57 protein-coding genes, 1 tRNA gene and 9 pseudogenes (1 of these 67 only partly in view) are annotated in these 56,874 nt (G+C 45.3%); 55 read left to right on the forward strand and 12 right to left on the reverse strand.

Annotated features, from left to right (window positions below; translation table 11 throughout):
* Window positions 1-168 precede the first annotated feature (168 nt).
* The 4 genes and pseudogenes from JCM15907_RS05320 to JCM15907_RS05340 form a co-directional block, all read right to left on the reverse strand.
* The gene (locus tag JCM15907_RS05320; RefSeq protein WP_025843007.1) at window positions 169-372 is read right to left on the reverse strand and encodes a hypothetical protein; all 204 of its coding nucleotides are present in this window, start codon (window positions 370-372) and stop codon (window positions 169-171) included.
* Between the two features lie 625 nt (window positions 373-997).
* Window positions 998-2,041 (reverse strand): annotated as a pseudogene (locus tag JCM15907_RS10935) (site-specific integrase); the annotation flags it as partial.
* 370 nt (window positions 2,042-2,411) lie between these two features.
* Window positions 2,412-2,496 (reverse strand) — tRNA-Ser (locus JCM15907_RS05335).
* 823 nt (window positions 2,497-3,319) lie between these two features.
* Window positions 3,320-3,799 carry a Dps family protein gene (locus JCM15907_RS05340; protein ID WP_025843008.1) on the reverse strand — a complete coding sequence of 160 codons (480 nt, stop codon included), beginning with the start codon at window positions 3,797-3,799 and terminating at the stop codon, window positions 3,320-3,322.
* Between the two features lie 237 nt (window positions 3,800-4,036).
* On the opposite strand from JCM15907_RS05340, the gene JCM15907_RS05345 reads away from it, so the two are divergent.
* The 12 genes and pseudogenes from JCM15907_RS05345 to JCM15907_RS10965 all read left to right on the forward strand — a co-directional run bounded on the left by JCM15907_RS05345 (window position 4,037) and on the right by JCM15907_RS10965 (window position 18,191).
* A complete protein-coding gene (locus JCM15907_RS05345; RefSeq protein ID WP_025843009.1) occupies window positions 4,037-4,636 on the forward strand; it encodes an epoxyqueuosine reductase QueH in 600 nt (199 codons plus the stop codon).
* A gap of 497 nt (window positions 4,637-5,133) precedes the next feature.
* A pseudogene (gene gyrB / locus JCM15907_RS10940) lies at window positions 5,134-7,088 on the forward strand (DNA topoisomerase (ATP-hydrolyzing) subunit B).
* A pseudogene (locus JCM15907_RS13375) lies at window positions 7,081-7,841 on the forward strand (gamma-glutamyl-gamma-aminobutyrate hydrolase family protein); the annotation flags it as partial. The pseudogenes gyrB and JCM15907_RS13375, both read left to right, overlap by 8 nt.
* A gap of 33 nt (window positions 7,842-7,874) precedes the next feature.
* Window positions 7,875-8,900, forward strand: a complete 1,026-nt coding sequence (locus tag JCM15907_RS13380) for a dipeptidase (protein WP_370664412.1) — start codon at window positions 7,875-7,877, stop codon at window positions 8,898-8,900.
* Between the two features lie 81 nt (window positions 8,901-8,981).
* Window positions 8,982-11,029: pseudogene (gene ftsH, locus JCM15907_RS10950) on the forward strand (ATP-dependent zinc metalloprotease FtsH).
* A 43-nt stretch (window positions 11,030-11,072) separates the two neighbouring features.
* Window positions 11,073-11,639 (forward strand): phosphatidate cytidylyltransferase, encoded by a 567-nt coding sequence (locus JCM15907_RS12280; protein WP_025843010.1) that lies wholly within the window; start codon window positions 11,073-11,075, stop codon window positions 11,637-11,639.
* Window positions 11,640-11,748: 109 nt separating this feature from the next.
* Window positions 11,749-11,910: a phosphatidate cytidylyltransferase gene (locus JCM15907_RS13985; protein WP_081773811.1), complete on the forward strand. Its 162-nt coding sequence runs from the start codon at window positions 11,749-11,751 to the stop codon at window positions 11,908-11,910.
* 157 nt (window positions 11,911-12,067) lie between these two features.
* Complete coding sequence (locus tag JCM15907_RS05375; protein ID WP_025843012.1) at window positions 12,068-12,820, forward strand: polyprenol monophosphomannose synthase; 753 nt, start codon at window positions 12,068-12,070, stop codon at window positions 12,818-12,820.
* Window positions 12,817-14,172, forward strand: coding sequence for a dihydroorotase (locus JCM15907_RS05380; RefSeq protein ID WP_025843013.1), 1,356 nt, complete (start codon window positions 12,817-12,819; stop codon window positions 14,170-14,172). The genes JCM15907_RS05375 and JCM15907_RS05380 overlap by 4 nt, the downstream gene beginning before the upstream one ends.
* A 45-nt stretch (window positions 14,173-14,217) precedes the next feature.
* Window positions 14,218-15,237, forward strand: a complete 1,020-nt coding sequence (locus JCM15907_RS05385) for a branched-chain amino acid aminotransferase (RefSeq protein ID WP_025843014.1) — start codon at window positions 14,218-14,220, stop codon at window positions 15,235-15,237.
* A 186-nt stretch (window positions 15,238-15,423) separates the two neighbouring features.
* Window positions 15,424-16,847: pseudogene (gene mnmE / locus JCM15907_RS10960) on the forward strand (tRNA uridine-5-carboxymethylaminomethyl(34) synthesis GTPase MnmE).
* 182 nt (window positions 16,848-17,029) lie between these two features.
* A pseudogene (locus JCM15907_RS10965) lies at window positions 17,030-18,191 on the forward strand (phage integrase SAM-like domain-containing protein).
* Window positions 18,192-18,243: 52 nt separating this feature from the next.
* On the opposite strand, the gene JCM15907_RS05400 reads toward JCM15907_RS10965, so the two are convergent.
* From JCM15907_RS05400 to JCM15907_RS05420, 5 genes are all read right to left on the reverse strand, one after another.
* On the reverse strand, window positions 18,244-18,843 hold the full coding sequence (locus JCM15907_RS05400) for a hypothetical protein (RefSeq protein WP_025843015.1): 600 nt from the start codon (window positions 18,841-18,843) through the stop codon (window positions 18,244-18,246).
* Between the two features lie 50 nt (window positions 18,844-18,893).
* The gene (locus JCM15907_RS05405; protein ID WP_025843016.1) at window positions 18,894-19,769 is read right to left on the reverse strand and encodes an LAPAL motif-containing putative phage structural protein; all 876 of its coding nucleotides are present in this window, start codon (window positions 19,767-19,769) and stop codon (window positions 18,894-18,896) included.
* A gap of 85 nt (window positions 19,770-19,854) precedes the next feature.
* On the reverse strand, window positions 19,855-20,238 hold the full coding sequence (locus tag JCM15907_RS05410; protein ID WP_036883082.1) for a hypothetical protein: 384 nt from the start codon (window positions 20,236-20,238) through the stop codon (window positions 19,855-19,857).
* Window positions 20,239-20,305: 67 nt separating this feature from the next.
* Window positions 20,306-20,644 carry a hypothetical protein gene (locus JCM15907_RS05415; RefSeq protein WP_025843018.1) on the reverse strand — a complete coding sequence of 113 codons (339 nt, stop codon included), beginning with the start codon at window positions 20,642-20,644 and terminating at the stop codon, window positions 20,306-20,308.
* A 149-nt stretch (window positions 20,645-20,793) separates the two neighbouring features.
* The gene (locus JCM15907_RS05420) at window positions 20,794-21,342 is read right to left on the reverse strand and encodes a S24 family peptidase (RefSeq protein WP_025843019.1); all 549 of its coding nucleotides are present in this window, start codon (window positions 21,340-21,342) and stop codon (window positions 20,794-20,796) included.
* A gap of 117 nt (window positions 21,343-21,459) precedes the next feature.
* Here JCM15907_RS05420 and JCM15907_RS05425 point away from each other — a divergent pair, with 117 nt between their 5' ends.
* The 3 genes from JCM15907_RS05425 to JCM15907_RS05435 are packed head-to-tail and all read left to right on the forward strand — an operon-like array spanning window position 21,460 to window position 22,300.
* Window positions 21,460-21,657, forward strand: coding sequence for a hypothetical protein (locus tag JCM15907_RS05425; protein ID WP_081773806.1), 198 nt, complete (start codon window positions 21,460-21,462; stop codon window positions 21,655-21,657).
* A complete protein-coding gene (locus JCM15907_RS05430; protein WP_051522406.1) occupies window positions 21,654-21,965 on the forward strand; it encodes a DUF3846 domain-containing protein in 312 nt (103 codons plus the stop codon). The genes JCM15907_RS05425 and JCM15907_RS05430 overlap by 4 nt, the downstream gene beginning before the upstream one ends.
* A gap of 2 nt (window positions 21,966-21,967) precedes the next feature.
* A complete protein-coding gene (locus JCM15907_RS05435) occupies window positions 21,968-22,300 on the forward strand; it encodes a hypothetical protein (protein ID WP_148297470.1) in 333 nt (110 codons plus the stop codon).
* On the opposite strand, the gene JCM15907_RS05440 is transcribed toward JCM15907_RS05435, so the two are convergent.
* A complete protein-coding gene (locus JCM15907_RS05440; RefSeq protein WP_025843023.1) occupies window positions 22,287-22,619 on the reverse strand; it encodes a hypothetical protein in 333 nt (110 codons plus the stop codon). The two genes, JCM15907_RS05435 and JCM15907_RS05440, sit on opposite strands and share 14 nt — an antisense overlap.
* 73 nt (window positions 22,620-22,692) lie before the next feature.
* Between JCM15907_RS05440 and JCM15907_RS12835 the strand changes: the two genes are divergently transcribed.
* The 34 genes and pseudogenes from JCM15907_RS12835 (at window position 22,693) to JCM15907_RS05600 (ending at window position 50,180) form a co-directional block, all read left to right on the forward strand.
* Window positions 22,693-22,920 carry a hypothetical protein gene (locus JCM15907_RS12835; protein WP_148297471.1) on the forward strand — a complete coding sequence of 76 codons (228 nt, stop codon included), beginning with the start codon at window positions 22,693-22,695 and terminating at the stop codon, window positions 22,918-22,920.
* Between the two features lie 5 nt (window positions 22,921-22,925).
* Window positions 22,926-23,225 (forward strand): helix-turn-helix domain-containing protein, encoded by a 300-nt coding sequence (locus tag JCM15907_RS10970; RefSeq protein ID WP_036885572.1) that lies wholly within the window; start codon window positions 22,926-22,928, stop codon window positions 23,223-23,225.
* 21 nt (window positions 23,226-23,246) lie between these two features.
* On the forward strand, window positions 23,247-23,657 hold the full coding sequence (locus tag JCM15907_RS05450) for a hypothetical protein (protein WP_025843025.1): 411 nt from the start codon (window positions 23,247-23,249) through the stop codon (window positions 23,655-23,657).
* Window positions 23,654-24,841: a DUF2800 domain-containing protein gene (locus JCM15907_RS05455; RefSeq protein WP_025843026.1), complete on the forward strand. Its 1,188-nt coding sequence runs from the start codon at window positions 23,654-23,656 to the stop codon at window positions 24,839-24,841. The genes JCM15907_RS05450 and JCM15907_RS05455 overlap by 4 nt, the downstream gene beginning before the upstream one ends.
* The gene (locus tag JCM15907_RS05460) at window positions 24,838-25,026 is read left to right on the forward strand and encodes a hypothetical protein (RefSeq protein WP_025843027.1); all 189 of its coding nucleotides are present in this window, start codon (window positions 24,838-24,840) and stop codon (window positions 25,024-25,026) included. Before JCM15907_RS05455 ends, JCM15907_RS05460 begins: the two co-directional genes overlap by 4 nt.
* A gap of 201 nt (window positions 25,027-25,227) precedes the next feature.
* A pseudogene (locus tag JCM15907_RS10975) lies at window positions 25,228-25,757 on the forward strand (DUF2815 family protein).
* Window positions 25,758-25,824: 67 nt separating this feature from the next.
* Entirely contained in the window at window positions 25,825-27,774 is a 1,950-nt protein-coding gene (locus JCM15907_RS05470) for a DNA polymerase (RefSeq protein WP_025843028.1), read from the forward strand.
* Window position 27,775: 1 nt separating this feature from the next.
* On the forward strand, window positions 27,776-28,780 hold the full coding sequence (locus JCM15907_RS12285; protein ID WP_051522407.1) for a hypothetical protein: 1,005 nt from the start codon (window positions 27,776-27,778) through the stop codon (window positions 28,778-28,780).
* Window positions 28,761-29,174, forward strand: coding sequence for a hypothetical protein (locus tag JCM15907_RS12290; RefSeq protein ID WP_051522408.1), 414 nt, complete (start codon window positions 28,761-28,763; stop codon window positions 29,172-29,174). The genes JCM15907_RS12285 and JCM15907_RS12290 overlap by 20 nt, the downstream gene beginning before the upstream one ends.
* Window positions 29,171-30,217, forward strand: coding sequence for a virulence-associated E family protein (locus JCM15907_RS12295; RefSeq protein ID WP_159099917.1), 1,047 nt, complete (start codon window positions 29,171-29,173; stop codon window positions 30,215-30,217). Before JCM15907_RS12290 ends, JCM15907_RS12295 begins: the two co-directional genes overlap by 4 nt.
* 297 nt (window positions 30,218-30,514) lie before the next feature.
* On the forward strand, window positions 30,515-30,802 hold the full coding sequence (locus JCM15907_RS05480; RefSeq protein ID WP_025843029.1) for a VRR-NUC domain-containing protein: 288 nt from the start codon (window positions 30,515-30,517) through the stop codon (window positions 30,800-30,802).
* Window positions 30,799-32,169 (forward strand): SNF2-related protein, encoded by a 1,371-nt coding sequence (locus tag JCM15907_RS05485; protein WP_025843030.1) that lies wholly within the window; start codon window positions 30,799-30,801, stop codon window positions 32,167-32,169. The genes JCM15907_RS05480 and JCM15907_RS05485 overlap by 4 nt, the downstream gene beginning before the upstream one ends.
* Window positions 32,170-32,171: 2 nt before the next feature.
* Entirely contained in the window at window positions 32,172-32,720 is a 549-nt protein-coding gene (locus tag JCM15907_RS05490; protein ID WP_025843031.1) for a hypothetical protein, read from the forward strand.
* A gap of 3 nt (window positions 32,721-32,723) precedes the next feature.
* On the forward strand, window positions 32,724-33,062 hold the full coding sequence (locus tag JCM15907_RS05495; RefSeq protein ID WP_025843032.1) for an HNH endonuclease: 339 nt from the start codon (window positions 32,724-32,726) through the stop codon (window positions 33,060-33,062).
* Window positions 33,063-33,480: 418 nt separating this feature from the next.
* Entirely contained in the window at window positions 33,481-33,849 is a 369-nt protein-coding gene (locus tag JCM15907_RS05505) for a hypothetical protein (RefSeq protein WP_025843033.1), read from the forward strand.
* The gene (locus JCM15907_RS05510; RefSeq protein WP_025843034.1) at window positions 33,836-35,572 is read left to right on the forward strand and encodes a terminase TerL endonuclease subunit; all 1,737 of its coding nucleotides are present in this window, start codon (window positions 33,836-33,838) and stop codon (window positions 35,570-35,572) included. The genes JCM15907_RS05505 and JCM15907_RS05510 overlap by 14 nt, the downstream gene beginning before the upstream one ends.
* Window positions 35,572-36,795 (forward strand): phage portal protein, encoded by a 1,224-nt coding sequence (locus JCM15907_RS05515; RefSeq protein WP_025843035.1) that lies wholly within the window; start codon window positions 35,572-35,574, stop codon window positions 36,793-36,795. Before JCM15907_RS05510 ends, JCM15907_RS05515 begins: the two co-directional genes overlap by 1 nt.
* Window positions 36,796-36,843: 48 nt before the next feature.
* The gene (locus JCM15907_RS05520) at window positions 36,844-37,464 is read left to right on the forward strand and encodes an HK97 family phage prohead protease (RefSeq protein ID WP_036885564.1); all 621 of its coding nucleotides are present in this window, start codon (window positions 36,844-36,846) and stop codon (window positions 37,462-37,464) included.
* A 13-nt stretch (window positions 37,465-37,477) separates the two neighbouring features.
* Window positions 37,478-38,617, forward strand: a complete 1,140-nt coding sequence (locus JCM15907_RS05525) for a phage major capsid protein (protein WP_025843037.1) — start codon at window positions 37,478-37,480, stop codon at window positions 38,615-38,617.
* Window positions 38,618-38,677: 60 nt separating this feature from the next.
* The gene (locus JCM15907_RS05530) at window positions 38,678-38,971 is read left to right on the forward strand and encodes a head-tail connector protein (RefSeq protein WP_025843038.1); all 294 of its coding nucleotides are present in this window, start codon (window positions 38,678-38,680) and stop codon (window positions 38,969-38,971) included.
* Window positions 38,968-39,291 (forward strand): phage head closure protein, encoded by a 324-nt coding sequence (locus JCM15907_RS05535; RefSeq protein ID WP_025843039.1) that lies wholly within the window; start codon window positions 38,968-38,970, stop codon window positions 39,289-39,291. The genes JCM15907_RS05530 and JCM15907_RS05535 overlap by 4 nt, the downstream gene beginning before the upstream one ends.
* A complete protein-coding gene (locus JCM15907_RS10985; RefSeq protein WP_025843040.1) occupies window positions 39,284-39,745 on the forward strand; it encodes a hypothetical protein in 462 nt (153 codons plus the stop codon). The genes JCM15907_RS05535 and JCM15907_RS10985 overlap by 8 nt, the downstream gene beginning before the upstream one ends.
* Window positions 39,732-39,983, forward strand: coding sequence for a hypothetical protein (locus JCM15907_RS05545; RefSeq protein ID WP_025843041.1), 252 nt, complete (start codon window positions 39,732-39,734; stop codon window positions 39,981-39,983). Before JCM15907_RS10985 ends, JCM15907_RS05545 begins: the two co-directional genes overlap by 14 nt.
* 151 nt (window positions 39,984-40,134) lie before the next feature.
* Window positions 40,135-40,647 (forward strand): phage tail tube protein, encoded by a 513-nt coding sequence (locus JCM15907_RS12300; RefSeq protein WP_025843042.1) that lies wholly within the window; start codon window positions 40,135-40,137, stop codon window positions 40,645-40,647.
* Window positions 40,648-40,743: 96 nt separating this feature from the next.
* On the forward strand, window positions 40,744-41,220 hold the full coding sequence (locus JCM15907_RS10995) for an HU family DNA-binding protein (protein WP_025843043.1): 477 nt from the start codon (window positions 40,744-40,746) through the stop codon (window positions 41,218-41,220).
* Between the two features lie 13 nt (window positions 41,221-41,233).
* Window positions 41,234-41,818: a hypothetical protein gene (locus tag JCM15907_RS05565; protein WP_025843044.1), complete on the forward strand. Its 585-nt coding sequence runs from the start codon at window positions 41,234-41,236 to the stop codon at window positions 41,816-41,818.
* A 3-nt stretch (window positions 41,819-41,821) separates the two neighbouring features.
* Window positions 41,822-42,073 (forward strand): hypothetical protein, encoded by a 252-nt coding sequence (locus tag JCM15907_RS05570; protein ID WP_025843045.1) that lies wholly within the window; start codon window positions 41,822-41,824, stop codon window positions 42,071-42,073.
* A gap of 5 nt (window positions 42,074-42,078) precedes the next feature.
* Entirely contained in the window at window positions 42,079-44,862 is a 2,784-nt protein-coding gene (locus tag JCM15907_RS05575) for a tape measure protein (protein ID WP_025843046.1), read from the forward strand.
* Window positions 44,856-45,131 carry a hypothetical protein gene (locus JCM15907_RS05580; RefSeq protein ID WP_025843047.1) on the forward strand — a complete coding sequence of 92 codons (276 nt, stop codon included), beginning with the start codon at window positions 44,856-44,858 and terminating at the stop codon, window positions 45,129-45,131. The genes JCM15907_RS05575 and JCM15907_RS05580 overlap by 7 nt, the downstream gene beginning before the upstream one ends.
* A 1-nt stretch (window position 45,132) precedes the next feature.
* Window positions 45,133-47,922, forward strand: coding sequence for a hypothetical protein (locus JCM15907_RS05585; RefSeq protein ID WP_025843048.1), 2,790 nt, complete (start codon window positions 45,133-45,135; stop codon window positions 47,920-47,922).
* Between the two features lie 77 nt (window positions 47,923-47,999).
* A complete protein-coding gene (locus JCM15907_RS12840) occupies window positions 48,000-48,641 on the forward strand; it encodes a hypothetical protein (protein WP_036885566.1) in 642 nt (213 codons plus the stop codon).
* A gap of 176 nt (window positions 48,642-48,817) precedes the next feature.
* A complete protein-coding gene (locus JCM15907_RS05590) occupies window positions 48,818-49,132 on the forward strand; it encodes a hypothetical protein (protein WP_242396813.1) in 315 nt (104 codons plus the stop codon).
* Window positions 49,119-49,638, forward strand: a pseudogene (locus JCM15907_RS11005) (glycoside hydrolase family 108 protein). The gene JCM15907_RS05590 and the pseudogene JCM15907_RS11005 overlap by 14 nt, the downstream one beginning before the upstream one ends.
* Window positions 49,639-49,640: 2 nt before the next feature.
* A complete protein-coding gene (locus tag JCM15907_RS05600) occupies window positions 49,641-50,180 on the forward strand; it encodes a hypothetical protein (protein WP_025843050.1) in 540 nt (179 codons plus the stop codon).
* 104 nt (window positions 50,181-50,284) lie between these two features.
* Here JCM15907_RS05600 and JCM15907_RS05605 read toward each other — a convergent pair whose 3' ends face one another.
* Together JCM15907_RS05605 and JCM15907_RS13675 are read right to left on the reverse strand one after the other, a co-directional pair.
* Entirely contained in the window at window positions 50,285-50,536 is a 252-nt protein-coding gene (locus JCM15907_RS05605) for a DUF5053 domain-containing protein (protein ID WP_025843051.1), read from the reverse strand.
* A gap of 46 nt (window positions 50,537-50,582) precedes the next feature.
* Window positions 50,583-50,711: a hypothetical protein gene (locus JCM15907_RS13675; RefSeq protein WP_277906994.1), complete on the reverse strand. Its 129-nt coding sequence runs from the start codon at window positions 50,709-50,711 to the stop codon at window positions 50,583-50,585.
* Window positions 50,712-51,187: 476 nt separating this feature from the next.
* On the opposite strand from JCM15907_RS13675, the gene JCM15907_RS05615 reads away from it, so the two are divergent.
* The 6 genes and pseudogenes from JCM15907_RS05615 to JCM15907_RS11010 all read left to right on the forward strand — a co-directional run.
* On the forward strand, window positions 51,188-52,090 hold the full coding sequence (locus JCM15907_RS05615) for a helix-turn-helix domain-containing protein (RefSeq protein ID WP_025843052.1): 903 nt from the start codon (window positions 51,188-51,190) through the stop codon (window positions 52,088-52,090).
* Window positions 52,091-52,178: 88 nt separating this feature from the next.
* Window positions 52,179-53,282: a site-specific integrase gene (locus JCM15907_RS05620; protein WP_025843053.1), complete on the forward strand. Its 1,104-nt coding sequence runs from the start codon at window positions 52,179-52,181 to the stop codon at window positions 53,280-53,282.
* Between the two features lie 99 nt (window positions 53,283-53,381).
* Window positions 53,382-54,104 (forward strand): mobilization protein, encoded by a 723-nt coding sequence (locus JCM15907_RS05625; protein ID WP_025843054.1) that lies wholly within the window; start codon window positions 53,382-53,384, stop codon window positions 54,102-54,104.
* A gap of 92 nt (window positions 54,105-54,196) precedes the next feature.
* Complete coding sequence (locus JCM15907_RS05630) at window positions 54,197-54,559, forward strand: helix-turn-helix domain-containing protein (RefSeq protein WP_025843055.1); 363 nt, start codon at window positions 54,197-54,199, stop codon at window positions 54,557-54,559.
* A gap of 6 nt (window positions 54,560-54,565) precedes the next feature.
* On the forward strand, window positions 54,566-55,942 hold the full coding sequence (locus JCM15907_RS05635; RefSeq protein WP_025843056.1) for a DUF3987 domain-containing protein: 1,377 nt from the start codon (window positions 54,566-54,568) through the stop codon (window positions 55,940-55,942).
* A 98-nt stretch (window positions 55,943-56,040) separates the two neighbouring features.
* A pseudogene (locus JCM15907_RS11010) lies at window positions 56,041-56,874 on the forward strand (DUF6371 domain-containing protein); it runs 226 nt beyond the window's last position.

Raw genomic sequence — 56,874 nt, forward strand, 5'->3', positions numbered from 1 at the left:
TCCTTTCATTCTTTCGCCCGAAGCCCATGAAAGAAAGGAGTGGGCAGCAAGTCTGCTGACCTTTTTTACTCTGTCTGTTCTTCTAGAGCAGTTATCCACCCCGTCTTAACTTCAGGTTGAGTGAGAAAATCCTAATTTACGTTCCAATTGGGTTTATTCTTTATACACTTAATAGGGGGCATAAAGTGCAACCATAACGAGAGCATAAGTCAGAATGTACACTGCTATTGCCAAAACGATGGTAAGGAGTAATCGAATGAGGAATTTTCCTGCACATATCCCTGCCAGCCAAAGCCAGACGCTTCCGCCCCAAAGGAGAGAGCCTGCGAGTGCAAGAGCCACCCAAATTGATATTCTGTATCTCAGTTTCATCTTGTCTGATTTTTTGATTTTATGCGGATTTCAGAGGTGAGGGAGTTTGAGTTTCAACTTTTCTTTTTCCCTGCTTCTCGCATATCCAACATTTTTTTTGCGTCTTTCCGTCGGGTCGGTCGTTTTCGTTTCAGTGGCGTAAAAAGGTCGGGCTTAGGACAAACAAGGTTTTACGGCGAGAATACTACCTGCAATGAAATGGAAGTGTGGAGATTGTCTTCTAAACGGCTTGCCGCCCCGACCTTTTTTGTCCGTAAAAGCCCGGAACTACCTTTGCCGCTGACAACAAACAACCGATCCCGACATGATATATGGGCATAAGTGGAGGATGTGCAGACAGAGAAACTAGGCGAAAACAGAAAACGCAGTCTCCGGAGACTGCATTTTATCATAAGAATAGAATACCCGAAAAACAAAAAGCAGCCCCAATGGACAGCTTTACGAAAATAACTTAGAGAAAATTCTTTTTTCTCACGACATACTCTTATCTTAGTAACTGACAAAGTGGTTCTTTGAAATGGCAAAATAAGGTAGCTTGTAGAAGCTCACTGGTTTCCTTATCGTTACCATCCCTTATAGATAATCAAACTAATCTACTGGTTATTTGATATTTACGAATTTCTCTATGCTTTGCCATGTGGAAGGTCAGATTCTTCTTGATTCCACAGATGTCGGCAATCTCTTTGAGGTAGGCATTGGTCTTCTGGTTAGAGAGCATCGGGAAGAGTTTCCCCTCTCGATAAGTTTGGTCGCCATATTTGGCGATGATACTTTTAGGTATGTCCAGGAGGAGAACATTGGTCGAAACACTAGTCTTCTGATGCTGCGTCATAATCCACCGCTTGTCGCCTATAGTGACGATGTGGTCGGGTGTGAGGTTGGCCACATCAATATAAGCCAGCCCTGTGAAGCAGGAGAAGATAAAAATATCCCGAACGAGTTCGAGACGTTGTAGTCCGAGTTGCTTGTTCGCTATTTTGAGAATCTCCTCATCGGTCAAGAAACCTCGATTGACAGGTTCCAAGTGGAAGCGATGATTGAGGAAGGGATCATGATGAATAACCCCCATCTTACCCCCAAGGATAACAATCGTCTTGAATGTTTTCATAGTCTTTGTCGCCGTGTTGGGATTTTGCCCAACAATGGTACGCAGATAGATGTCAAACTCACGAATGACCGTAAAGGTCAATTCTGATAGTTTGAGGTCGGAGCGTTTGTAGTTCTGCTGTAAGAACTCAGCAAAGCGACGCTTACATACATTATACTTCTGGAGTGTGGCAGGAGCGATAGATAGTCCGACTTGCTGTGCGATGTCTGCGTTGTGCTTATCGAAAAGTTGCATTATCGTGTCAATGTCAACTTTCTTCCCTAAGAATTCGGTTTTGATACGCTCCAAGCATAAGTCGTCGCTATCCTCCAGTTTGCGATAAATGTTTTGCAAGCCATTGCGGATATTGTCCAGCTCCAAGTTAATACTGAGGGCTTCGGTAGTACGTCCCTTTATTTTCTCGTTTACACAGTCCCACTGTGTTTACACGACAGCGATGCCCGTAGATCCAAGGGATAGACGCTCGTTGTTGAGGTAAATTCTCAACATCACAGGAGTCTTGCCATCCTTGTTGACATAGTTGCTTCTAAGATAGAAGGCTGTTCTAAAAATAGACTTCATACACATCTGTTTTTAAGAGTTGTAGCCAAGGCGAGAAGAATTGTAGCCACGGTGACTATAAATTGTAGCCAAAACGTGAAAACTAAACCTCTGTAACCATGCTACAAAGTTCCACATAATACTTTGAATAACAGCAATGTATGCGCACTCTAAACGAACTCTCTACATACTCTTGGCTACAATTTTCAATCGGCTCGAAAAAGTGTAGCCAGATTGTAGCCATTTGAGAGTATTTTGGGAGTATTTGCGACCTCTGTACGTACTCTGAGAAGATGTGTAGGTATAAAAGAAAAGTATCGTAACTCGTTGAAATTATGATACTTACTGAATTTGTTGGTATTTTCTGAACTCTTGTTCAGATTACCTCAAGCGGAGAGAGAGGGATTCGAACCCCCGGAACCTCTCAGTTCAACGGTTTTCAAGACCGCCGCAATCGACCACTCTGCCATCTCTCCTTGGAAACGAACTCTTCCTCATGTAAAAGTCATGAAGAGGCTTCCGAATTCGACTGCAAAGGTATATCTATTTTTTGAACTACACAATACCGAATGCATCTGTTTGTGAAAAAAATCTTTGATGTCCGAATATTCTCTTGATTGATTACTGGAACTAAGAAAGATGGTTTGTTTTGTATTTTATTATCTCTTGAAATAGCTTGTGAGCTTGAAACAACTTAAGAGGTAAATGAATATTTGACAGAAGAGAATTTATCGCTGACTGATAGAACTCCCCTATGAAATAGCTTGTGAGCTTGAAACGACTTAAGAGGTAAATGAATATTTGATAAAAGAGAATTTATCGTTGACCGATAGAACTCCCTTATGAGCTAAGATAGAGTTTTATGTTTCTTTGTTATAAGTACGCTTCAAGTATTGAATAGGCTATTTTGCTCTTTGTTTTAGTTTTGTTGAGCTTCACTAAGTTGAGCTTCACTAAAAAGAATTTGAATCAAATCCCTAAGGATTGCGAAGAGCATTCTATTGATAGAGTATTACAAAAGAGAAACAGAACTAAGATTGTCTTAATCCGCCATAAGGCTAAGTTGCATCTCGTGTAAGAAAAGTCTGTAAGTGTAATATGCGCAAGCAGTATTATCCTGTTAATATGTAATAATAGAAGCGAGTCTCTATGCAAAAGAAAAGAGCCCGGTGGAATGCCGAACTCTTTCTGTCATTAAGTAATGTTTAATTCCATCTGACTTTTGGAGGTGTTTGAAATCCTTAAGTCTATGGACTTTTTTGTTTGTGCAATTACTCTTGAGAAAGGGGGGAGTGATGCTTAATTCAAGTAAGCCGTAAGCATCCAAATTTCTTTCTCCTGCTCTGCCAAGAAATCTCCCATTAGAGCCACCGTTACTTCGTCGCCAGCCTCAGAAGCAGCACTCAAAGTTTCTCTTTCGAGAGTCATAAGTACTTTGTAGTTTTCCAATATTTCGGATAGAATCGAATCCGAATCGGTCATTTTCGTGGTTTCTTTAATCTTGCTTTGACCTATGAGGACACTCATTCTATTTTCGGGAACAACTTCCAATTGTAGAAGACGTTCGGCGATTTCGTCAATTTTTTCCGCTGTAGCATCATACCACTTTTCAAACTGTGCATGTAGCTGATAGAAGAGAGGACCACGTATGTGCCAGTGGTAGCCACGGAGGTTGTTGTAATAAACTTGATAAGAGGCGAGGAGGGTCTCTAATCTACTAACTACACCTTTCAAATCGTTTGAATTCAAACCTGTGATAGAAAAAATCTTGTTGTTCATAATCTTTCTTTTGTTTAATTGTTTATGGTCGCAAAGGTAGAATAAAAGAATATGGATGAAAACTATATTTTAGAATAGTAGTATAGATAAAAGCTATAAGGAGGCGAGTTGTTCTTTTTGGGTGCCAAAGAGGACTATACTGCTTGGTATCTTTGGTAGTTTTAGCTATTATTTTTGATGTCTCAAAGCTCTTAACTGCCGAGGGGGATATATCTTTGTCTTCATAAATAATTTCTTATGGTTTACGATTTTAGTAAAATAGAAATCCCCAAAGAGGCTGATAAGGTGGTGCTTCATACCTGTTGTGCTCCCTGTTCTTCTGCTATTATCAAGGCTTTGCAGAGCCGAGGGGTAGAGGTGATTGTCTTCTTTTATAATCCCAATATACATCCATTAGAAGAGTATGAACGTCGCAAGGGAGAAATAGTTCGTTATGCTAAAAGTAATGGAATCCCTTTTTTTGATGGTGATTATGATACGGATCAGTGGTTTAACTATGTAAAAGGTTATGAGGATGCCCCTGAGCGAGGAGAGCGGTGTGTGCGATGCTTTGAACTTCGATTGATGAGAACCGCAGATTTTGCCCATTCGCTGGGTGTACGCTACTTTGCCACAACTTTAGCTTCTTCTCGTTGGAAATCTCTTGTGCAGATAGAAGCTGCAGGTCGTAAAGCAGAGGCGATTTATCCCGACATATGCTTTTGGCATCGTAATTGGCGTAAGGATGGTTTGCAGGAACTGCGTCAGCAGATTATCGCAGAAGAGGGGTTTTATAATCAAACCTACTGCGGATGCCTTTTCAGTCGGCAGGGCAGGGAGTCAATTGTTACAGAGTAGTCGAAGCAATATTGAATAAGTTTGGAGACAGTGGATGCATCTGGCGTTTTTAATATCATGCTACTTTGTGGAGGCAAGGGTTAATCCTTTGTCTCAAAACCACTGACCCTTTTGAGCCTAACCATTAACCCTTTTGAAGGTTATCATTATACCCTCAAATTCGATAATAGGTTGTGAGGCGCAAATTATGGTATTGCTTGACTACATTAACGTTGATATTTTACCTTATTGACCTTAATGGATATGTTTCTTTCGTTCTTAATTTCAGGGTGTGTTTGTGCTATGCCTATTCTTTGTTAATGCTCTAAACAAAACTCGTTTCCCTTGTTTCGGAGTCTGTGTACCCCTCTTCTTTTGCACGCATATAATAGGTGGAGTTTGGAAGAAAAGAAGTACCTTTGTAAAGGAGTATGAATGGGTTTCGAGCTGTGAAATGGTATATGAAAAGTACCTTTCCCTTTGTAGTCCGATAATATATACTAAAGATACTTACATATATGACAGATAGGAATAATCCTGCAGGAAGTGAATATTCAGCCAGTAATATACAGGTCTTAGAGGGGTTGGAGGCTGTGCGCAAGCGACCCGCTATGTACATTGGAGATATTAGCGAGAAGGGGCTACATCACTTGGTTTATGAGGTCGTAGATAACTCTATTGATGAGGCTCTTGCAGGGCACTGTACCGATATCAAAGTTACCATCTTGGAGGATAACTCTATTTCTGTAGAGGATAATGGTCGAGGTATCCCCGTGGATATACATCCCAAAGAGAAACGTAGTGCTTTGGAGGTAGTTATGACTGTATTGCACGCTGGAGGTAAGTTTGATAAGGGTTCCTATAAAGTGTCTGGAGACTTCACGGTGTGGGCGTCTCTTGTGTTAATGCGCTTTCGAACCATCTAAAAGCAGAGGTACACAGAGATGGCAAGATGTATGTTCAGGAGTTCGAGAAGGGTAAACCTCTCTATCCCGTTAAGGAGATAGGACCCTCTAATCGTCGAGGAACGATTGTAACCTTCAAACCTGATGATACCGTCTTCACGGTAACAGAATATCAATTTAAGATATTGGCACACCGTTTGCGCGAACTTTCTTTCCTCAATGCTAAGTTGCGTCTCTCTCTTACCGATATGCGCAAAATGGACGAGGAGGGCAATCCTCTTCACGAGGAGTTCTACTCTGACGAAGGGTTGAAGGAGTTCGTAGGCTACATTGATCAAAGTAAACCCAATCTGTTGGGCGACATTATTCATATCAAAACGGAGCGTCAAGAGATACCTATTGAGGTGGCTATGACCTACAATCAGGACTATCAAGAAAATGTGTACTCTTACGTAAATAATATCAATACCATTGAGGGTGGGACACACTTAACGGGTTTCCGTCGTGCTCTAACTAAGACTTTGAAGCAGTATGCTACCGACTCTAAGCTCTTGGAAAAGGTAAAAGTCAATGTGGAGGGAGATGATTTCCGTGAGGGGCTCACTGCTGTGGTAAGTATCAAGGTAGCAGAGCCTCAGTTCGAGGGACAGACCAAAACGAAACTGGGCAACAGTGAGGTAATTGGGGTGGTAGATAGTGCTGTAAGCGAAGCCTTGGCTATCTATTTGGAAGAGCATCCGCAACAAGCTAAGGCAATTGTGGATAAAGTGATTCTTGCAGCCCAAGCTCGCCATGCGGCAACGAATGCTCGTAAATTGGTGCTCCGTAAGAGTCCTCTGACGGGAGGAGGTTTGCCGGGTAAGTTGGCAGATTGCTCCAGCAAAGACCCTGCTAAGTGTGAGCTTTTTATCGTTGAGGGAGACTCAGCTGGTGGAACTGCCAAACAGGGTAGAGATCGTGAGACGCAAGCGATTCTTCCGCTACGTGGTAAGATACTTAACGTAGAGAAGGCTATGCAACATAAAGTCTTGGACAATCAAGAAATACGTAACATATATACGGCATTAGGCGTAACGATTGGTACTCAGGAAGATAGTAAGGAACTCAACCTTTCTAAGTTACGTTACCATAAAATCATTATAATGACCGATGCCGATGTGGACGGTAGCCACATTGCAACGCTTATTTTGACTTTCTTCTACCGCAATATGCGCCCTCTTATCGAGAATGGGTATGTTTATTTGGCTACGCCTCCCTTGTACCTTTGTCGTAAGGGTAAGGATATGGAGTACTGCTGGACTGAACAGCAACGTCGTGCCTTTATCGATAAGTATGCCGATGGTAACGAGAATCGTGTCCATGTACAGCGCTATAAAGGGCTTGGAGAGATGAATGATGAACAGCTCTGGGAGACTACTATGAACCCCAATAATCGCATCTTAAAACAGATAACCATAGAGAGTGCAGCCAATGCGGATGTAACATTTTCTATGCTTATGGGTGATGAGGTGGCTCCCCGTCGTGAGTTTATCGAAGCTAACGCTACCTATGCACGAATAGATGCTTGATGCACCTACTATAGAACATTTGCCCCTTGCCCTTCGTAAACTGTACGAAGAGGCAGAGGGGCGTGTTATATCTGCTTTTGGAGTACAGACTCCTCCTCGTATAGGGCTGACGTGTCATACGACAGAGGTGGGATACTCGGTTAATCCTGCTTACGTGGAGGCTATCGAAGAGGCAGGAGGTATACCCATACTGCTCCCTACCCTCAAGAAGAGTGATAGACATATTGCCCTGTTGGAAACGCTCGATGGACTTCTCCTTACGGGAGGGGGCGATATACATCCCTCTTTTTTAGGCGAAGAGCCTATCCCCGAATTGGGCAAAATAGATTATGCTCGAGACCGATATGAGTTGGAACTGATTCTTTTTGCCTATCGTCGTAATATCCCCATATTGGTATTTGTCGGGGCTTTCAGATGCTCAATGTAGCATTGGGAGGAACGCTTATGCAGGACTTGTACAAAGGCTCTCCGCTCCCTCCCTCTCTTTATAAACGACTCTCTACCCCCATCAATCACTCGCCCGAAATAGACAAACAGGAGGGGGCGCATACGATTACCTTCACAAAAGGCTACTCTATGCTGGCAGAGATAATGGGTCATTCGGCAGGAGATGTTATGTGGGTCAATAGTTTGCATCATCAAGCTATTGGGACGCTCTCTAAAGAATTACAACTCGAAGCGGTAGCTCCCGACGGTATCATTGAGGCGGCTGTGGGCTACCCGAATAAACCTATTATTGGGGTGCAGTGGCATCCTGAACACATGGTTCGTGGGGGGAATGAAGAGATGAAGGCACTATTTGCTTTTTTTGTGCAAGAATCTGCTCTATTTGCCCAAGCTAAAAATATTCATTCTAAATCCATAGTTCTTGACTCTCATACGGATACTCCTATGTTGATGGATGCAGAGAGCGACCTAACTATACGAGGAGAGGGCAAAGTTGATGCTATTAAAATGGAGGAGGGCAAGGTATCTGCTACTATTATGGCAGCTTACTTGCCCCAAGGCAAGCGAACTTCTGAGGAGTTACTCAAAGCACAAGACTTTGCTCTTAATAAACTGAAAACTATCGAGAGCATTGTAGGTAAGCATAAAGATAGATTGTGCTACGCCACCTCTGTTGAGGAAATCAAGAAAGCTAAGAAGAATGGTTTACTTAGCATTATTCCTGCCATTGAGAATGGTTATGCTTTAGGTAAGTCACTTACTATATTAGAAGAATATCGCCGTAGAGGTGTGGTCTATATAACCCTTTGTCACAATGGAGATAATGACCTTTGTGATGCTGCTTGTCGAAGCAATCAAGAGCATGGAGGCTTGAGTACTTTCGGACGAGAGGTCGTTGTCAAGATGAATGATTTGGGTATTTTGGTTGACATATCTCATGCTTCGGACGATACTATTGCCGATGTGTTGGAGGTTAGTCGCTGTCCTATAATTGCCAGTCACTCCTCTTGTCGAGCTCTTTGTCCTCACCCTCGCAATTTGACAGATGAGCAAATTTGTCGTATAGCTCAAGCGGGTGGAGTGGTGCAAATATGTCTTTATGAAGATTTTATTTCGGAGCAACGAGGCTTGACTTCGGTGCAGGAGGTGGCCAATCATATAGATCACATAGTAGCTTTAGCAGGCTATGAGGCTGTTGGTATAGGGTCTGATTTTGATGGCGGAGGAGACTTACTGGGCTGTCATGGGAGTAACGACCTTATCAATCTTACCGTAGAGTTGCTAAGACGTGGCTATTCGGAAGAACAACTTATTGCCATTTTGGGAGGCAACTTCCTGCGTGTAATGGAAGCAGCAGGACGGTGATGTCTAAAGACTATACGACAGATTAAAGCAATGAACAATGTATCTTTGTTTCTGTTTTACCGATGAAAGGGACTTTTGGATATGAACAATAATAAAAATAGACTCAATAATAACGGAAATTTCAAAAAGGGGTTTCTGCGCAACCCTCTCTGGATTTATCTCTTGGTAGGGATATTTTTGGCGAGTACTCTCTTCTTCCGCACCACGGGGGTAGATAAGGAGCTTAGTTGGAACGAATTTCAAAATGTGGCAAAGAAGGAGGCTTTTGATAAAATCATTGTGGATCGTTCTTCCAACACTGTGATTGCCGACCTTCGAAGAGATAAGCTCTCTTTAGTTTTTACCAAACAGGAGATTAAGAAGTTCGAGAGCAATGATTTTTTGGGCTTCTCTTCTGAAAGTGCGATATATCGTATCAAAACCCAGATTCCTTCTGTCGATAAGTTCTCTGATTTTTACGATAACAATCAAATTGTGGCAGAGGTAAAGTATGAGACTAAGAAGTTTAATCTAATGTCCATACTTATCAACTGGTTGCCTATATTGTTACTGATTGGTTTTTGGTTCTTTATTTTCCGTCGAATGAATTCTCCCGAGGGGAAAGGCGGAGGCGGTGGAGGTATCTTCAGCGTAGGAAAGTCTAAAGCCAAACTGTATGATAAAACCAATATCAATGTAACCTTCAAAGATGTGGCAGGTTTGCAAGAGGCTAAGCAGGAGATAGAGGAGATTGTTCATTTCCTCAAAGACCCCAGCAAGTACACTGCCTTAGGAGGTAAAATACCTAAAGGAGCTCTTTTGGTAGGTCCTCCGGGAACGGGGAAAACACTTCTCGCCAAAGCGGTAGCAGGTGAGGCTCATGTACCTTTCTTTTCTATGTCGGGCTCTGACTTTGTAGAGATGTTCGTGGGGGTTGGGGCTTCACGTGTTCGGGATTTATTTGCTCAAGCTAAAGAGAAGGCTCCTTGTATTGTTTTTATTGATGAGATAGATGCCGTTGGTAGAGCAAGAGGTAAGAACAATAATATCGGGGGGAATGATGAACGAGAAAATACCCTCAATCAATTACTTACTGAAATGGATGGCTTTGGCTCTAATAGTGGAGTCATTGTATTAGCAGCCACCAACCGAGTAGATGTACTTGATAGTGCGTTACTAAGAGCAGGACGTTTTGACCGGCAGATAGCTGTTGAGTTACCAGACCTTAACGATCGCAAAGAGATCTTTGCCGTACATATGAAAAATCTCAAATTGGCTCCCTCTTGCGACATAGAGTCTTTGGCTCGTCAAACACCAGGTTTTTCGGGGGCGGATATTGCTAATGTTTGCAATGAAGCTGCTCTTATAGCGGCACGTAATAATAAGCCCGAGATAGATAAGGACGATTTTATGAATGCTGTGGATCGTATTATCGGAGGTTTAGAAAAGAAAAATAGGATTGTTACCGAAGAGGAGCGTAAAAGCATTGCTATTCATGAGGCAGGACACGCTACGGTTAGTTGGCGTTTGCGTTATGGCAATCCTTTGGTTAAGGTTACTATTGTTCCTCGTGGCAAAGCTTAGGTGCTGCTTGGTATATGCCGGAGGAGAGACAAATTACACATACGCAAGTGCTCTTAGATCAGATGTGTGGTCTCTTGGGGGGACGTGCAGCCGAAGATCTCTTCCTTAACAGAATTTCTACGGGGGCAGCCAATGACTTGGAGCGCGTTACCAAGTTGGCTTATGCGATGGTGGTGTATTATGGGATGAGTGAGAAGTTACCCAATGTTAACTTCATGGATAATTCAGGTGAATACACTTTCCAAAAACCTTATAGTGATGAAACGGCTCAAATTATAGATAAAGAGGTCTCTCGACTTATTGCCGAACAGTACAATCGGGCCAAGGAGATACTTACCCAAGATGCCGAGGGGCATCATCGTCTTTACGAAATGCTTTTGGAGCGAGAGGTTATATTTACGGAAGATGTGGAAGCCATTTTTGGCAAGCGCCCATGGGCTTCTCGTACCGAGGAGTTAGAGTCCGAGCAACCTAAGCAGGAGGAAAGAGACAAAGACACTGAAACTCTTTCCGAAGAAGCAGATCCTGCTGGACAACAACCTGTACCCCCTCCTTTTAAGGGATAACCCTTTGGAGCAGTAACGATCATAAATAAGGTATTCTATAGAAATGGCTTTGGATATAAATTCCCTCAAAGTGCGAGCAGTGAGCGGTATCGTTTACGTTGCTTTGCTGGTAACAGCACTACTCCTCTCTTCGGATGTTCTTTTTCTACTACTTTTTGCTTTTATGGGAGGTTCTATGATCATAGAGTTCAATAGGCTCACTTTAGTAAATAGATTGCATCCTTTTCGCATCGTATTGGATATAGTAGCTACTATTTGGGGGTTATATGCTACCTCTCGCTACGTTTGTGGAGCAGAGAGCATACAGATTTTTATCCCTTACTTCCTTTATATAGCATATGCTTTTTCAAGAACCATATTTGCCGATTTGGCACAGGGTACTCGTACGGTGGGTAATGTGCTTACTGCACAAGTCTATATAGCTCTTCCTCTGTTTATTACTACAGCCGTAAGCTATCAGCCTGATGGGAGTTTTGATGGTACATTTGCTCTTTTAGTTTTTGTACTTATTTGGCTTAACGATACGGGAGCCTATCTCGTGGGGAGTACTTTGGGAAAGCACAAACTGTATCCACAAGTTTCTCCCAAGAAAAGTGTCGAAGGCTTATAGGAGGTTTTTTCTTTACGCTTCTCTTTTCCCTGTTTATCCCCTCTATACTTCCTTCGTTGGAGCGTTTCGACCTCTTTACAGCCCCCTTGTTGGCTTAGTTGTTGCAGTAATGGGTACTCTGGGCGATTTCTTTGAGTCGGCTCTTAAGCGTAAGGCAGGTGTAAAAGATTCGGGTAAAATAATCCCTGGTCATGGTGGAGTCCTTGATAGGTTGGATAGTTACCTCTTTGCTCTTCCTATGGCATCGATGCTCTATTTTTGGCTTTATTAGTAAGCCTGCCAATTTATAGTATAAAGTCTTCTTTTAGAGATAATCTATAAAAAGCCTCTTTCTCCTTAAAGAATGGGGCTTTTTTGTTGTATATTTGTGAGGCAAAAGATTGTAGAGGCCGTTATACGGCTCTTATGGAACTTTGGGAATGAACAGTATGAAAAAGAAGATAATAATAATTCCCACATACAATGAGCGGGAAAATGTAGCCGCCATTGTTCAGGCCGTTTTTGCCCTTGAGGAGCAGTTCGATATTGTTATTATAGATGACAATTCCCCCGATGGCACGGCTAATATAGTTAAGGCTCTTATTGAGCAATACCCTCAGAGACTATTCTTGGTAGAGCGAGCTGGGAAGTTGGGCTTAGGAACTGCCTATATAACGGGTTTTCGATGGAGTATAGAGCGGGGATACGATTACATATTCGAGATGGATTGCGATTTTAGTCATCCCATAGAGGCTTTACCTCGTCTCTACAAAGAGATTCACGAAAATGGCTATGATGTAGCTATTGGTTCTCGATATGTACGTGGTGGTAAGGTAAAAGATTGGCCTGTAGGGCGTATCCTTATGAGCTATTTTGCTTCTGTGTATGTGCGTCTTATCACTTGGCTTTCCGTTGCTGATACTACGGCAGGCTTTGTTGCTTATAAGCGAGAGGTACTTGAGACTATCGATTTGGATGCCATTCATTTCAAGGGCTATGCCTTCCAAATAGAGATGAAATATGTAGCTGCTTGTTTAGGCTATAAATTGAAGGAGATACCTATTACGTTTGAAAATCGCAAGCTCGGAAGTTCCAAAATGAATAGCTCCATATTTGGAGAGGCTTTCTTCGGAGTCTTGAAACTTCGTTTTTGGCATATGTTTAAGGGTTACCCTCAACGAGATAAAAAGAGGTTACTATGAAATATTTACTTCTCAATGCAGAGATTATCAACGAGGGAGAAACCTTTTTAGGTTCTCTTTTGATACAAGGTCAATATATAGAGCATATATTTCGAGGGCGATTAGAGTTGGCAACGTTGCCCAATGAGGCGCAAGGAGCTACTATCGTTCCCTGTGAGGGGTTATGGCTTCTTCCAGGTTGTATAGACGACCAAGTGCATTTCAGAGATCCGGGACTAACCCACAAAGCTGATATAGAAAGCGAGAGTCGTGCTGCCATAGCGGGAGGGGTAACTTCGTTTATGGATATGCCCAATACGATACCTACCACTACCGACTATGACCGCTTGATGCAAAAGCATGAGAGGGCAGCAGCGGTTTCGTGGGCTAATTACTCCTTTTTTATAGGAGGAACCAATGATAATGCCCATGAAATATTTAAGATAGATGCTTCGCTTATCCCTGGGATAAAGCTCTTTTTAGGAGCTTCTACGGGCAATATGTTGGTGGATAATCAAGATACGTTGCGCCTTTTCTTTTCCGAAAGCCCTCACCTCATAGCGATACATTCGGAGTCGGAAGAGATTATTCGTAAGAACAAAGCGCACTATACGGCTTTGTGGGGAGAAGATCCTCCTATACACTTACATCCTCAGATTAGAAGTGAAGAGGCTTGCTATCGCTGCACATCAGAGGCGCTTGATCGTGCAGAGAAGTATAATACTCGTCTGCACGTACTGCATCTATCTACTGCTCGTGAGGCAGCGCTTTTCAGAAATGACATCCCTCTGCGAGAGAAACAAATTACGGCGGAGGTTTGCGTACACCATCTTTGGTTTACCGACCGATATTATGCCTCCTTGGGGACTGCTATTAAATGGAATCCAGCCGTTAAAACAGAGCAAGATAGAGACTTCTTGCGTCAAGCACTAATAGACAATCGTTTAGATATTGTGGCTACCGACCATGCCCCTCACCTGAAAACAGAGAAGGAAGGAGGTGCGCTCAAAGCCGCCTCGGGGGGGCCTCTTGTACAGCACTCGTTGCTCATGATGTTGGAACTTGCTCGGAAGGGAGTCTGGAGCAAAGAGTTTGTTGTAGAGAAGATGGCTCATGCTCCAGCCGAACTCTTTCATGTGAGAAAGAGAGGATACCTCCGTACAGGATATTATGCCGATATTGTGTTGGTGAATCCACGAGAGAATATAGAGGTGTCGGAAGCTAATGTTTTGAGCCGTTGTGGATGGTCTCCTCTTTCGGGAGTTCGCTTGAGTCATACTGTACATGCTACTTTTGTGAATGGTCAGCTTGTTTACTCCGAAGGCAAGTTCTTAGAGAGAGGGGCTGTACTTCCTTTGCTATTTGACCGATAATGGCTACTTTTGTCGCAAATTCTTAGAACAAACTAAATATAAGTTATGGAACAAATTGAATGGTCTTCATTAGGCTTCGGTTACGTTAAAACCGACTACAATGTACGTTGCTACTATCGAGATGGAAAATGGGGTGAATTAGAAGTTACTTCTGATGAATCAATCAACATTCATATGGCAGCAACTTGTCTTCACTACGGACAAGAAGCCTTCGAAGGGCTAAAAGCATTCAAGGGAAAAGATGGTAAGGTGCGCATCTTCCGTATGGACGAAAATGCAAAGCGTATGATTCGCTCTGCTGAAGGTGTTGTTATGGCTCCTGTACCACAAGAACTATTCGAGGCTGCTTGTATCAAGGCGGTTAAGATGAACGAGCGTTTTATCCCTCCTTATGAGAGCGGTGCTTCTCTTTACATCCGCCCTCTTCTCATCGGATTGGGAGCTCAAGTTGGGGTTAAACCAGCTCCTGAATACCTCTTTATCGTATTTGTAACACCTGTAGGTCCCTACTTCAAGGAAGGATTCAAACCTACCCCAATGGCTATTATGCGTAGCTATGACCGTGCGGCTCCATTGGGTACAGGTACTATCAAAGTGGGAGGAAACTACGCCGCTGGTATGATACCTACTGTTTTGGCACACGAAAAGGGTTACTCTGCATGTCTCTTCCTTGATGCTAAAGAGAAGAAGTATATCGATGAGTGCGGTCCTGCTAACTTCTTTGGTATTAAAGACAATACATACATCACACCAGAGTCAAGCTCTATTCTTCCCTCTATTACCAATATGAGCTTGATGCAGTTGGCAAAAGACTTGGGTATGAAGGTTGAGCGTCGTCCTGTGCCAGAGGAAGAGCTTTTAGAATTTGAAGAAGCAGGTGCTTGTGGTACAGCTGCTGTTATTAGTCCAATCCTTCGCATCGACGACTTGGATGAGCATAAGACTTACGAAATTTCTAAGGATGGCAAGCCAGGCAAACATTGTGAAAAACTTTACAATACACTCCGTGCTATCCAATATGGAGATGCTCCAGACGTTCATGGTTGGGTGAAGATTATTGACTAATCCTTATATCCTTTTGTACAAGGACTAATAGTAAGACTCCTCATCAATCTCGTGAAGGCGTGTATTGATGAGGAGTTTTTATATTCTTTACTTGCAACTTGCATTTATTTTTGGATTTGAATAGCTTCTTTATAGAGGTTGATACAACTGTTTTATCACAAACAACATTTTTGACTTGTAGTAATTATGTTGGCAGATAATCATTTTAGCACATCTACTATTTGCGCTGTTGCCACTGCCCCAGGAGTTGGGGGGATTGCTGTGGTGCGTATATCGGGTCCTCAAGCTCTTCTTTTCGCCCTTCGTCTCTTTCATTATAGAGGTAAGCAGCTTTTAATAGAAAAAGTTAAGCCTCGACACGCTTACTATGGAGAGATGATAGCAGATGGCGAACTTATAGACGAGGTTCTGCTGACCTATTTCCGAGCTCCGCACTCCTTTACAGGAGAGGAGACTGTCGAAATCTCCTGTCATGGCTCTGTTTATATCCGACGACGATTGTTAGAGAGCCTTATTCAAGAGGGCTGTGAGATGGCTACCGCAGGCGAGTTTACTCGTCGTGCCTATCTAAATGGGCGGATGGATTTAAGTAGAGCGAGGCAGTTGCAGATATTATTGCTTCCGAGAGCAAGGCGCAACATCAAATGGCTATGAAGCAACTAAGAGGGGGGTATAGCGAAGAACTGAATGCCCTTCGAGAGGAATTGCTCCGCTTAACGGGACTGATGGAGCTTGAATTGGACTTCTCTGAAGAAGATGTTGAGTTTGCCGACCGTACCGAGTTGCTTGCCCTTTGTGATACTATAGAAGCTAAACTCCGTAAACTCATCGATAGTTATCGCTTGGGGAATGCCGTTAAGCGAGGCATCCCCGTTGCGATTGTGGGGACTACCAACGTTGGTAAAAGTACCTTGCTCAATAATTTGCTGGGTGAAGAACGGGCTATTGTGAGCGACATTCATGGTACCACTCGAGATACCATTGAAGATACTATCCATATAGGCGGATATTTATTCCGATTTGTTGATACTGCAGGCTTGCGACAAACCGAAGATGCTATTGAGAGCTTGGGTATTGAGAGAAGTCGTGCCAAGATACAAGAGGCAGATATTATTCTTTCGGTGCTCGATGCGACCCGTTTAGACGAAGCTCATCAGTTGGAGCATCTCAAAGAAATTTGGGAAGATAGAGTCCATCGTGCTATGCTTGTCCTCATCAATAAGAGTGAAGATTTGGACGAAGCAACGCAACAAACCATGGCTCGAAGAATACACGAATCCATTGCCGAAGAGGTACCTTGCTTGTTTATTTCTGCTCGTTCGAGCTTGGGGATAGAAAGGTTACAACAGGAGTTGGTCACTATTATGGACGAAGCTAAGGCAAGTGAAGCCGATTTGATTGTGAGCAATGCGCGTCATCATCAACTACTTCAGGAGGCGTATGATGCACTTGGGCGGATGCGTTCGGGCTTTGATGCGGGATTCTCGACCGACTTGCTAACGCTCGATTTGCGACACGCCATTCATTCAATTGGTGCTATCACGGGACGGGAAATATCGAGCGATGACACCCTCCACTACATCTTCCAACATTTTTGCATCGGCAAGTAATAGGAAAATACGGGCGAATGACAAACAGATAAAGAAAAGTAAGAATAAACAAACAAGCTCCAACAGTACAAGGTTTTACGGAGAGTCTTGGAGGTAGCTTGTTTTTCTTTAGCTGTGTTGTTTATGTTGTTTCTTTGTTGTTATTTTGTTGCTGAAAAACATAATAACGCGATAGCAACAAAATGAGTAAGTCGAAAGAACCTGTCCGTCTGAGAAGACGCAAAATGGCATCTGGGAATATATCCCTCTATTTGGATATATACGTGGACGGAAAAAGGACGTATGAGTATCTACGCCTGTACTTGGTGCCAGAAGCGAGTAGAGCCGACAGGGAGACGAATAGACAAACCCTACAGCTCGCCGAGGCTGTACGGGCAAAGCGACTTGTAGAGGTGCAAAACGGGCGCTATGGCTTTGACGCTGCCTATAAGCTCGATACTAATTTTTTAGACTACTATAGGAGTCTGTGTGAGCAACGACTAAATAAAAAGGGGTCTTTGGGTAATTGGGGTAACTGGTGGTCTGCCCTTAAACATCTCGAGTTGTATTGTTCTCCATCGACGACATTTCGAGACATCACCCCCCAATGGATAAAAGGCTTTAAGCGATACCTTGACACTGCCACAAGGGTAAGGGATAGTAGAAAGAAAGTTGATACAGTATTTAATAAGAGACCATTGTCGCAAAACAGTAAGCTCTCTTACTTCAACAAGCTACGTGCTTGTATAAACCAAGCGGTGGAGGATCGTATCTTGCCACATAATCCCCTTCGTGGCATCGAGGGTTTTAAGTCAGAGGAGAAAGAGCGTGTTTATCTTACGCTTGATGAGGTACGAGCGATGGCAAACACAGAAACCAACTATCCTGGACTAAAACGTGCTTTCCTCTTTTCTTGCCTAACGGGTATACGGAAAAGCGATATACAAAAGATGACGTGGGGAGAAGTAACACAACAAGGCGAATACACTCGCATAATATTCAAGCAACAAAAGACGGGAGGGCAAGAGTACTACGATATAAGCCCCGAAGCGGTACTACATGGGAGAACGAAGAGGAAACGAAGAGCTTGTTTTCTACGACTTCAAGTACAGTGCTTATACATTGTTCGAACTAAAAACTTGGGCTGTTCGTGCAGGTGTAAATAAGAACCTCACCTTTCACTCTGGACGGCACACCTTCGCCGTGCTTATGATAGACCTTGGAGCAGATATTTATACGGTCCAAAAGCTCCTCGGACATAAGTTCTTGGCCACAACTCAAGTTTACGCCAAAATTTTAGACAAAAGAAAACAGTCCGCTGTCTCTATGATACCGAAAGTCAATATCCAAGAGGAAAAGAAATAAAAGAGAACCCCGAGAGCGTCTCCACCTCGGGGTTTGTTGTACTATCGGCAACTTACTTTTCGGGTGCCGTTTCGTCAATCCTTGATAAGGGTATCCCCTCTTCTTCAAAATATTTATCCCTTATTAGAAGACCCAGTAATCGGAGGTATAACTGCAGAGGTTTACCCTCCTTAAAAGCAAAATCTTTAACTAACACGATGCTGCAGTCGTCAAAGAAAGTACTTGGAGATACGGAGGCAGTCTCTATACAATAGGTTTGTATATCGTATGCGGTCTTGTGGTCTTTATTTAGTAGGTCCTTCCTAATTTTGTCCCAATTGGAAAGGATAATACCTTCCGCCTTTAGCTCCATTGCAACCTTTTTGCCTTCGTCAGTAAGAGAAATAGGACTATGAGATTGCATAAAAGGGGTGGTTCCCGCTTTGGCAATGTCGATAGTGCCTTTGATGTAAGCCAGGTCTCTTCTTATTTCATCAATGTTTGCCTCTGACTTCTCTATACCTTTTGTGATTTTATCGTGCGAAGAGTTTATCACTGTTACTTTTTTCGTTATATAATGTGTCAGCCAAATAACAACACCTATCACGACTAGAACGATGGCAAAAGAAGCTCCGAATGTGGCACTTATAAAATCAAATATGCGTTCTTGCATTATATTGTAGTGGGTTTTATAGCCTGTATAACAAATCTTTTTGCTGTGCCTCAAATGAAAGGCTCTTGGATGGGAGGAGGAGGAAGTAGCTTTTTGAACTTTACAATTCGATAGCTGTCTTTTGTTAGCATATATTCGTCTACTCCTGCATCGTAGTAATATGTTATCTCTAAGTCTGCCAACATACGACACCCCTTAGCAAATGCTTCCCCCATATCTATTTGCTTGAGTATATCCTTGTCTTTTACTTTTGCGGATATTTTTTGACCCTCGTATATAAAGTCCCACCCCAATTTTTCGTCAAAGCTGGGGCGAAGTATCTTTAGAGGAACATTTTCTATTGTTGTCGTCTTAGCCGGTTCTTCTTGGTTAGGCATTACGATAGGCATAGCTATAACAGGGAAATCCTGCTTAGGAGTATAAACTACCTCTTCTCTCGTTTGGAATCTAAAACCCGAAATATCTTCATAATCTTGCATTTGCTTAAACTGCTTTTGTATATGGGAACGAATTTCGGGAGAAGTGCCGTACACATTGAAAACTTGCTGGTTTATAACTACAGACCCTCCGCTTTGGTTCGTTATGGTAACGCTGTTCCCCTCTTTTGATATTTCCTTAGGTTTTTTGCCTCCAAGGAAATTTACAAGCTTGTATATTCCGCTTACGGTTTCTATGATATTTGCTACATATTCAACTCCTTGAGAGGAAAAGAGCGTAGCTATAAGGCCCTCTATAAGCTCTATATCGACTTGAAAGCTACCCTTTTCAAAGGCTTTCACTTTAATGTCGATTATTTTCTCTGGCCCTATAAGTTTATTAACCTCCGTAATAATAGAGGTCGTGTGCATAAGGCAGCCGATTAGTAACTCTGCACTAACCTCGTTTCTCTCGTTTTCAAAGACGATGGAAAAGTTGTTTTCGTTCATTTTCTGTACGTTTCCTGATAACGTAATAAATGGTTCGTGCAGTAAAGGTAGTCTAAAAAAATAAAGATGGAAGATGGGTGTGCTTCTATTCTTGTATCATCACTTCGTTTTTGCTGTAGTACTTGTATCCAGCCATAGCCCCTGAGTCGCAGAAAAACCTACCATCTTTGATAGAGTCCACTGTGAGGACTTTCCCGTCTCTTTTTCTTACTACCTTGTCGCCTGCCTTTATATCATCCAGTCGTGGGTCGTAAACCTCTATCTTCTTGTCCCCTTCTTCAGTAGTATCCTCAAAATGTATATCTTGCTCTCCTGTGCGACTATCGCTTTTTGAAGGGTTTAGGAAGTGGTCGGTTAGCTTCTTTACATTGTTGGTCATTCCCCATACCTTGAAAAAGAGTATAATTCCGAATATCCCAAATACTAAGGAGAGAACGAGGTACACAATTTCCTCAAAATCAGATTTCATAATTCTTTTTTGCTTTCGTTGGTATTTTCTGTTTTTATCGCATCTTCTATGGCGTACAGAGCGGTTATTATTTTGCTTCTGTTGGCGGGGTGTCTGTAAGTTGGTCCCCTGGTATATCCTTTCTACACATACCCGCATTCGTTAAGTATGTGCATCTATAGCTCCCGTCCTCGCGGATAGACTGGATGTCTACTTTCCTTTTTAACTCCAGAGAGTATACTTGATCTCCTACTGCGAAAGCCTTATCTCCTTTCGTGTTGACGTATTCTCCAAAGCGGTGTGTTCTTTTTAGCTTTTCATACTCGCCCCTAAAAAAACGTAGGTCTTGTGCGATCTGAAAGAATTTTACAATGATGATGATTTGTACGATTGCCACAATAATGGCGGCTAAAACATAGGCTTCCATACTGTTTATTTATTTCTAATTGTTTTTTTAAGCGAGAAGAGAAGAAGAGATAAAGCCTTTAACGCGAAATATCTTGTGTATGTCGTTTCCAGAAACATTGAAAGGAGCGTAAAGGTCTTTGTCGGGGTTGTCTGAAATACAGGTAATAATTATCCCCCTTCCTCGTCTATGCCTGAGGTACGCAACCTCTTAATCATCCTCTGTCCGTCTCTTGTTATTACAAGGTATATTTCTCCGTTCACTATTGTTTGTACGTCTTCGGGTACTATTGCTACAATGTCTCGCTCCTTTGCTGTTGGGTACATACTCTCCCCCGTGACGTTAAATGCTACGCATCCCTCAAAGTTAGGGAAGTTGATGCGCTTATAAGGCTGATTGATTTCGTTATCACTAATCCATATATCATTACCTGCCGTCGCGGAGAGTTCATAATAGTACTTCATACTATTGCTGTCGGGTTCCGAAGAGCTCTTTAACATCTCACCTTCTCCTGTTATAAGCCAGTCTAAATTTATTTTGTGTGACGACATTTCGGCAATCCTGCGTATTATCTCGTAGCCTGGAGATACTTCTTTTTCTCCGATTATGCTATTAATCGTGGTTCTGCTTATGAATGTACCCTTGGCCATTGCGGTTATATTGCCGTTATACAGCTTATTGGCTATTTCCCTAATCCTGTCATTTACAGATGTATACATATATAATTCAATCTTTTGTAAAGAAATTTGGCGAAATTTCGTCGAAAGGTATTGCGTATGACGAAATTTCGTCATACCTTTGCAACTGCAAAACAATACAAAGCAAATATAGAGAAAATGGCACAAAGTTTAATTAAGAAATGGGAAAACCTCGGGAAGAGGGAGCAGGACAAGGTGGCGTTCGAGCTGGCAGGACTGTGCAACGTGGCGATAGAGACGGTGAAGACGTGGGCAAAGGGGCAGAGAACTCCAAAGCCTGCTAACCAAGAAATCATTGAGAAGTATTTAAGTGAAAAGGAGGAGAAAGGAATATGAAAGAATTAAAAACAATCGTAACAATAACTGCGAAGCTATACAAGCAATCTGGGGAGGTTGTGGACGTTACCCCCGAGAACGGGACGGACTTCTCACTACAAGAGCTACAGGGCTATGTAGGCGGATATATCGAGACCCTCGCACTTAACCACAACCGCTTTATGGTGATAAACGAAGAGGGCAAATTCGCAAAAGGAGCAGAGCGCAATGAAAAGGCTACCGAAATAGCGGCGGAGAGCGGAGCTATTTGGTTTGAAGACTTCATTGTAGGAGATGCTTTAGTGTGCACTGCATCAATGGTGAAATGAATATGAAACAGATAAATAAGAAAGAGGGAGCTATTGCCTCCCTCGCAAAAGGACGCCTTTCCGAAGAGGACGAAGCGATACTAACAGCTGTAAACATTCTCCGCAAAAGAGCGCACGTGGATACCGTAGTAATGCACGACTTTATTATAGAAAAAGCATCAAGATTTGACGAGAGGGCGGCGAGGATGGAAAGGCAGATAGAGGAACTACAAAGGAAAGTAGAGGACGAGGTAAAGAAAAGCCGCATATGGGATGTGCTTGCCACTTGTACCCTCCTGATAGCATCGCTTATACATATAGCTCTGTTCGTTTTGAGGCTTGTTACAGGAACTTGATAATGAACTCTGCAATTGCTACCAATCCTGCAATACATCCTATTATGGAGATGAATGTCTTTATGGCTTTGCTCCAAATCCTCTTTTGAGTTTGCTTTTTCAAGGAGTTATCATTTAGCAGGGCTATGCACCTCTGCCCTTTAAGGGTTACTCGAAATATAACAGTGTCTACACCTGCTTGCTTCGTAATACAGAGTAGCCCAAGAGTAAACAGTCTTACGTATTTATCATGTACTGTTTTATCGGTAGCATTTTCAGAGAGAGGGTCGAGATTAAGGAGGAACTTTTGCTCTTCGGATTTCAGTCGGGGGTATTGCATAACAAAAAAATAGTTTAAGCGTGAGCACAAAGGTATAGAGTAAAAAACAACAGAAAACAGTATTACAACTAATATGAAGAGAATACAAAGTATAGAAAAGTGGGTGCTATGGGCGGTTTTCGTAGCGTGGGGTACGGGGGCATTTATCGTACTCATAAGCGACACGCTCCCCAACGAGGAGCTTACGAAAGAGCTCTTTCACCGCTTCATCTGGAACAAGATAAACGCTATCGTGCATTTAGTACTCTGCTATCTTCTTTACAAGATAGCGTACTACAAAAAGTGGGTACCTCAGATATAAACGCTATGGAAGTACAAGAAGTAAAAGCTCTGAATGATCGATTGGATCGAATAGAGCAACTCACACTGCTTGGAGTGAAGTCGGTGCTGGACATTCACGAGGTGGCACTGCTAACGGGGTTCACCGTTGCCCACCTCTACCAGCTCACCTCAAGGCGCGAGATACCGCACTATAAGAAAGGGAAGAAGCTCTACTTCAACAAAGAGGAGGTAGAGCGATGGATGACCTCTAAAAAGGTATTAACCAATCAAGAAATAGAAAGTAAGGCTACGACCCATGTAGCCATCCACAAGAGAGCATACTAATCAATAATAACTAAAAAGACTATGGTAATTACATTGCAAATCAGTGCAACGCCCGAGCTATTGGAGGCACTGAACCAACTAACCGAGGCACTCACGGGGAAAACGCTGGGCGCGCCTGCCGTTACAGCTCCTGCAAAGCCGACATCTAAGAAGTCTGCCCCTGCTCCCGAGAGTCCTAAGAGCGAAGAGCCTGCCGCTACTGCTCCTGCTCCTGCCCCTGCCCCTGCGGAAGCTCCTACAATCCATGAACCTGCCAACGCTACCGCCTCTACGCTCACGTTAGATGACGTTAAGCGCATCATTATGCAGAAAAACAAAGAGGGGCATCGAGAGGAGATAATCGCTATCCTCAAAGGGTACGGCTTCACCTCTGTACCCTCTATCACCCCTGACAAGTTTGAGGAAGTATTTAGCCAAGTGTCCGCCCTATGAACCCTGTACAAGAAATAACCCTTAGCCCATCGGCGCACGCTCTTTTAGGTCCTTCGGGGGCATCTCGATGGCTGGAGTGTACGCCCAGCGCACGGCTCGAGGAGCAGTTCCCCGACAGCTCCAGCAGTGCTGCCGAAGAGGGGACAATAGCGCACGCACTTGCCGAATTGAAGCTACGCCTCGCCATTGGGGAGATTGACGAGGACCTATTCAACGCAGAGCTGGAGAAGTTGGTCGCCTCGCCCTACTATAATGCAGACATGAGAGAGCATACAAGCGAGTATGCCACGGTAGTGTTAGAAACCTTTGCCGCTGCACAGAGGGCGACCCGCGATGCGCAGCTCTTTATAGAGTCTCGCCTCGACTTGACGGAGTACATCCCCGAAGGTTTCGGCACGAGCGATGCGGTGATTGTTGCCGACGACCGTCTCGAGGTTATAGACCTCAAGTATGGCAAGGGTGTAGCGGTAGATGCTCGGGAGAATAAGCAGATGATGATATACGCCCTTGGTGCGCTCTCGGCGCACGGCATCCTATACGATATTAAGAGGGTGCGTATGACCATCTACCAACCCCGCATTGGCAATTACTCCTCTTGGGAGTGTTCTGTAGAGGAGCTAAAGAAGTTTGCCAAAGAGGTGGTTATCCCCAAGGCGCAATTGGCTTTCCAAGGAGGGGGAGATTTCGTTAGTGGTGAACATTGTCGCTTCTGCCGTGCTAAGTGCCGATGTAGAGCGTATGCCGATGCGCAGCTCGAGGTGGCGAAGTATGAGTTCCGTGCGCCCGCGCTCCTCTCCGACGCAGAGATAGCCGACATCTTAGGTCGTGCGGAGGCGCTCAAGAATTGGGTTTCCTCCATCGAAGAGCATGCACTTACGGAGGCTCGAGACAACGGCAAGCACTTTGAGGGCTTCAAGCTCGTAGAGGGGCGAAGCGTGCGCACTATCATCAACCCCGAAACGTGCGCCTCTATCCTAATGGAGGCGGGGTACACGGAGGAGCAAATCTACTCTCGCGCTCTCTTGGGGATAACTGCCTTAGAGAAAGCAGTTGGCAAGAAGCAGTTCGGAGAACTGCTCGGGGCGCATATTGTAAAACCTGCGGGCAAACCGACCCTTGTCCCTTTGTCGGACAAACGCCCCGAGATAGGCTCCGTGTCGGGAGCTGTGGAGGACTTCTCATGAAAAAGCCTTACAAAGACGACCCCTACAAGCGTCTTGCACCTCCTGCAGTGCCTTCCAATAGTAAAGATATAAATATCGCCTACGACGACCCCGAGAGAGTGCGTGCCTGGTACGCAAGTGTCCGAAAGAGGATATACAAGAAGGAGTGGGCAACGAAAGAAAAAGAGTTCGAGGGGTGCTACTAAACCTACACAAAGGGGGGCGATTTTAGGTACCGACCAAAAAGAAATTAGAACGTACCAAAAACTTTTTTGAACGTACCAAAATGATTTTTGAACGTACCTAAATCTCCCCCTCTTACGACGGGAACTATTTAACAAAATAACAGTAACAAATTCAAGATTATGGCAAACAATCCATCTACAACGACAAAAGTAATCACAGGCATGGTACGCTTTAGCTACCTGCACGTATTTGAGCCCCACGCCATTGAAGAGGGACAAGAGAAAAAGTACTCCGTATCGCTCCTTATCCCTAAGAGCGACACGAAGACGATAGAGCTTATCCTGCAGGCGGTTAAGACAGCCACCGAACAAGCAAAGGCGAAAATGGGCGGTAAACTACCCCCTAAGTTCAAGCTACCGCTTAACGATGGCGACTTAGACCGCCCCGACGACCCCGACTATGCAGGGCATTACTACGTGAACGCAAGTGCAAAAGCGCGCCCAGGGTGGTGGATAAGAACCTACAGCCCATCATAGACCCCGAGGAGTTGTACAGCGGTTGCTATGGGCGCGCCTCTATCACTTTCTACCACTTCGACAAGGCAGGCAATAGGGGCGTGGCTTGTGGGCTGAACAACGTACAAAAGCTCAAGGATGGCGAATACCTTGGCGGTCGCACCTCTGCGGAAAACGACTTTGCGGACTCCTTCGTGGATGGCGACTCCACAGACGATTTCGACTTACCTTTCTAATCTTTCTTTTCTTTCCGTTGAGGAGGTAACCGTAAGGGGTTGCCTCCTCTTTTAACCCTCTTATTCTATGCAATTTCTATACATATCTCTCAAAGCCTTTAGCCCAGAGAACCCTGTCGCTGGTCTTACGCGCTTCGTTGCGCATGACGACTTTACGCTTCTTGTTGTAGCCTATCACCTCAATGATGATGTGCAGGGGTTAGTGCATACAGCGCAAGGCGATAAGCTGGACGACGAGGTGGTAGCCCTTTTGAGGAGCGACAGCGTGGTAAAAGTGGCACATAATACACGCTTCACCCGCCTCTGTTTAGAGCGTTATTTGGGCGTATCGCTCGATGCTCGGCAATGGTTTGACACCAAGGCGCATTGCACCGTCTCGGGACTTCCACAGGGTCTCCCCGAGATAGCCTCCGCGCTACTGTTCAAAATAGCCCCCTATCCCGAAGAGGCGACTCTTACTAAGCTATTCGCGTTGCCCAATAAAAAAGGCAAGCGCAACATAGCGCAACAATATGATAAAGATTGGTCGCTCTTTGCGGAGTCTGTTTGGGCCAATCTCTGCGCTACGATGCAGTTGCACGCATACCTTCTTACCCTTTACCCCTCTCCCTTGTTAGAGGACGAGCAAAAGGTCTACAAGGTGGACCAAGAGATAAACAGTAGGGGGATAGAGGTAGATGCTCGATTTGTGGCATCTGCGCTACGTATGTACGAAAAGCACCAACGTGCGCTCCGTGTACGCTTAGAAAAACGTATCGGCAACTCCGCCACCCCCACCTTCTTTAGAGACTATTTGGCTCGTCGCACGGGGCGTGTGCTACAGAGCTTAAGCAAGTCCGCTCTCAAGGCTCTGCTGGGCGAGCTGGCGGACGAGGCTATAAAGGAGGACATAAGGGACTACTTAGAGCTCCAGCGCACCGCCTGCAAGAAGTACTCCGCCATACAGAAGTCGGTAGTGAACGCTACACGCATCTACGATCACCTGCAGTACCTCGGCACGGCTACGGGTCGGTGGTCCAGTAGTGGCGTTCAGATGCACAACCTACCCTCTACCTCCTTGTCGCCTGAAGACCTGCACACCGCACGAGAGCTTGTGCTAAGCAGAGATGTGGAGTCCATCGCTCTTCTATTCGGGGATGTAACCGACACCTTGGCGCAATTAGTCCGCACCTCCTTTGTTCCGTCTGCCGATAAACTCTTCTGTGTAGCCGACTACTCCGCTATTGAGGCGCGTGTATTAGCCTGTCTGGCACAAGAGGAGTGGAGGTTGGAGCTATTCCGCAACAATGGGCTACTCTACGAAACCTCCGCCTCTAAGATGTTTCGAGTGGATATGGAGACCGTCCTGGCAGACCCCGCCCTCCGCCCTAAGGGGAAGGTGGCAGAGCTTTCGTTGGGATACGGAGGGGGCGTTAATGCTCTTATAGGAATGGGCGCGCTCGACAAAGGGATAACCCGTGAGGAGCTCCCCATCATCGTAAGCGAGTGGCGACGCGCCAACCCACGGATAGTAGCCTTCTGGGACAAGTGTATGAGTATGGCTTTAGAGGCTATACATGCGCCCGAAAATACTTTCTCACTCTTTATATATCAAAATCGTGGAGACGAAGAGAGAACGAAGATTGTAAACGTCTATCTCCACTTCTGCCTCATCAAGGGCAACCTCTGTATAGTGCTGCCATCGGGTCGGGCGCTGGTTTACCGTGGGGCTAAGCCCGACAAGGGGGGCTTCTCCTATATAAAAGATGGAGAGGAGGAATATGTTTTCGGCGGTAAGCTGGTGGAGAATATAACGCAGGCAGTAGCTCGGGATATTCTGGCTTGTGCCCTTGTCCGCATAAACCCTTTTTACGATGTAGTGCTACACGTCCATGACGAGATTGTAGCAGAGATACCCGAGGAGAGAGCCTCCGACGCTCTGCGACGGATTGCAGATAGCATGGCGACCCCTCCCGTCTGGCTTCCCGATATCCCACTACATGTAGAGGCTTTCGCAACACCCTATTATTGTAAATAGTATGACAACACTAAAACACGACGGCCCTTTGGATATCGCCATCGGTCGCAACCGTAAAGACACCGCGTGGCGTAATCATGAGATGCTATGGAGCGAACTCTTGATGCGCCTCTCGCTTACGCACCGTACGGCGGAGACGTTCGCCTCTTACTGCTCCTCCAACAAGTCCCGACGAGACGAAATAAAGGACGTAGGGGGCTTTGTGGGCGGTTATATCACAGGAGGGCGGCGCAAACATGGTGCTATCCTCCATCGCTCCTTAGTGTCATTGGATATAGACTTCGGGAATAAGGAGATTTGGGATGACTTTTGCCTCCTCTTTAATTGTGCTGGGGCTATCTACACCACGCACAGCCACTCTGCCGAAAAGCCACGACTTCGATTGATAGTGCCTCTCGATCGTCCTGTAGCTTGCGATGAGTATGTGGCTATCTCGAGGCGCATCGCTGGCACACTCGGCATAAACTACTTTGACGATACCACCTTCCAACCCGAACGCTTGATGTATTGGCCCTCCACCTCTTCGGATGGGGAGTTTCTATTCGACTCGGTAGATGGTCCGTTCCTCTCTGCCGACGAGATGCTCGGAAGCTATAAGGATTGGACCAATACCGCAGAGTGGCCCGTAAGCGACCGTGTAGAGGCGGTCGTGCGGAGAGAGGCTACCAAGCAAGGCGACCCTTGCGAGAAAGGGGGCATCGTAGGGGCTTTTTGTCGAGCTTACACCATCTCCGAAGCGATAGAGGGCTATCTGGACGATGTGTACACGGCTTGCGATATTCCGAATCGCTACACCTATCGAGAGGGTTCTACCTCTTCGGGGTTAGTGGTTTATGAAGACAAGTACGCCTATTCACATCACAGTACCGACTATAGTGGGAAAGCTCTGCAATGCTTTCGACTTGGTGCGCCTGCACCTCTATGGACTCCAGGACGAGGAGGCACAAGAGGGTACGCCTGTAAATCGTCTTCCCTCCTATATAGCTATGTGCGAGAGGGCGACTAAGGACGCCAAGGTGCGCAATCTATTGGGACAGGAGCGCCTCAAGGAGGCAGGGGCGGACTTTGCCGAGCAGTTCGAAGAGGAGGCAGACATGGAGTGGCTCTCCGAGATGGATGTAGATCGTAGGGGGGCTTACCGTGCTACCTCCGCCAATATTCGACTCATATTAGAGAACGACCCTCAACTGAAAGGCGCTCTTGCGCATGACGCTTTCCGCAAGACCGATGTAGTCTTGAAGGCGTTGCCGTGGTCTCCTTTGCCTGCTCCTCGAGACCTTAACGATACCGACGATGCAGGGCTGAGAGACTACCTCGAGACCATCTACAATATCACAGGCGTACAGAAGATAAAGGACGCTATGCAGATTACCCTCTCTAAGCATCAATTCAACCCGTGAGGGATTATTTAGAGGCGTGCAGGTGGGACGGCGTGGAGCGCATCTCTACTCTTCTTATCGACTATCTCGGAGCGGAGGATACTCCCTACACCCGTTCTGTAGCTGAGGTGTGTCTAACGGCTGCCGTGGCACGCATCTACCAGCCAGGGATAAAGTTCGACTACGTCCCCGTGATTGTAGGACCTCAAGGGTGTGGGAAAAGCTCCTTCGTGCGCTTCCTGGGGCGTAGCTGGTTCTCCGATAGCTTTGGTACTGTCTCGGGCAAGGAAGCCGTAGAGCAGATACAGGGGGCATGGATTATAGAGATTGGGGAGCTGGCAGGGTTAAAGAAAGCCGACCTTGACGTTATCAAGCATTTTATCACCAAGCAGACGGACCGCTTCCGTACCGCCTACGCACGACGTGTAGAAACCTTCCCCCGCCAGTGTGTCTTCTGGGGAACGACCAATAACCATGAGTTCTTGAAAGACCCAACAGGTAACCGTCGCTTTCTCCCGATAGATACAGGAAAGAGAGAGCCAACGAAAAGCATCTTTGCAGACCTCGAAAGGGAGGTAGACCAGATTTGGGCGGAAGCGGTGCATCGCTATAAAGAGGGTGCCTCGCTCCATCTTACCGCCCCCTTGGAGCTACTCGCGCAGAGCGAGCAGAAGCAACACTCCGAACGGGATAGCCGTATTGGTATGATACAGGAGTACCTTAATACGCCTATACCTCGATGGTGGGACCAGCTCACCATTTCGGATCGTATCCTATACCTTCAGGGAGGTGGCAATAGAGATGAATACGCCGAACCTCGTACCCGTGTCTGCGTGGCGGAGGTGTGGTGCGAACTCTTCGAACGACAACGCTCCGACCTCACAAAAGGCATTTCTAATGAGATTGCTAACATGATACTCGCCTGCGAAGGTTGGAAGAGAGAAGCGACCCCCTGCCGTATTGTAATATATGGTCTTCAGAAGAATTTTACCAATAAGACAATTAAGGATAATAAACACCTATTTAACTCTTCTACTGTTACCAACGATGACGCCCCTTTTTAGTAACATAATTATTAAAGTGTTACCAAGAAATTGTCGGTAACACCGCTTAGTAACACCTTGGTAACACCCTTTACTCTCTTATTATCAACTATTTATCTATATAATAAAGTATTTGTTACCAAGAAAGTAGAAAAAATAACACTATAACGGATTAGAGAGAATAGAGAGTATATATAGAGCCTAATACTGCCTAATGCGCCTAATCGCTTAGAGTATATAGAAATCTTGGTAGCGTTGGTAACAAGCACATAAGACACACCCGACAACTGCAAATAAATGTAAACGCAACAAGGACCCATGAAGGAGAAGTTATTAGAGAAAAAGCTAAGAGAGGAAGTAAAGAAAAGAGGGGGGATAGCTTACAAATTTGTGTCGCCTAATCACAGAGGTGTACCTGACCGCTTACTACTCCTTCCTAACGGTAAAACATTCTTTGCCGAGATAAAGACAACAGGAGAACGCCCCACACAGCTACAGCAATTAGAATTGAGACGTATAAACGCGCTTGGCTTTCCCACCTACGTGGTGGATGATATGAAGAGCCTCCAGCAACTACTAAACGATATAGACACCGAAAAGCAATGAAATTTACACCACACGCTTATCAAGAATACGCCATACAGCATATCATAGAGCATCCCTACTGCGGGCTCTTCCTTGATATGGGATTAGGCAAAACAGTATCTGCCCTCACCGCATTAAGCATATTGCAATACGAAACGATGGAGGTAAACAAGGTCTTGGTGATAGCCCCCAAGAGAGTTGCCGAGGACACTTGGACCAATGAGGTGGCAAAATGGGATCACTTAAAACACCTTCGTATTGTCTCCGTCCTGGGGAGTGAAAGGTCTCGCAAGGAAGCCCTACGAGCGAAAGCCGATATTTATGTTATCAATCGGGAGAATGTGGCTTGGTTAGTGGCACAATACCAAAACGCTTTTCCCTTTGACACGATTGTGATAGATGAGCTTTCCAGCTTCAAGTCGCCCAAGAGCCAACGGTTTAAGGCACTGCGCTTAGTGCGCCCTCGAGTGAGCAGGGTAATAGGCTTAACAGGAACACCAGCCCCCAACGGACTGATAGACCTCTGGAGCCAACTGTATCTACTCGATAGGGGGGAGCGATTAGGTAAGACGGTTACAGAATACAGGTCTACTTACTTCGTGCCAGGTCGTTCTAACGGGCATGTCGTTTTCGACTATAAAGCCAAAAAGGGCAGTGAAGATGCTATCCACAATCAGATAAGCGATATATGTATCTCAATGAAGGCGGTAGACCATTTGACTTTACCCGAGTGTATTCATAAAGAAGTGCGCGTTAAGCTAACACCCGAGCAGAAGAAGAGGTATGAGGAGTTCGAGAAGGAGCAAGTCCTTCAGCTGATAGAGGGGGAGGAAATATCTGCCATCAATGCCGCAGCACTTTCTAATAAGCTACAGCAATTTGCGAACGGAGCTATCTACGATGAGGATAGTATCTATCACGAAATACATACCGCAAAGCTCGAAGCCTTAGAGGAAATAATCGAGGAGGCACAAGGGAGCAACATCTTGCTTTTTTACAACTTCAAGCATGATGCCGAGCGGATAGAAAAGCGCTTTAAGAAACTGCGCCCCGAACGCATAAAGGGGAGCGAGGATATACGCAGATGGAACGAGGGCAAGATACCGCTTTACATCGCCCACCCTGCCTCTGCGGGGCATGGGCTAAACCTCCAGCAAGGAGGAGATATCATAGTTTGGTTTGGTCCTACTTGGTCGTTGGAGCTTTATCAACAAGCTAATGCCAGACTACACCGCCAAGGTCGCACGCGCCCCGTCTGCATAGTTCAGATTGTCTCGGAAGGGACTATCGACGAGGAGATAACAAAGGCAATAGGAAAGAAAGAGGGCGTACAGGAGAGTTTATTACAAGCCGTAAAGGCAAGAATAGAGAAGTACAGGAGGAGATAGAAATGAGCAAGAAGGGCAAACAAATAAAAGCGCATCTAAACGATGAAGAGGCAGAGAGCCTATCTAAAGTGCGCGCACGCTATGGGTTCAAAAGTGATTACCAATTTGTGCTATCCTGCGTGCGCTTATTCCTGCGTATTCTAAGCGACCCAAGGAGGGAAGAGTTCAACGGTTCGGACTATGACTACATAGAACATCTCTTTACGGAATATGCTAACGCAGAGTATGAGGAATTGTATCCAACCCCTGAAAGCTCTATAAATCGCCTACAATCGAATATCAGGTACAGGAGTGGGGATGACATCAAAAAGAAAGATAAAACGCAACAGAGCGCAAAAGAAGTGCGTTATAAGGAATTTGCCGACCGTTTCATACGAACACACTATAAGCGACTGCAAGACACTTTTGACGGTATGCGTATCAACCGAGCGAACTGCGAGGCAATGGATATATGCCAAGACACCCTACTTGCCCTTTACTATTGCCGTGAGGAGTTCTCAAGCTACGAGGACTTCGAGCAGTACGCCCTTGAAAAGTTCCACCTATCCTAAAAGATGAAAGCAAGAAACAAACAATACACGGAGCTCCTGAACTGTACCCGATGGCGCAACCTAAGAAACACCTACTTAGTTAGCCAACCCCTCTGCGAGCGATGTTTACAGCAAGGGAAGACAACACCCGCTACCGAGGTACACCATATCCAACCGCTTGAGAACTACATAAACACGCCCGAGCGGATGAAGGCTTTAGCCTACGACCCCTCTAACCTACAAGCCCTTTGCCACGCTTGCCACGTCCAAGTCCATATCGAACTAAAGAGCAAATCCAAGAAGGCGACCAAGGAGCGTAATAAACAACTTACTGAGTTATTCGTCAAGAAGTTCTTTACTTAGTATCGTATCGTCCCTCTCTGTGTAGTCTAAAATCGACAAAGCTACCTTGCGGAAGTAGTCTTTGATGAGAGCAGCTCCCTCGGATTTAAGAGGGGGCTATCTTTTTTAAGAGGAGGGGGAGGCACCCAAACCCACCCCCGAGTCCTTTTACACGCACGAGGTCCAAAAAGGCTGTGGGGGTATAGTAAAAATGGCGTTTTTTTTTTGGGGGGGGGCGATAGCCTCCTTGTTCTTGTCTGTTTGTTGTTCCCCTTTTCTCCACACGGAAGGGGACTTTTTTTAGGTACGACCAAAAAAGATTTTGGTACGTTCAAAATTTATTTTGGTACGTTCAAAAAAGATTTAGGTACGTTCAAAATAAGCGCGCAAGTAGTACCAAAATCGGCTATTCTCTGCCTATATGTAGAAGGTCTAATGTATGGCGACGAAAAGAAGCACAGAGGTAGAGAGAATAAAGGGCGAGTTGCGCGAGGTAATGGAGGCTATAGGCACGTACAGCCCCGCTTTCGACTCACTTATTACTTCGTGCGCTCAAATCACGGCTTTACGTAACAAGACCTATGCGAAGTGCATAATGATGTCCCCAGCACTCGAGGAGAAGAGTCGGGAGAACGAAAAGCGTCTAAAGGCTAATCCTGTGTATGGTCTTTATATTGACTTATGCAAAGAGCAGCGCAACGTGCTAACCTCTTTACGGCTGACCGTTGAGGCGTCGGGAGTAGCCGAGGACGACGCATTAGAGGAGTTGAACAGAAAACTAAAAGAGCTTGAAGATGGACGAAAGTGAAAAACAGGCTCTTCGAGATTTGAAGGCACAAACCGTTCGAGAGCTACAAACCTTGCCAATTGACTTTAGGCTCTGCTCTTCGGTAGACGATCGTTTAACCTCGTACATCAAAGCGTGTATAGAGAGACCAGAAGCGCATAATCTCTACGAATTGTTGGCTATAAAGAAATTCCACACAATGACTTGTCGCTACGAACTACGCGCTTTGGAGGTTCAGAAGTTTATCCTTACCTATGAGTTCTTAGAGTTCCCGAGCGATGAGGGGGCAAAGCGGTACAAGCTGACCCCTATACAGGTATTCCAATTCACCAACATTGAGGGTTTTTTCTATCCAGGCACGGAGCGCAAAGTTATTACCGATGCACTTCTTTTCGTTCCTCGAAAGTTCAGTAAGACGACTTCAGTAGCGAGCCTCGCCGTGAAGGACTTGTTATTCGGCGATGCGAATGCTCAGGCGTTTGTAGTTGCTAATAGTAGCAAGCAGGCAAAAATCTGTTTCGATGTGATACGCTTTATCTTGAAACGATTGGACCATAAGATGCGGCGTTTCAAAATCAACAGGGAGCAGGTATTTAATCTATGTAGAGGGAAAAGCTCTTTTGCCCAATGTCTTGCCTCAGACGTTGGTACGCTGGACGGGTTGAATGCAAGCACGGTGATTGTAGACGAGTATGCACAGGCGGATAGTGCAGCACTAAAGAACGTCCTAACCTCCTCGATGGGGGTGCGTCTTAACCCCCTAACGGTGATTATCACCACGGCGAGCAGTAAGACGGAGACACCTTTCTATGAGATGCTCAAGACCTACAAGTCGGTGTTAAGGGGAGAAATAGAGATGGATAGTGTCTTTGCTCACATCTTCGAACCCGACGTGGACGACGACGAAGGAGACCCAGCAACGTGGTATAAAGTACAGCCACATCTTGGGGTAACGTGTCGGGAGGAGTTCTATAAAGACAAATGGGATAAGGCGCAACTCTGTGCGGAGGATATGCAGGAGTTCCGCAACAAGCTCCTGAACATCTTTGCTCATAGTGAGCTGGAGGACTGGATACCAACGAAGGAGATAGAAAGCAGAAGTATAAGAACAGATATAGAGAGTTTTCGAGGTGTACGAAGTGTAGCCTCTGTGGACCTGTCGGTATGTGATGACCTCTCTGCCGTTTCTTACTTGCTCTATATGCCTGGTCGTGTTCTCCCAGAGCGCACAACGGAAACACCTTTCCACTCCATAACACACTACTATTTCCCCGAGGGGCAGATAGCTACACATCCCAATGGGGAGTTGTATCAAAGATGGGTAGATGCGGGGTATCTAACGCTTTGCGAAGGAGCGGTGATAGATTATCGGCAGATAGTGAATGATATACTTTCTAAGCCGTTTTCAATTTTAGGTGTCGGCTATGATAGATATAAGGCGGAGGAGTTTATACGATTGCTAAAGTCCTCCCCAGGTGTCGGCAAAGAGCACCTTTACGAGATAGCACAGACGTATGGGAACTTTACCAGCCCCGTCGAGAGCTTCGAACTCTCTCTATATACAAATCGTATAACCTTCGAGGATAATCCTATTACAGCCTATTGCTTTGGAAATGCAACAATTGACGAGGATAGACTGGAGAATAGGAAGCCCATAAAAAAGAAGCAGAGCGGTAAGATAGACGGAGCGATTACCAACGTGATGAACTTTTGGATGCTGAACAATATAAAGATGACACAATAATGGGATTTTTTAGCTTTATGAAACGCAGTAAAAGCGTCAGTATAAACGACCTGCCTACTGTATGGAGGACGTTAGGAGTGCGCGGTGAGTCCGTACGTACAGAAGAGCAAGCTATGCGCCTCGATGTCGTATATAGATGCGTCGATATTTTGAGTGGTACCGTTGCCTCTCTACCTCTTCGCTTACAACGTATGCGAGGGGGTATTTTCAAGGATATAGAGAACTCCCCAATAAACAACATCTTTAACTGTGAGGCTAACGAGAGGCAGACTTTCTTTGTCCTACTGCAGAATGCTATTGTAAGCCTTTACTTGAGAGGTAACGCCTATATCTTAATACAGAGAGACGCTCGCGGAGAGGTGCAAGCCCTCTACTTGTTGGATAGCAACAGCGTACACTATGATGTGCGCCAAAATACCTACACGGTTTCGGATGCAGTCGGTGGGCGTTCGGATGTTTACCAGAGCCATGAAGTAATCCACCTAAAGAACAAGACGCTGGATGGTGGGTACATCGGAGTCTCTACTATTACGTATGCAAGTCGCACGTTGTCCATCTCTGCCAATAGCGACGAGCAAACCCTTGATACGCTCAAAAGAGGTAACAAGATGAAAGGCTTTTTGTCGGGAGGCAATCCTGTGCTGGGCATGGGGGAAATACAAGACAAGGAGCGCAAGAAGATAGCCGACAGCTTGGAGCAGGAAATAGAGGCGGATAGGAGTATAATGAGCATTCCAGGTAGCGTAACATTTACACCTATCACTATTAGCCCTGCCGATGCCCAGCTCCTCGAAACACGAAAGTTTTCGCCTTACTCTATATGTAGATACTTCGGAGTACATCCTGATATGGTCTTTGTGGAACGTGCGGGTAACTACAAATCGAGCGAGAATGCCACCTCCACTTTCTTAACGCAGACCTTAAAACCCCTCTTAACACAAATAGAGAAAGAATTTTTATCGAAGCTGATACCTGCTTCCCCTTCACACAAGAGTATGTACAGAGTGAGATTTGACCTACTCGACCTCTACTCTGCAGATATAAAGGCGATGGCAGAGGCTAATATGTTATCCATCCAATCAGGCACAATGACACCCAACGAGGCGAGAAAAAGAGAGGGCAGAGAGCCCGTAAAAGGGGGTGATACGGCATTTATTTCTTGCAATTTGATGCCGATTGATGGGAAAAATGAAGAAAAAAAAGAGGAAACGCCCGAAAAGTAGTACCAAAAACGGCTATAAAAATCCTATTAGTAGATAGACGTGTGTAGTATGGAAGAAAAAAATATAGAGATACGAAGTTTTGGAGGCATTGCCCAGCCCGTCGTTTCTGCTGAGGGCAGGACTATCGAGGGGTATGCTATTGTTTTTAACACTCCCAGCCAAGTAATGTACGATTGGTGGGATGGGGACTACTTCGAAGAGCGTATAGCCCCAGAAGCGGTAACGGATGCTTTTTTAGCAACACAGGACGTAAAGGCGGTTGTGGAGCACAATCCAGAGCGTCTCTTGGCGAGGAGTAATAAGGGAAAAGGTTCTTTAACCCTCACAGTAGACGAGAAGGGCTTGAAGTACAGCTTTGAAGCACCCGATACGCAAGAGGGGAATAACGCCCTTGAGCTTATCAAACGAGGCGATTATTCTGGCTCTTCTTTCAAGTTTAGAGCCTACTCGAAAGGTTGCGTAGAGAAAGAATGGAGCAAGGAGAAGCAACGATGGATACACACTATTCGCAAGTTCGATGGTATCTACGATGTTTGTATTACCACGGACCCAGCATATATAGAGACTACGGTAGATGTGCGCAGTCTACAAGCACCAGAGGGAAAGAAAAGCGAGGAGGAGATGCGTAGCTACTATGCCGAGTTAGAACAAAGAGCAAGAAGGTTTTAATCAAAATAACGTTATGACAAGATTAGAGATTTTACAAAAGCAGACAGAGAATGCACACGAAATGAGGTGTATTATCGACAAGGCTAAAGACGAGAAGCGTGCCTTGACACAAGAGGAGCAGGACAAATTCAATGCTCTTGAGCTCGAGCAACGTGCGTTGCAGATCGAGACGATGATGCAACAGCAACCAGGGGTTCCAGCTCCAGAGGGAGACAGTGTGGAGAAACGTTTTCTTGAGATGGCTTGCGATGTAGCAAGCGGAGGATCAAGTGGCAAGGCGTCGTTCAATGTTCGTTCGGTCGTGAACTTTGATAGCGTAAAGGAGACAAGTGTCCCTGTTGTTTTTCAGGACCTTTTAGACCCATTGGAAAAAGGATTAATTATATCCAAATTAGGATGTAAGGTACAAGATGGTCTAAACGGCTTGCCTATGAACGCGGAGGTGGACGCTCCAGAGGCTACAGTTTTAGGGGAAAATGAGAAAGTTTCAGAGTCTACTCTGAACTTCACGGGTGAAACCCCTACCCCAAAACGTATTTCAATGTCTATCCCCGTGTCCCGCACCGCTCTTAATGTAGACAATCGCAATCTCTACGGAATTGTGATGAGGACCCTTGGGGCTGGTATTGCGCGCAAGGTGAACAAGATTATGTTTACGACCACCGCTCATGGCAAGTTCAAAGGACCTTTTGTCGGTCTTACTGGTGCACAGAAAATACAAGGGACTGCCTCAAAAGGTTGGGACCAAGGCCTTATCGTGGATATAGAGCATGCGGTATTGGACAGCATGGTAGAAGCCTTAGGAGGAAACTCTGCATATATCATGAATACCAAGACGGCTGCCGCTCTTAAAAAGAAGCAATTGGTAGCAGCCGATAAGGAAATGCTTCTCCAAATGCACATTGACTCCAATACGGGATATCGCTATGGTTTCATGAATAGCTACCGTTCTGAGTTTACCAATTATGCTCCTGATAATACCATCTTCTTTGGAGACTTCCGCTACTGTGCGATAACGCACTTCGGGGAGGCATCTTTCATTATAGACCCCTATTCAAGAGCGAGAGAGAACATGGTAGAGTTTACGGTGAATATAGATATGGATATAACTCCTGTCCGTTCACAGGCTTTCTCTATGGCTGTTTTAGCGTAATGAGTACATAGCAGGGTGCGGTTTTAGTCCTGCACCCTGCACTTCTTAACCTAATGAGCTATGTATATCACCTTAGAAGAAGCAAAAGCGCACCTAAACGTAGGGCACGACGAGGACGATGTCTATATCACGAGTTTGATAGAGACAGCGGAGGAGCAGTTGGCGAACTGCATAAACCGTCCTTTCAGTGAAGTACTCAACGGGGACGGCACACTACCCGCCCCCCTGCGACACGCTATCAAGATTTTGGTAGCAAAGCTCTATGCCTACCGAGAGGGAGATGCACTGGGGAATGTGCGAGAAGCCTCTTTTACGTTAGCCAATCTATTCATGCCTTATAGGAGAGAGTTATGAGGGCTGGCAGTTTACGGTATACGTTAGAGATGCTTCGAATGGAGCAGAAGCAAAGCCCCTCGGGTTTCGTCTCCGAGGAGTGGACAACGCTCTACACCTGCAGAGCGCAAAAGGTTCGCCAATGGTCGCTCAGAGGGGATGGCTTCCAGGCAAAGGAACAATTCGACGGGGAGCGTCTACAGTTCCGTGTCCGTTACGATAAGCGACTCAACGAGGTACAGCGCATAAGGTTCGAGGGAGCGGAGTATAGGATAACGCTGAGAGACCCTAATGCGTATGATAACAGTGTGGTTTTAACATGTGTATTAATTGATGGGTAGACCAGCAAAGAGAGCAGAGTTCTTGGAAATAGGGCCAGAGCGTTACAGCTTTGCCCATGTAGATGAGACGCTTGGCACGTGGACGGCTTTGCAGACCAACAAGGCGTATCGGCGAGGGATGCGAGAAGCCTCTAAGGTACTTATACGAGGAGGGCGGCGGAGATTGAGAGACCGCCTCCTTCGCAACGGAAAATCTACGGGTGCATTGCTATCGAGTTTCGCCTTTCGCATCAAGCGGCGCAAGCCCGAGGCGATTGTAGGTTTCGGTACGCTGGGGCGACATGCTCACTTGGTGGACCGAGGCACGGAGATGAGAGAAACAGGGAAAAAATATAATCGAGGTAAGATGCGGGGCAATCTCTTCTGGAGTGTTACCAAGGACCAAGACGGTAAGGAGGCTATAGAGGCGATGAAGCGAGGCATCATAAATGCACTGATGGATGAGCGAGTTTAGTAGTAGCAAATTGCGATCATCTCAATTTATACGTGAGAGATTGCTCGCAGACCCCGAGATAAAAAGGCTTGTCGGGGATGCCATTTATCCCTGCCTTGCCCCTCAGACCGAGGGCGACTACATCGTGATGACGCGCACGGAGTACGGCACATTATCGGGCAAAATGGGCATCTACGAACGCAAGTGTACAGTGATATTGGAGATATTCAGCGACCATTACGACAGAGGCTGGATATAGCCGAAGCAATAGACAACCACTTCACGGTGCAGTACGAGATGTCGTTGGGAGGCGATGGTGTTTCGGTACAGTTAGTAGAAGCTGTCGAGGCGGTTGTAGATGGCAAATATGTACAGCTAATGGAATATAGTATCAATTAAAAAACAGAATTATGGCAACAGAAGCAAAGTATTTAGAGAGCAGAGACCTTGTCAAGAGTGAGAGTCTGATGCTCTATGTAGACGGGAAACTTGTCGCTTACACCACGAAGCACAGCTTTTCCTTACAGACCGACAAGCAGGATATTAGTAGCAAGATGTCGGGAGATTGGGACGAATCGCTCGCGGGTAAGCTCTCATGGAGCGTAGAGGCGGAGTGTTTGGTGACCAAGACCAAGGGGCACCTATCTAAAGACCTCCTCCTGCAGATGCTTGCCGAGCGTAAGCCCTTTAAGATGGAGATTGCCGAGGTAACGCGTGCTATCGCGGCAACAGGTGAGAAGACCATCACCAAGGGGGCGGTGAAGATGCAAGGGATGTGCGTCCTTACAGACTACAAGGAGGATAGTGCTAAGGGCGAGTACACCAGCGCCAGCGTCTCCCTTACAGGTACGGGACCTCTTTTTGATGGTGCGAACAAGGAACTCGGGTCCGCCGAGGCACGAGCTGCGCTGGGAGTGGGATAAAATTAGAACGTACCAAAATCTTTTTTGAACGTACCAAAATGATTTTTGAACGTACCAAAATAAATTTAGAACGTACCAAAATTAAACGATACAACTATGGCATTAAAATTCAGATTAGTACAGCGTAAAGTGATGTCGGGGAAGAATGCAGGGAAAAAGCTCTTCTTTGCGAGTCCCACGTCGCGCGGTAAAATTTCCTACGAACGCTTTTGCCGAGAAGTGGCAGAGGGCAGTACGGTAGAGACGGCGGATGTGAAAGCCGTAATAGATCGCATGGTGCGCGTGCTCCACCTCCACGTAAGCGAGGGCGAGAGCGTAGAGTGTGGCGAGTTGGGCATTTTCTCTACCACGTTTGGTAGCGCAGGGGTGGCAGAGAGCAAGGAGTTTGTGCCACATAGAGACATTCGGCGTCCGCGCATCGCATACCGTCCTTCGGGCTTCTTGCGCGTCCTTACCCTCTCGGGTTACGAGCGTGTAAATGAAGAGGGATGCAAGCCACAGAAGCCCCAAGGAGGAGGCGGTACACCCCAAGGAGGTTCGCCCTCTGGGGAGGACTCGGGCGAGGGTATCTAATCGTAACAGGAAGATGATAACCGTAAGGGCTTTAATCCTTTTTGAGCGTCTCTCGGGGCGCAGTTATCGTACGTTGGGAGCGGAGGAGCAGGACACGCTCCTCCTTTCTTATTCCATGCAGTGCGCCAAGGGGAGGTGTGAACTAACCTATGAGGACTACCTGGTTAGCCTTAGAGAGGCCAACCCCATACGGGAGCAGGCTACAAAAGCGTGTGAGCGTGCTATACGTTACATCGCACAGTTCATGCAGGATGAGGCAACGGTGGACACTCTCGACGGAGAACCGCCCACGCAGTTGCCCACGCTCACCGAACTTGCGCTCTCTCTTATCGCACGAGGGATAAGTCCCGACTTCGTATTAGACCGAATGGACTTGTGGCTGTTTGCCCCTTTGTTCAAGCAAATAGCCCTCAAAGAGCAGGAAGTGCAGGAAAATAAGAGACTCTGGGCGTTTGTCCACCTCTCCCCTTATCATCAAAAGGGGGCTAAGCCAACCGATCTAATCGTATTCCCATGGGAGGCAGAACAGGTGCAGAAGGAACGAGACGAGACGGCAGAGCAATCCATAGAAGACTTTGAACTATTAACGCAAGAATAAGTAATGGCAAAACTGGAGTTAGCAATAGCAATAAAGCTGATACAGCAGAATTTCCAACGAGGGGTTAGTCAGGTACGCGCCTCTCTCAAATCACTACAATATCAAGTATTGGCGATAGCATCGGCTATCGGGGCAGGGGGCTTTGCCGTTGGCGGTTTCCTAAGCCAACTAAAAGAGGTGGCACGCGCAGCGAGCAAGGCGAATGTAACGCTTCGCAACGTATCAAAAAGCAATGCCACTACGTCAACCAAGTAAACTTCTTGAAACGCGTTGCGCACGAGTACAAACAAAACCTATCGTACCTTACCGAGAGTTACGCTAAATTCAAAGCCTCCGCCGATGCAGGCGGTCTCTCCATAGCGTCGCAACAGCAGATATTTGAGAGCGTAACAAGAGCATTGACCGCTTTTGGTGTATCGGGGCAAGAAGCCAACCTTGCCATGAAGGGTATACAGCAAATGATGTCTAAGGGCAAGGTCTCTGCCGAAGAGTTGCGCCGTCAGCTTGGCGAGCAGTTGCCCATAGCCATGGAGGCGATGGCGCGAGCGCTGGGAGTATCAATGGGCGAGATGGAGGAGCTACTAAAGAAGGGCGAGGTGTACTCCGCCGAGGTCCTACCCAAGTTCGCCGAGGAGCTTAACAAGATGGTTACGGCAGTTGATACGGACAACCTTGAGACTTCCTTCGCCCAAATCGGTAATACCCTTATTGAGATCGTCGAGGAGTGGGGGCTTGTAGAGAAGTTCAAGGCTATTGTAGATGGCACGGTGAAAGCGCTCCAGTACCTTAAAGGGCATGCTGTTTCCATCGTCGCTACGATAGGGGCGTTCTTTGCAGGGCTTAAAGTCCCTGCCTTTGCCTCTAAGTTCGTAGGACAAGCGCAAATGGTCGAGACGGCCGAGAAGAAGCTGGAGGCCTCTAAGGTGCGCTTGACTGTGCAGTACGAACGACTCGAAAAAGCGCGTAGGAAACTGGCTGCTGCCCGTCAAGCCGAAGCCTCCGATGTGGCGCTACTCAAGAAAAAATATGAAGCCGAGCGCAGTCGGGCACAAGTCCTCTATCAATCCCGAGCACAAGCAGGGGCGGACCTAATACAAGCCAAGAACATTAAAACTTGGGGCGTAATCAAAACCAACGCCTTGGGGGCTATCCGTGCCATCGGCGGAGCGTTCAAAGGGATACTCTCGGCGTCTATCTACGGGTTGATTTTCGCAGCCATTGCACAAATAGTATCTAAGGTTGTGGAGTGGGTGAGCTACCAAAGGAGGGTAAACAATCTTGTAAGGGATTATAGAGAAGGCATTAAAAACATTGATTACGGACAGCAAGTAAGTGACTTGCAGAACCTCCGTAAGTTGGTAGAAGACCAAAATGCAAAAGAAGAAGATAAAAAGGGACTTCTTGCACAAATTAACAAGGAGTATGGCTATTCTTTAGAACTCAATCAAGATTTATCTAAGCAGTTAGAGCGACAAATCGGACTCCTCAAACAGCAAGAGCAATTAAGGTATCACAGAGAAAAGAGTTACGAAACTACCAAGAGGCAGGAGGAGATTCTTGGCTACTTTAATATCTCTGACGACACTAAAGCCCCAAACAGTAGGGAGAAAATCATAGAGAGGTTAAACTATATCGGCAAGCTACAAGTTGCTGGAGGGCAGCGCAACAGAATGTTAAGTTTTGAGGAGGCAGACAAAATATCAGATTTTTATAGTACTCAAAATTGGCTTTTACCAGTAAGGTCGGAGCTTGTAGCATTAGGAAAGGAATGGTATAATCTTAGCGAGGTCTCAAACTTGGCTTACAACGAGATTGCAAAATTGTCAAAAGTAGAGGAAGATACGACAATAACCTTCGCCCCCGTAAAGGATACCGACAAAGGCAAGAAAGAATCTCCTTTAGAACGTGCCGAGCGAGAGTACGCTGAAAGAGTAAGAGAGTTATCCAACCAAAAGCGACTCGACCTTATCAGCGAAAAGGAGTACCAAGAAGAGCTACAAGAAGCCTCACGGCGTGCCACCCTTGAAATAGGGGGACTACTTGGAGAGAAAGCCAAGGGGAACAAAACGTATAGAGAAGCCGAACAGCACGTAGTAGCTGGTCTTACTAACGAGGCTAAAGCCCTCGAAGAGGCAAAAGCGAGCATCGTAGACCATGAGCGCAGGGCAAACACGCTACATCTTACCGAGGAACAGAAGCGTAAAGAGCGCATAGAAGCTCTTAATACAGCAATAGATCGTCTGCTAAGGGAGGAGGAGCAAACCCCTGCTATCCTTTCTGCGATTAGAGGCTACGAGCGTGAGCGCAATAACCTACTACCAGTACCCCAGAAAGGCGAGAGGGATACCGCTTTCGATTATAAGAAGGGGGAGGACGATATAACAAGAGAAGAGATACAGCTTTTAGAGGAGTATGTACAGCAACTCAAAGCCCTACAAGAGGCGGGTCTAAATGTGGCGGATGCCATAAACAAAGCGCAAAGCGAAATCTCTACTCTGCAGGGGGCTTTACGACTACAGGAGCTAAAAAGGGATGTCGCCGACTTCAACAGGGAGTTGAGCGAAACAACCTATTCGAGTATTAAAAATATAGCGGGGTCTACTCAGTACCTCGTACACGCTTTTAAGTCTATGCGTAGCGCTTTTACCGATGATGATGCCTCACCATTCGAGCGACTTCTTAACGTCTTCAACGCCCTACAGCAAGCCGTTGATGGCGTATTAAGCACAATACAAATGTTTGAAAAAATCGGTGAGGCCTCTAAAAAGCTCGGCTTAGCGAGCCAAGCGGTAGACTTATTGACGTCCAAGCAGGAAGGCATGGCAGGTGTAGCCGAGGGCGTCGAGGATGGTATAACAGGAGTAGCCCAGGCACAGGGTAATGCCGTCGGCGAAGCCGTATCAGGGGCAGGCAAAGAGGTTGCCTCGTCAAAGGCTGTTACCAAGGCGAAGATAGAGGAGGCTACCGCTAAAATCTTAGCGGCTAACGCTGCACTTGGACCAGCGGGGGCAATGAAAGCAGGTGCGGAAATAGCCTTATGGTAGCAACCATCAAGGCAGCAGGAGCGGTGGCAGGATTTTCCAACGGAGGCTTAGTGGCGGGTGGCTCTCCTTGGGGAGATAGAACGCTCATTCGAGTAAACGCAGGTGAGCGAGTTCTTAACGCAGAACAGCAAGAATGGTTGCAAAGACTGGCGAAAGGGTTTTCGGCACAACCACAAGGAGGTAATGTGCGCGTGAGTGGTGAATTTAGGATGCGTGCGGGAGACCTCTACGCAGTAGTGAGAAACGAAGAAAGACGAAGAGCAAGATAGTATGTATAAAAAGCGATATGAATGTTTTTGCAAGTCGATAGAGGGCGACTTGTTTCGGATAGAGATATACAAGCGTGGCTTTCATGTATCGGAGGAGGTGCGTTTGGGCGAGGATATGCTGGTGATAGAGCGTACGGCGGAGGACCAATTGGACCCAATCAGCGTAACGAAAGCCACGGTTTTTCTATACACAGAGCGCGACGGCTTGTTCGAGGATTTGTATAGTTTTGGTGAACACGGGGCGATATGTAGGATATTCAAGAACGATACTTTGTACTATATAGGCTCTTTGGATGCGGAGCAATGGAAAGCCCCTTACTCCTATAAGCAAGGGTATATAACGCAAGTTACTTTTTCGGACTTATCGCCCCTAAAACGTCTCGAGTATGCGCCCCATGGCCTGGTGTCAGTAGTTGATTTCGTTAAGCAATGCATCTCCAAAGCCACTTATCCCGATAGCTTGTTCGGTAAGCCTACGCTACAACTATTAACTAATCTATCAGTATCGGGCTATAAGCATCAATGGGACTCGCTGATAAGTGCAGATTTGAGCAACATTTCCGCTTTGACCTCCTCGGAGCGACTCTCAATCGCAGAGGGTTCTCTTAGTACACTCAATCCGATAAAGGAGGTGAGTTCTTTGTCGAGAGCATATATTGACACAGCGGTTTTTTTAGATGAAGATAAAGGGGGCGACGACGAGCGAAAGGCGGTGTGGTGGAATGCTCTACAAGATGCGCTTAAGTCCCTATCACTCTATTTAGTACAGCGAGATGGCAAGTTTTATCTATTTGACGTGGACGCACTCAAGGAGAGAGGGGCTAAAGAGACGCTTGTTGCTATGGGAAATGATGCCGAACTTGGCATAGAGAAGACATATAATAAAATAAAAGTTGAGCTGGAAAAGAGAGAGCCAACTAATCTCTATAAGCATAAATTTTCGGAGAATGATTTCGGCACGGAGGTTACGAATTGGCGGTTTAATCGTATCGACTTGGAGGCAGACAGATTGGTCGCCTCTCATAATGTGGTTTTTCACACGCCAAAGAGCGATGAAACGATACGGGGTGGTGCACTGTATGCACAACTGATACCGCACACTATGGGGCGTGAAGAGACCTATGTTTGTCTTTTTGCTAAGCCGAGGCGCAGCTATGAGCATAATCCTGTAGTTGGTAGTTTTTACCATGAGTTGGCGCATACATTCCCTTTTGCAAAGCCTTACCCTATTGAAAAAATGGCGGACATACGCAACCTTCAGGGTGAAAACGGCGTTTACTGCACGCCTATGATACCGCTACCTACACGCACCGCCGATAATTTGGCAAAATACCAAATGGCGCTCTCTTTGGAGATGTTGGTAGGGATGGATTATTCGCTGACGCAGAAAAACTCGGATGATCCCGAATACGATAAGGCAATAGGTAAGCACATCAAGAAGATTATCCCTAAGAAGATACAGCACGCCTATGCCTTTGCCTATATACGAGCCTACGACAAAAGTGGTAATGTGGTGAAATATCTATCAAACTATGGCGGTGTGCCTACAGATAAACAGCCGTTTTACCGTCCTGTTTGGGTAGACACTCCGACTTCTTGCTGTATTCAATTTGGGGCGGAGGAGTTCAAGTTGGGTAGCTTTCAAAACCCGAATGAGCAGGTCTCTACTATGGATATAAGTACGAAATATGGAGAAGTGTACGACAGGCGATTTATTTTCCCTTTACCTCCCGTTGGTTACAGTATAGACGTTGTAGTGATAGATAAGATACACCTCTCTTTGCAAGAACCTAAGTATAATTTTTTTACATCTCTCAACGACTTGGTAAGGAAAGACGAGGAAGAAGCGAAATTACGTATTTTACAAGAGAGTTATGTTCAATGGGTGTTGATGAGGGGATTGGCGGTGGACTTGGTGCGCTATGACGGCAAGGACTTTGAGCACAAAAAAGTAGTTTACAGAAGTAGTGTATCGCCAGAGGCGCACGAAGAATTGGAGGAGACGATATTATTAGATACCTCTAAAGAGCTTTCGCCTACTTCTCTCTCTGCTTTGCGTGACAAGGAGGGGCGTAACCTTAGCCACGAATGCACACGAGGGCTGGTGCGAGGCTCTTTGGGCGAATTACGGGTGTTTCACGTCTTTAGCCGTTGTTCTCATCTGCACTATACTCTCTCGGGCACCTATCGCACGCCAAATACCTTTTCTAAGTTGGTGGACCCGCACAAGAAGAAAGAGTTTAGAGTGGTCGAAGAGACCGAGGAGCCGTTATTAGGGCAAAGCAAACTCTCTCTCGTGGAGATAAATCGGGACCGGGCTACGGATGGCGGTAGCCTTTATGATATATTGTGCATAGGCGTGGGCGATGCTGAATGGAGCGTTGCGCACCGATTCGATGGACGCCTGACGGGTGATGCGTATAAGGAGAGTATAGAGCCTGTAACCCTTATCTCTGGGCTTGTTGCCGAGCAGGAGGCGGTTGCGTATGAATTATCGCAGACACGGCAGGAACTCACCCAAGAGTTGGCCAAGAAACAACCTGTAGGGTCTTATGCTACTACCGCTCAGCTGGCTGAAGGATTACAGGATAAAGTAACTACTGCTAAGCTCACCCAAGAGTTGGCCAAGAAACAACCTGTAGGGTCTTATGCTACTACGATGCAATTAGATGGGGTGCAAAAGTTTGCAATAAGACCATCTAATGCAGATGTAGTAGGGTCGTCAACAAACAATCCCTTTGCTCCAATACTCGACCAAACGGGGAGTCGAAAGTCATCTCTCTCGATATAGTAGAGGGGACAGATTTATATCTTCCTCCCGCAAGGCTTTGCGCTGTTGGAACTAAGATTTTTCTAAGAGGCTCTACAATGAGCTGTCCTACTAATCCGTATCACCACAATACAACGATACGCCCTATTCGTATTTTCTCAAATGAAAGAGATGTCTATTCAGCAGGACGCTATTATTCGGGTAACAATTTAGTAGAAACATTCACGAACGCAGAATGGCGGGTAGACCTCGAATGTATCATTGCTGGTTGTGGATTAAAAGGTTGGTTTTGGGTTAACTCTGTCGAGTGCAAAAACTTATCTGAGTTTACCTCTTCGATTACTACAGCTATACAGGGTATTGCAGAAGCGAAACAAGAGATAAACAGGCTCAAAAATAGTGTACTGAGAAAGGGAGAGGGACTACAATTAGGCTTCTTCAATCTTGTAAATCACAATTCTGGGACCTATCATGTGAAAGCAACCGATTATCATATTGTGGCACGCAGGACTGCAAATGGGGATAATTATCCGTATATCCGTGTCAGCGAAAGCCTGCCAAACGGACATGAGTTTATCGTAGATATACCATTCAATGATTGCAGAGTCCGCTTTGTGATGCCTGCAGGTGGTGCAACTTGGGGCAATGGGGGGACAGAGTGGCAAAGTGGTTATCGATACCACGTTACCAAATCGCATACAAAGGAGTGGGGAGTAATAAAGACAGCATACGCACAATAATAGAACATAAATCAATAAAAAGTATGGAGAAAATTTTCACAACAATTTGGATCTTGCTGAGCATTTATATGCTGGTTTTCATCGCTATTCTCACAGACCTTTGGGCAGGTTTGCGAAAGGCAAGAAAAAATGGAATTATAAGGACTAGCTACGGATACAAGAGGACTGTATCAAAGATGGCGCAGTACTATAATCTTCTGTTTGCTCTCACGATTATAGATGCTATGCAGATGTCGTCCGTTTGGTATATGGAGACTTTCTACGACTATAAGTTTCCTCTGTTCCCCTTCATAACGCTATTGGGGGCGATAGGTCTTGGCTTTATAGAATTAAAGTCTGTGTATGAAAAAGCAGAAAGCAAGGTACGCTTTGACAGTGCAGCCCACCTTGTTAGTCAGGTTATTAGCAACAAAGACAATATCGAGGCTATTTCCTCTGCTGTTTCTGAATATATGCACAAAGAGGAGGAACAGAAAGATGGCAAATGTTAAGGTACTACTCCCGTACATTTTGAAATGGGAGAGGATTTGTGAATGACCCCGATGACCGAGGAGGTGCGACAAACAAAGGTGTTACAATAGCTACATGGAAGCGTGTAGGCTATGATAAGGACGGAGATAGAGACATTGATGTGCAAGACTTAAAACTGTTGTCTGTTGACGATGTTTGCAATCGAGTATTAAAACCTCACTACTGGGACAGGTGGCAAGCGGACAAAATCAAGTCGCAAAAAATCGCAAATATCCTTGTTGATTGGGTGTGGGGGTCTGGCAAATATGGTATCACAATTCCTCAAAGATTGCTCGGGGTTTCGCAAGATGGAGTTGTTGGAGAAAAGACCCTTAAAGCTATCAATGATGCAGGCCCAGACAAGCTATTTGATATGATTTTTGAAGCTCGCAAGAAGTACTTGCACGATATTGTAAATTCTCGTCCAGCAAACAAAAAGTTTTTGCGAGGGTGGTTAAACAGACTTGAAGATATTAAGCGTTTATAATTATGAGACTGATTATTTTGTTTTTGATGTTCTTGCTCTCTCTGTTCTCTTGCTCTTTGCGTAAAAAGAGCAGTACAGAGGTTACAGAGCATAAGGCGGAAACGCTCAAAGAAGAGCGCAAAACAGATGTGCAAAGCGTGTCGAACACAAGCACGTTTGTAGATAGCAGCAAAACACTTGTCTACAACGATGCAGTTAGAGAGGTTGTAGAGACATACAAATACACACCGCCCGACGAGGATAATGTGCAGTATATACAAGAGTACACACGCACTACAAGAGACAAACAGAGCAACGCTAAACAAGCGTCTAACGCAAGTGCTAAGTCAGAAATACAAGATAGCGTTAGCGTAAATACTGTAATCTCGAAAAAAGCTTATTCGGAGACTGAAACAAAGACAAAAACAAAACAGAGCGTAAAAAGCAATGTGCAGATTTTGCACTATGCTGTTGCATTTGCTTTTATAGCTGTCGTCGTTATAGCGTTTTGGTTGTTGAGGAAAAAGACGAAGAGATTTTTCTGGTCTTTGTGGAATAGATAGACCATTTTCAGGAGTCCACGAAAAAGGTAGGGAGATAAAAACCCCGTGGATGCACTCAATCCACGGGGCACTGTCAATAAAAATACCACAAAGAGTATCGAGTGCTATAATTCATCTGCGACACGACGTATTCTATTCGCTAAATCACATAATGCTCCTTTTAATTGTTCTTGCTCACTCTCTGTAAACTTGAAAGGAGTTCCTGTTTTGTTCAAATCCCTTTCATGTAGTTTGCTATACAGCCAGGAAGAGGACTTCCCGAAGTATCTCTTTGCTATTTGTTGCCAAGAAATATCTAATGCTATATCTTTGACAATCTCCATTGTACTTTTATTTACCTTCTGTACTGTTTCCATATCTCTTTTTTTTGCGTTTAACCCACCCCTGAAGGGGTGGCTTAAGTTAAACATCTGTTAGTTCACTTACGAGGTAGTCTATGTATAACCTCAATTCGAATTGCCCATTTGGGTAAGCTTTTTTGTAATTGCGGATAGCCTTTATTAGTTCCGCCTCTTTTTCGGATAATTTCATATTCTCTTTGTTTTTATTGACACCACAAAGATAATACGAAAAATCGTAATATGCAAGTTTTCAAGGAGAAAAGAAAAAAATAATTCTATAGTTGTCTATCTTACCATCTTAGTAAAACTTAGTGTGATACAAAATGGTTGTTGCGCTGTTGCTGTCTTCAAAGATTTAATTTTTATCTCGCTGATTTTAAGTAATATACGGAAATGAGTTACTTTCTGCATCGGCAAGTAATTTCTGATTACAACCGATAATCATATATCACCAAATATCGAAAAGGCGTTCATTATGAGCGCCTTTCTTTTTGCCCTATCTGTTCGTTAGGCCTCATTCGGAGCCATTCTTTCGCTCATTCTTGTACCTTATTTGTACCGCACGCAGCTCGCCAACCCTCCAGCCCCTCGTGTATATACCGAGATGCTGGACAAATGAGACACGGTGCAACACCAATAGACAGTACAAAACAAAAATATGGCGAAATGACAGCGAGCAAAATTCCAATAAAAAAAGTGTGTGAGCATTGCAAACAGGAGTTTATAGCTTTGAAGACGACTACCAAGTATTGCTCACATAGATGTAATAGCAGAGCCTACAAAGCTCAAAAAAGAGAAGAGAGGGTACGCAGAACAGAACTTTCTGAACAAGAGAAAAAGGTCAGTGATATTATAGACAAACCTTATCTCTCCATCTCAGAAGCTGGGCGATTACTTGGTATTAGTAGGCATACAATATATAGATATATCTACTCAGGGAACTTAAAGGCTTATAATTTGAGTTCTCAACGCTCAATCGTCAAGCGTGAAGACATTGAACGGATGTTAGCAGAGCGACCTTATGAGAAACGACAGCCCAGAGATGCAATCGTAATTACGGAATTATATACGACAGACGAGGTGTGCGATATCCACAACATATCTCGATCTTCTCTTTTTGCAATAGCCAAGCGAGAGAATATCCCTCGAACTTATAACAGAGGCAAGACCTATTGGAGCAAACGGCATATAGATGCCTATTTTGCTAAACAGGCTCCTGCTTCTCATATCGAAGAATGGTGTACAGCCGTGGAGATACAAGAAAGATTCGATATGACGCTTACAGCCGTTTACAACTTCGTCTCTGACCACAACATCCCCAGAAAGAAAGTTAAGGGTAAAAGCTACTATTCCACCAAACATGTCGAAGCAGCTAAAGGAGTACTTGATAAGGCAGCTCCAAGCTACTATACCGTTCGGGAGGCTATGGAAAAGTTTGGTCTTACTCGTGACCAGCTCTATCAATATACCAAACGTTATAATGTCCCTAAACTAAAGCAAGGTCGGAATGTCCTCATTTCTCAGCAAGAATTGGATGAAGTCTTCAAACCTCCCAGCATCACTCGATAAGTTATTTGTCGGTGGTATGGGACACCCTCTTATCACCTTATTCTTTTGCAACTGAATCAATAAATATAACCCTCTAATCAACAATTGTATGAGACATACTTGTCCCAAAGTAACGCTCCGACAGAGAGCTATCAAAAACGGGCGTATATCGCTCTATCTCGATTATTATCCAGCTGTGCGCAATCCCGAAACCATGCAAATGAGCCGTCGGGAGTATCTCGGCATCTATATCTACGCCCATCCTAAGAATGAGATGGAGCGAGAGTTTAACATGGATATGTTGAACAAGGCGGAAGCTATTCGATGTATTCGTGTACAGTCGCTTATCAATGAAGAGTTTGGCTTTCTCGATCGAACCAAAATGAAAACCGACTTCCTTGCCTACTTCCTGAAGATGTGCCGAAAGAAAGATCAGAAGTGGCGCATCGTCTATCAACACTTTTACAACTATGTGCAAGGACATTGCACCTTTGGAGACATAACGATAGAGCTATGCCAAGGTTTTCGAGAGTACCTTCTCAACGCCAAGCAACTCAAACGAAAAGGGAAAGTCTCCACAAACTCTGCATCTGGCTACTATTCCACTTTTAGGGGACTACTGAAGATTGCGTACCGAGATAAGTGGCTAAGAGAGAATATCAATGACTTTTTAGATAAGATAGAGGCTAAGGAGGTCAAGAAAGAGTATTTGACACTTGATGAAGTGAAGATACTTGCTCAGACACCCTGTGAGCATGATGTTCTGAAAAGAGCTTCTCTATTCTCTTGCCTTACGGGGCTACGCATCAGCGATATTCTCAATCTCCGATGGGAAGATTTCACTCTTGCACCTGACCAAGGCTATTGCATCCGCATCAGGACACAGAAGACCTCTACCGAAGCTACTCTCCCAATCAGTTATGAAGCCTATGAACTGTGCGGAGAGCCATCATCGGGTAAGGTCTTCAAAGGCTTGCAACGAAGTATGATCAATTACCCTTTGAAAAAATGGATTAAGCAGGCTGGGATTACGAAGCATATCACTTTTCACTGTTTTCGTCACTCTTATGCCGTGATACAAATTTCATTAGGTACAGACATCTACACGGTATCCAAGATGCTAACGCACAAGAACGTCTCCACGACACAAATCTATGCTGACCTTGTGAACTCGAAAAAGCGTGAAACAGCTGAGAAGATCTCCCTGAAGTAAGGAAGACTTCCCTTCCTTTTCCCTATAATTCCTGCTATTTCACTAAGTAATGAATGGTAATAAATACTTGCCTATGTTTGCATCAAAGCATAGATAAGTATGAAGCCATCAAGCACTAACGATAACTATATTCCTCAAACAATCACCCTCGGGTGTATTGTCCTATTTTCCCTTGCCATTCGTTCCGCTACTTTGAGTTGTGGAGCGGCCGGCTTTACTGCGTTCTGCGTTTTCTTTATTTGTTCCGTCGTATTCTTTTTGCTCTTTCTGGCGGTGCAATCATTGCTTGAAGATTTCTTCTGGCATATCTTTAGACATCAGGAGAGAGAGGTCATCGAACTTCCGAAAACAACTATTCCAATACCATCACCATCAAACTATGAACAGTTTCGTCAAGAGGCATTTCAAGTAAAGGCAAGAGAAGAGCAAAAGAAAATGGAAATCGTCACCTCCTATACCCAAAGAACATTTGCAGCCTATATGAGTGAGAAAGAACTGACAAAACTTTGCGAACAGATCATTCGCTATCTATCCTCTGAATGGAGTATCGAGAATAGCCAAGATATCAAAATCTCCTCCCAACTCAAGAGCATTGATCTAATGCACTTCGGATGGAACATATCTCGCCCTTTCGGAAAGAAAAGAGAAGATATAGCCTTTTTTCTCAAACACACTTTTGCCCATACCTTGAGAGATGTAGAGGTAGGTTCTATCCAACGAAAGCTCACCAATACAGAGGGGAAATACCTTATTCCTCTCTGTAAAGACCTTGTCATTGATGAGCATTCAACCCCATTAGAAAGTTATCCAAAAGTTACTTGAAGGTGTTGTAGCGCACCGAGAGAACACCGATTTCCTTTGCTCGCAAATAATCAGAAACCCGCAGGGCAACCTGCACAAATTTATTTGCGAACATGGACAAAGAAATTACATTCGACAAGTTACCTGAAGCGGTAACGTATCTGACCGAACAGGTCTCTGCCATCAAAGAGATGGTCTCGGCATTGCGTCCGCCTATACCTGAAGAGAAATCTCTCATTGGTATAGATGAAGCGTGCGAAGTCATTCAAAAAGCAAAACCTACCATCTATGCTCTCGTCCGTAAGGGGATTATCCCAGCTTACAAACGTGGCAAGAAGCTATATTTCTATAAAGAAGAGCTACTGCAATGGGTAGAAAGTGGACGTAAAGGTATCCTTTATGCGCCCTCCTCAGAGGAACAATTATCCTCCATAAGAGCAGGCATCCGACACAAGCCTAAATCATTCAAAGGATAATGGGCTATGGGAGAACAAACAATCGTGCCAGAAGTCCTGCTGGATAAAGCCATCGAATTGGGATTGTCATTCTCAGACTCTGCTTTTCCCATTGGTATCTTTCCCTCTGAGATACGAAATATCATTGCTGAAGTCCACGAGTGTCAAGGTTTTCCTATCGACTATATCGCATCGGCAATGCTGGTGGCTATCGCTGTTGGCATAGGGAATACGCATTTTGCCCAACTCAAACGAGGGTGGCAAGAAAGTGCAATGCTTTACGTGGCATTAGTCGGACGCCCTGGCACGAACAAAAGTCATCCGCTTAGTTTTGCGATGAAACCTTTTCTTGACTTTGACTATCAGGAGAATAAGCTCTACGAACAAGCCTACACTGAGTATGACAATGTTGCACGGATGAGCCGTAAGGAGCGTATAGAGGCTGGTCACTCAGAGCAACCGACAGAGCCTATACGAAGAAGATTTATCGTCTCTGACATCACGCCCGAAAGTTTGAGTTTTATCCATGCTCAGAATAAGCGAGGTCTTTGTTTGTGGACGGATGAACTTTCGGCTTGGTTCAAGAACTTCAATCGCTACAACAGCGGTTCCGAGGAACAGTTTTGGCTCTCTGTATTCAGTGCTAAGGCAACCATCAGTGATCGCAAAGGAAATCGGAGTTCCATTTTTATCAAGCGTCCCTATATCTCTGTTGTAGGCACTATCCAAAAGAAGATACTCGGAGAGCTATCCAAGGGGGAACGCTCCAGTAATGGTTTTATAGACCGTATCCTTTTTGTGATGCCCAATCTACAGCAAAAAGCCCGATGGAGCAGAACAGAACTTCCCGAAAGCACCGAAGGACGATGGTCGAGTATAATTCAGCAACTTATTGAGATGCCTTGCTCCAAAGACGAAGAGGGAGAACTACTTCCTGAGATTATCTCCTTTGCCGAAGATGCTAAGGCTCGACTTTATATGTGGCAAGAGGAGCATGCCAAACTCTGCGATACCGAACCCAACGAAACTCTCGTCGGAGTCTACTGTAAGTTGGAAGTGTATGTCATTCGCTTTTGCCTTATCATCCAAATGGCTCGTTGGGCGTGTTCCGAGGGAGATAAGAGCGAGATTGACCTTGTCTCTGTGGAACGAGCCATCACTCTTACTGAATATTTTCGCCATTCAGCACAGCAAGTGCACTCAGAGATTGCAGGTGTTCAGCTCACTCAGCAACAGCAGCAACTTCTTGCTGAACTTCCAGCATCTTTTCAGACTGCCGAAGCCCTGAGTGTTGCCGAGCGATTGGGGATGAAAGAGAGGGCTTTTAAGGATTTTCTCAGTCGCAATATCGGACACCTCTTCGCTAAGGAGCGACACGGACTTTACCATAAACTCAATGTTTAACCCAGCGCACTTTCTACATTATCAGCATTTCTCTACCCCTTAATTAAACCGAAAGTGTACAAAGTGCAGATAGTGTGCTATTCAAATAAAATTTATCAATGAGCAATTATAGATTCAAATTAGAACCATATAAAGGTGTGCGCACACGCCACACCTGCCCAGCGTGCGAACGTCCCAGATGCTTTGCTCGCTACATAGACACAGAGGGAAAAATCGAGTTCCCTGACAACGTGGGACGTTGCGACCACGAACAGAGTTGTGGTTACCACTTTACTCCCAAAGATTACTTTGCCGAGCATCCATTAGCAAAAGAAGAGTTGTATTCGTCTGATAGTACCGACTACAAACCGACACCAATCATTCTACCGCCATCCTTCATCGAGAAAGCAACGATGGAGCAGACCTTGAAAGGGTATAAGCACAATAACCTCTATTGCTTTCTTTCCGAACAACTTGGAGAGGACGAAGCACTCCAATTGGTACATCGTTATCACGTTGGCACATCTAAACATTGGGAAGGGGCAACCGTATTCTGGCAGATAGACACTATCGGAAGAGTCAGAACAGGCAAGATTATGCTCTACAATCCTGAGACTGCCAAACGAGTAAAGCAACCATTCAACCACATCACATGTACATAGTCTGCTCAAACGCCCACACTACAACCTTAGTCAATGTTTTTTCGGAGAGCATCTTCTTGATGTCGACAAGCGGAGGCCAATCGCTTTGGTTGAGAGCGAAAAGACGGCTCTCATTGCGTCTCATTATCTACCTCAATATCTGTGGTTGGCAACTGGCGGAAAGCACGGATGTTTCAAAAGCAATAATCTTGTTCCCCTCTTCGGGCGTCAGGTAGTTCTCTTTCCCGACCTCGGAGCAACGGACTATTGGCAGGAAAAACTAAAGATGATGCAGAGCCTCGGAATGGAGGT

The organism is Porphyromonas gingivicanis JCM 15907 (genome assembly GCF_000614585.1).
GTDB lineage: Bacteria > Bacteroidota > Bacteroidia > Bacteroidales > Porphyromonadaceae > Porphyromonas > Porphyromonas gingivicanis.

Coding starts and splice junctions, on each gene's coding strand:
- JCM15907_RS05320 (WP_025843007.1), bottom strand. CDS start 372: ATGAAACTGAGATACAGAATATCAATTTGGGTGGCTCTTGCACTCGCA.
- JCM15907_RS05340 (WP_025843008.1), bottom strand. CDS start 3,799: ATGAACAACAAGATTTTTTCTATCACAGGTTTGAATTCAAACGATTTG.
- JCM15907_RS05345 (WP_025843009.1), top strand. CDS start 4,037: ATGGTTTACGATTTTAGTAAAATAGAAATCCCCAAAGAGGCTGATAAG.
- JCM15907_RS13380 (WP_370664412.1), top strand. CDS start 7,875: ATGAAGGCACTATTTGCTTTTTTTGTGCAAGAATCTGCTCTATTTGCC.
- JCM15907_RS12280 (WP_025843010.1), top strand. CDS start 11,073: ATGGCTTTGGATATAAATTCCCTCAAAGTGCGAGCAGTGAGCGGTATC.
- JCM15907_RS13985 (WP_081773811.1), top strand. CDS start 11,749: ATGGGTACTCTGGGCGATTTCTTTGAGTCGGCTCTTAAGCGTAAGGCA.
- JCM15907_RS05375 (WP_025843012.1), top strand. CDS start 12,068: ATGAAAAAGAAGATAATAATAATTCCCACATACAATGAGCGGGAAAAT.
- JCM15907_RS05380 (WP_025843013.1), top strand. CDS start 12,817: ATGAAATATTTACTTCTCAATGCAGAGATTATCAACGAGGGAGAAACC.
- JCM15907_RS05385 (WP_025843014.1), top strand. CDS start 14,218: ATGGAACAAATTGAATGGTCTTCATTAGGCTTCGGTTACGTTAAAACC.
- JCM15907_RS05400 (WP_025843015.1), bottom strand. CDS start 18,843: ATGCAAGAACGCATATTTGATTTTATAAGTGCCACATTCGGAGCTTCT.
- JCM15907_RS05405 (WP_025843016.1), bottom strand. CDS start 19,769: ATGAACGAAAACAACTTTTCCATCGTCTTTGAAAACGAGAGAAACGAG.
- JCM15907_RS05410 (WP_036883082.1), bottom strand. CDS start 20,238: ATGAAATCTGATTTTGAGGAAATTGTGTACCTCGTTCTCTCCTTAGTA.
- JCM15907_RS05415 (WP_025843018.1), bottom strand. CDS start 20,644: ATGGAAGCCTATGTTTTAGCCGCCATTATTGTGGCAATCGTACAAATC.
- JCM15907_RS05420 (WP_025843019.1), bottom strand. CDS start 21,342: ATGTATACATCTGTAAATGACAGGATTAGGGAAATAGCCAATAAGCTG.
- JCM15907_RS05425 (WP_081773806.1), top strand. CDS start 21,460: ATGGCACAAAGTTTAATTAAGAAATGGGAAAACCTCGGGAAGAGGGAG.
- JCM15907_RS05430 (WP_051522406.1), top strand. CDS start 21,654: ATGAAAGAATTAAAAACAATCGTAACAATAACTGCGAAGCTATACAAG.
- JCM15907_RS05435 (WP_148297470.1), top strand. CDS start 21,968: ATGAAACAGATAAATAAGAAAGAGGGAGCTATTGCCTCCCTCGCAAAA.
- JCM15907_RS05440 (WP_025843023.1), bottom strand. CDS start 22,619: ATGCAATACCCCCGACTGAAATCCGAAGAGCAAAAGTTCCTCCTTAAT.
- JCM15907_RS12835 (WP_148297471.1), top strand. CDS start 22,693: ATGAAGAGAATACAAAGTATAGAAAAGTGGGTGCTATGGGCGGTTTTC.
- JCM15907_RS10970 (WP_036885572.1), top strand. CDS start 22,926: ATGGAAGTACAAGAAGTAAAAGCTCTGAATGATCGATTGGATCGAATA.
- JCM15907_RS05450 (WP_025843025.1), top strand. CDS start 23,247: ATGGTAATTACATTGCAAATCAGTGCAACGCCCGAGCTATTGGAGGCA.
- JCM15907_RS05455 (WP_025843026.1), top strand. CDS start 23,654: ATGAACCCTGTACAAGAAATAACCCTTAGCCCATCGGCGCACGCTCTT.
- JCM15907_RS05460 (WP_025843027.1), top strand. CDS start 24,838: ATGAAAAAGCCTTACAAAGACGACCCCTACAAGCGTCTTGCACCTCCT.
- JCM15907_RS05470 (WP_025843028.1), top strand. CDS start 25,825: ATGCAATTTCTATACATATCTCTCAAAGCCTTTAGCCCAGAGAACCCT.
- JCM15907_RS12285 (WP_051522407.1), top strand. CDS start 27,776: ATGACAACACTAAAACACGACGGCCCTTTGGATATCGCCATCGGTCGC.
- JCM15907_RS12290 (WP_051522408.1), top strand. CDS start 28,761: ATGTGCGAGAGGGCGACTAAGGACGCCAAGGTGCGCAATCTATTGGGA.
- JCM15907_RS05480 (WP_025843029.1), top strand. CDS start 30,515: ATGAAGGAGAAGTTATTAGAGAAAAAGCTAAGAGAGGAAGTAAAGAAA.
- JCM15907_RS05485 (WP_025843030.1), top strand. CDS start 30,799: ATGAAATTTACACCACACGCTTATCAAGAATACGCCATACAGCATATC.
- JCM15907_RS05490 (WP_025843031.1), top strand. CDS start 32,172: ATGAGCAAGAAGGGCAAACAAATAAAAGCGCATCTAAACGATGAAGAG.
- JCM15907_RS05495 (WP_025843032.1), top strand. CDS start 32,724: ATGAAAGCAAGAAACAAACAATACACGGAGCTCCTGAACTGTACCCGA.
- JCM15907_RS05505 (WP_025843033.1), top strand. CDS start 33,481: ATGGCGACGAAAAGAAGCACAGAGGTAGAGAGAATAAAGGGCGAGTTG.
- JCM15907_RS05510 (WP_025843034.1), top strand. CDS start 33,836: ATGGACGAAAGTGAAAAACAGGCTCTTCGAGATTTGAAGGCACAAACC.
- JCM15907_RS05515 (WP_025843035.1), top strand. CDS start 35,572: ATGGGATTTTTTAGCTTTATGAAACGCAGTAAAAGCGTCAGTATAAAC.
- JCM15907_RS05520 (WP_036885564.1), top strand. CDS start 36,844: ATGGAAGAAAAAAATATAGAGATACGAAGTTTTGGAGGCATTGCCCAG.
- JCM15907_RS05525 (WP_025843037.1), top strand. CDS start 37,478: ATGACAAGATTAGAGATTTTACAAAAGCAGACAGAGAATGCACACGAA.
- JCM15907_RS05530 (WP_025843038.1), top strand. CDS start 38,678: ATGTATATCACCTTAGAAGAAGCAAAAGCGCACCTAAACGTAGGGCAC.
- JCM15907_RS05535 (WP_025843039.1), top strand. CDS start 38,968: ATGAGGGCTGGCAGTTTACGGTATACGTTAGAGATGCTTCGAATGGAG.
- JCM15907_RS10985 (WP_025843040.1), top strand. CDS start 39,284: ATGGGTAGACCAGCAAAGAGAGCAGAGTTCTTGGAAATAGGGCCAGAG.
- JCM15907_RS05545 (WP_025843041.1), top strand. CDS start 39,732: ATGAGCGAGTTTAGTAGTAGCAAATTGCGATCATCTCAATTTATACGT.
- JCM15907_RS12300 (WP_025843042.1), top strand. CDS start 40,135: ATGGCAACAGAAGCAAAGTATTTAGAGAGCAGAGACCTTGTCAAGAGT.
- JCM15907_RS10995 (WP_025843043.1), top strand. CDS start 40,744: ATGGCATTAAAATTCAGATTAGTACAGCGTAAAGTGATGTCGGGGAAG.
- JCM15907_RS05565 (WP_025843044.1), top strand. CDS start 41,234: ATGATAACCGTAAGGGCTTTAATCCTTTTTGAGCGTCTCTCGGGGCGC.
- JCM15907_RS05570 (WP_025843045.1), top strand. CDS start 41,822: ATGGCAAAACTGGAGTTAGCAATAGCAATAAAGCTGATACAGCAGAAT.
- JCM15907_RS05580 (WP_025843047.1), top strand. CDS start 44,856: ATGGTAGCAACCATCAAGGCAGCAGGAGCGGTGGCAGGATTTTCCAAC.
- JCM15907_RS05585 (WP_025843048.1), top strand. CDS start 45,133: ATGTATAAAAAGCGATATGAATGTTTTTGCAAGTCGATAGAGGGCGAC.
- JCM15907_RS12840 (WP_036885566.1), top strand. CDS start 48,000: ATGAGCTGTCCTACTAATCCGTATCACCACAATACAACGATACGCCCT.
- JCM15907_RS05590 (WP_242396813.1), top strand. CDS start 48,818: ATGGCGCAGTACTATAATCTTCTGTTTGCTCTCACGATTATAGATGCT.
- JCM15907_RS05600 (WP_025843050.1), top strand. CDS start 49,641: ATGAGACTGATTATTTTGTTTTTGATGTTCTTGCTCTCTCTGTTCTCT.
- JCM15907_RS05605 (WP_025843051.1), bottom strand. CDS start 50,536: ATGGAAACAGTACAGAAGGTAAATAAAAGTACAATGGAGATTGTCAAA.
- JCM15907_RS13675 (WP_277906994.1), bottom strand. CDS start 50,711: ATGAAATTATCCGAAAAAGAGGCGGAACTAATAAAGGCTATCCGCAAT.
- JCM15907_RS05615 (WP_025843052.1), top strand. CDS start 51,188: ATGACAGCGAGCAAAATTCCAATAAAAAAAGTGTGTGAGCATTGCAAA.
- JCM15907_RS05620 (WP_025843053.1), top strand. CDS start 52,179: ATGAGACATACTTGTCCCAAAGTAACGCTCCGACAGAGAGCTATCAAA.
- JCM15907_RS05625 (WP_025843054.1), top strand. CDS start 53,382: ATGAAGCCATCAAGCACTAACGATAACTATATTCCTCAAACAATCACC.
- JCM15907_RS05630 (WP_025843055.1), top strand. CDS start 54,197: ATGGACAAAGAAATTACATTCGACAAGTTACCTGAAGCGGTAACGTAT.
- JCM15907_RS05635 (WP_025843056.1), top strand. CDS start 54,566: ATGGGAGAACAAACAATCGTGCCAGAAGTCCTGCTGGATAAAGCCATC.